Origin of the sequence: Pseudalkalibacillus sp. R45 (genome assembly GCF_052246725.1) — a bacterium.
Lineage (GTDB): Bacteria > Bacillota > Bacilli > Bacillales > Fictibacillaceae > Pseudalkalibacillus.
The window spans coordinates 114,106-171,776 of the sequence record NZ_JBQQCL010000001.1 but is presented as its reverse complement, the minus strand read 5'-3'; the positions used below and the strand labels follow the sequence as shown (position 1 = coordinate 171,776).

Sequence of the window (57,671 nt, the reverse complement as noted above, 5' to 3'; positions counted from 1 at the left end):
CTACTGCTGGCCATTGCATGGTGATGGGTTCAGCCAGTACCATCGCTGCATGTGCAGAAGCGATGGGGATGATGCTTCCTGGAGGGGCAGCGACCCCTGCCACTGAAAACGAACGGTTAAGGTTAGCTCAAGAAACCGGAAGAGCCATCGTACGACTTGTAAAAGCAGGAATCCGGCCTTCGGACATCATGACGAGGGAATCATTTGATAATGCAATCAAGATATTGATGGCAGTGGGAGGATCGACGAACGCGGTCATTCATTTGATTGCGATCGCACGCAGGCTTGGCATCGATTTGAGTCTCAATGATTTTGAAAAGCATAGCCGGACGACGCCGTTCCTTGCCAATATGAGACCTGCTGGCAAGTATCAAATGCAAGATCTTTATTACGCTGGAGGAATCTCTGCCGTATTGAAAGAACTGTCACCCCTCCTTCATATGGAGGAGCTTACGGTGACTGGAAAGACGTTAAGGGAAAATCTTGCAGATGTTCAGATGGATCAAGAATATCGGGATATTATCCGACCGTTGGAAAAACCGCTACATAAAGAAGGAGGTATTGCTGTACTAAAAGGAAACCTCGCACCGGATGGAGCTATCATCAAACCGAAAGCCGCTACAAAGGATTTATTGCAGCATAAAGGGAAGGCTGTTGTCTTCACCTCTTTAAAAGATATGAAGGAACGTTTGAATGATCCCGATCTGGACGTAACGCCTGATAGTGTCCTTGTTCTACAAAATGCTGGTCCTGTCGGTGCACCTGGTATGCCCGAAGCAGGGATGATTCCAATCCCTGAAAAACTCTTGAAACAAGGGGTAAGGGATATGGTCCGATTATCAGATTGCCGTATGAGCGGTACGGCTTTCGGAACGGTTCTCCTTCATGTGGCTCCGGAAGCAGCCATCGGCGGTCCAATCGGATTGATTCAGGATGGTGATTGGATCGAACTGGATGTAGAGTCCCGTAAACTTGAGTTGTTGGTTTCGGAGGAAGAACTCGAACTTCGGAGAACAAATTGGAAACCGCCTCACTTTGACGATTACACAAGGGGATACCCGATTTTATACCGTCAACACGTCCTACAAGCGGATAAGGGCTGTGACTTCGACTTTTTATTGCCGAAAGCGGATCAGGAAAAAGACAGAAAAGAAACAGTGGCTGCAAGCGGGGCGACGACATGAAAGAAATTGCACTTGCGTTATTGAGTGGCGTGGCAGTTGGTGTCATTTTCAAATTGATCCGGCTGCCTATTCCGGCTCCTCCAGTTCTTGCTGGTGTTGCTGGGATTTTTGGAGTTTGGTTAGGCGCTTATGGTGTGACAATGTTGATGGAAAAGCTGACGAACTGAAGGAGGGAAGGAAATGAAGGTTGGACTGATTGGTGGAACTGGATTTTATGATTTATTTGGCTCGTTGGATGAAAGAGTCATTGAAACAGAGTTTGGTCAAGTTACCCTTTTTCAAGGTGTGCATGAGGATAAAGACGTTTATTTTTTGCCGAGACATGGAACCACACATGGGGTTTTAGCACCATATGTCAATTATAAAGCGAATATGAAAGCCTTGAAATCAGTCGGTGTCGAACGGGTCTTGGCTGTATCGGCTGTTGGTTCGATCAACCCTGATATACCAATTGGAGATGTTTCGCTATTAGAACAGTTTGTTGATATGACAAAAAGAAGAGACCAAACATATGGGGAATTTTCAGCTGATATGACAGAACCTTTTTGCTTGGAGATGAATGAATCAGTAGTTACAGCTGCAAGCGTGTTGGACATCGCTCTCCACAAGGGAGTGACCCTTGTAGGAGTTGATGGACCAATCTATGAAACGCGGACTGAACTGCAGCTATTTGGTAAATGGGGGATGGATGTCGTAGGAATGACGAATACCACAGAGGCTGCGTTAGCTCGGGAACTTGGGCTTTGTTTTTCTGTCATAACATTATCAACGGACATGGCCACAGGTTTTGCGGATACACCTCCAAATCTCGAAACACACAGAAATGTCGCAGCGCAAAATAAAGAAAAGATGAAAAAGCTTGTATTGCAAGCAATATCCCATATCAAAACGAATCCTGAATGCAATTGTACAAAACCTTATAAGAATGCACTTGTCGCTTCTCAATGAAATGAAGGGGGAATGAGGTAATGAAGAAGATCGGCATAATTGGAGGAACCGGCTTTTACAACTTACTCGATGATATGAAGGAAAGTACCGTCAATACGGAATATGGGAAAGTGACGATTTTTCAAACCTTGTATGAGGGGAAAGAGGTCATCTTTCTTCCAAGGCATGGGAAGAATCATGATACACTTGCTCCGTTTGTCAATTATCGGGCGAACATCCTTGCATTGAAAGAGATGGGGGTTGATCGCATCCTTGCATTCTCAGCAGTCGGTGCAATCAATCCTGAAATCACCGAGGGAAGTTTATCTTTACTGGATCAATTCTTTGATTTTACGACACGTGAGAAGACCTATGGAAAATACTCCGTCGATATTACCGAACCTTTCTGTCCTGAGCTGAAGGAAACGTACACGGAAGCAGCGGCTGCCATTGACGAACCGCTTCATCAAGGAACCAAGCTGATTTGTGTCGACGGGCCGCGGTATGAAACGAAGGCGGAGGTGCAACTATTCGCGTCGTGGGGAATGGATGTCGTAGGAATGACGAATGCTACTGAAGCTTCCCTGGCAAGGGAGCTGGGCATTTGTTATGCGGTGGTCACGCTTGCGACCAATATGGCTCCTGGTGTTACTGAAAAGAAACCTTCGTTAAAGGCACATAAAGCAGTAAGTGAAAGTAAAAAGGAAACGGTAAAACAATTGATGTTAGAAGCGATCAAACGAGCTGGGGAAAGAAAAAGCTGTTCTTGTCCTGAAGCATACGAGAAGGCAGCACTGGCAAAAACGTGATCAATGGCTCATAAAATTTTGATCAAAAACCCGTTAATCATTTCAAATGAACCCTCTTTTGGGACACAGCCTGGTTCGGTTTTCGTTGAAGACCATCAGATCAGGCACATCCTGAATGAAGATGACTCTGAAGGATTGAAAAAGCTCGAAGAACAGGCGGATGAAATTTTAGACGCTCAAGACATGATCCTGATCCCTGGGATGGTGAACGCACATTATCATTCGTATACCAATATGCTGAAAGGCACTGTGAACAACCTTCCTCTCGAGTTATGGACACTTTATACGGTAGCGTATGGACATTCTCTGGAGGAAGAGGATATTTATTACGGTGTTTTGCTTGGGTGTATTGAAATGATGAAGTCGGGTGTAACAAGCTGTCTGGATCATTTTCCTCATATCAGGCATTCGGATGCTGCATTAAAAGCTTATGAAGAAGCTGGAATGCGTGTGGCTTTTGCCCCAATGATGCATGATGTGCCTGATGAGGACTTTTTCAACATCTCCATACCGAAAGAACGGAACACCTCTGAAAACAAAAGGGTGTCACCTGCTGAAATGAAGGCGTTTTATCTCAAACTCCTTTCAGAATGGCATGGGAAAGAGGGAAGGATTCACGTTCAGCTTGGACCGAATGCTCCTCAACGCTGTTCTTCTGACATGCTCAAGGTTTGCAAAGCGTTAAGCGAGAATGAAGAGTTACGGGTCCACATGCATTTACTTGAGACAAGGATGCAACGTAAACAGAGTCAACTTCATTATCCAGAAGGAATGATCACATACCTTAATGATGCAGGGCTGCTGAATGAAAAGCTATCTGTCGCTCATGGGGTATGGTTGAATCGGGATGAATTAGAGTTGCTGGCAGATCGCCAAGTATCGATTGTGCATAACCCTGCAAGTAATCTCTTGCTTGGTAGCGGGATCGCCTCCATACCTGCATTCTTGAAAATGGGTGGTAATGTTGCAATTGGTACGGATGGGTCTAACTGCGGAACGAACCATAATCTTTTTGAAGCTATGAGACTAGCTGTTCTGATCCACCGGGTGAATCAACCGTATTCCGATTGGATGACAGCAGAAGATGTCTTTCGAACTGCAACAACTTCTGGCGCCAGAATAATAGACAGTCATATTGGTAAAATCGAACAGTTCCACAAAGCGGATATGGTGCTACTAAATCGGAAGAATACGTTCATGACACCATTCAACGATCCTATTTCCCAGCTCGTCCATCAAGAGAGCGGGACTTCTGTCCATTCGGTAATGGTGAATGGCGGATGGACTGTTAAAAATAAAAAGCTCGTTTCATTGGATGAAAATCGAATTCTTAACGAAGTGCGGAAGAGAGCAGAAGGAATGTTCGAAAAATCCACAAAGCCGCTTGCGCGTGCTGAAAAATTGAGGCCGTATTTTAAACAGATCTTACCCGAATCCCAATTACCTCGAGAGGAGATCACACATGAATGAGATGCTATTGAAAAAGGAACTCGCCTATGTTTCTCATAAAGTCTATCAGCGTGGTTTAACCCAGGCCACAGGAGGAAACATCAGTGTCCGCTTGCCTGATCGGGATGCTATCCTCATCAAACGTTCAGGCGTCAGTCTAGGCGAAGTTTCACCTGAAGACGCACTCGTTTTATCAATGGATGGGGAGGTGCTTGAAGGGGCTGGAACACCATCAAAAGAGTTCCGGTTTCATTTAGGAATCTATCATTCTCGACCTGATGTGAATGCTGTTGTCCATTGCCATCCCAATTATGCAATCGGTTATGCCTGTCTGGGTAGGGAATTGCCGCTTCCGACGGTAACAGCAAGAAAAATCCTTGAACATGTCCCAGTCGCCGGTACAGCCCCTTCAGGTTCCCTGGAATTAGCAGAGAATGTAACACGTGTTTTCCAAACATATCCTGGAATCAAAGCCTGTTTGATGGAAGAACATGGAATCAGCGCAGTCGGTGATACGCTTGAAAAAGCATATAATATCGCAACATTGGTGGAAGATACCGCGAAGCAGTCCTTTATCCTTCAACAGTTGAAGAATAATATGCCGGAAGCTGTCTCGAATATCTAGGAGAGGGTGATCAACATGAAACAGATAGATGAAATGGTCTCGAGTTTTAGAGATCAAGAGCTCTTTTTGCCGATATGGTTTGAAAATGGCAATATTCATATCATCGATCAGAAGAAATTACCTTTTGCGGAAGAAATCCATTCGATTTCAGAGATTGAAGAACTTGCTTCCGCTATCAAAAATATGACAATCAGAGGATCTGGAGCGATTGGCACGTGTGGGGCATGGGGGCTTTACCTCGCTGCTCTCCAATCTGGTGGCGACAGGGAGACTGTTTTTCATGCAGGGACGATGTTGAAGATGACCCGCCCGACCGCTGTGAATCTAATGAAAACGGTCGATGAAATTTTAGATGCAATACAAGGAGCCGGACCAGACCTTATCCAACAGATTGAAATGAAAACCGTCGAAATCCTTGAACGGCAATTAGCCTTCGAGCACCAGTTAGGGGCTCACGGTGCTCAATTGATCGAAGACGGTGATGCCGTCCTGACCCATTGTCACTCAGGTGCTCTAGCAGGATCAGGTTATGGGGGACGAGCGTTATCTGTCATTCGTAAAGCATATGAGCAAGGGAAGGATATTCATGTATATACGTGTGAAACGCGGCCTTATTTGCAAGGGGCAAGAATTACAGCGTATGAGTTGAAAAAATTCGGGATCCCACATACGCTCCTCACAGATAACATGTCTGGTCATTGCATGAGTCAGGGGATGATTCAAAAAATCGTCGTCGGATCTGACCGTGTTGCTGCTAATGGTGACCTGGCGAATAAGGTGGGAACCTATATGCACGCACTCGCTGCAAAAGCCCACAACGTACCATTCTATACTGCTACTTCAAGTCATACGATTGATCACTCGATTCCATCTGGTCAGGAGATTGAGGTCGAATTCCGGGATGCTTCAGAAGTAACGTCTATCTACAATCAGCCGATTGCTCCAGAAGGGACGCATGCCTTATACCCATCCTTCGATATTACACCGAATGAATTGATTTCTGGGATCATCACTGAAAAAGGAGTCATGAAAGCCCCTTATCCAACCAGCTTACAAAATGTTCGGACAACCAACACCATAAGAGCATAGGGAGGAAGAAGAATGGATCAATCAACAATGTTACAACAAAAAAATGAGCAGCTTGGAGAAAGATTGAGAGAATACGGAACCATGATGGTCGCCTTTTCGGGAGGGGTGGATAGTGCCTTTCTTTTGGCGCGTGCACAACAGGAAGTAGGGGATAAGGTCCTGGCAGTAACAGCTGCATCTGAAACCTTTCCGCAAAGGGAATTCGATGCTGCTGTCAATCTAGCAAAAGAATTGCAAGTCCCTTATTTGACAATCGAAATAAAAGAATTCGAGAATGAAAACTTTGTTTCAAATCCTACGAACCGTTGCTACTTTTGCAGACAAGGTTTATTTGAGCGACTTACGGAGCTTGCAGAAGCGAAAGGTTATCCGTTCATCCTTGATGGGACGAATGCCAGCGATGCAGGTGATTATCGGCCAGGAATGAAGGCGACTCGAGAAAAAGGCGTCCGGAGTCCGCTTAAAGAAGCAGGTCTGACAAAGGAGGATATCCGTACTTTATCCAGAAAAATGGATTTGAAGACTTGGAATAAGCCTTCATTCGCCTGTCTTTCCTCTAGGATTCCATATGGCACTCGCATTACAGCTAAGAAAATCAACCAGCTTGATGAAGCCGAAAATTACTTATTGAACCTTGGCTTTTATGATGTCCGTGTCCGTCATCATGATCAGATTGCCCGGATAGAAGTCGGGGAGGAGGAGTTTGGTCTTGCTCTTCAGCATAAAGATAAAATCGATCAGAAGTTGAAAGAACTTGGGTTCATTTATGTGGCACTCGATCTTCAGGGATACCGGACTGGCCGCATGAATGATGTATTGAAGGTGAAAGCGCAATGAAGGATATTGAGGGCTTGCTTCAAAAAGTGCAGAACAAGGAAATCAGTATTTCCGAAGCTAAGGAACAATTAGAAGGAGGTAAGGATCTGAAATTTGCGACGCTCGATCTTGAGCGTGAAAAACGGACCGGTTTCCCTGAAGTGGTCTATGGGGAAGGGAAATCGAGCGAGCAGATCATTCTCATTTTAGAACGTCTTCAACTGACCTCAAAACGAGTGTTAGCCACGAGAGTAGATGTTCAAAAAGCGGAGGATATTTTATCAATTCTTCCTCACTACCGCTATAACAGTGAGGCGCGTACGTTATATTGGCAGCATGAATCGGAACCTGACTATAATTTTGAAGGATATATCGCAGTTGTATCCGCAGGCACTTCTGATTTACCTGTAGCTGAAGAGGCGGCCATCACTGCTGAAGCAATGGGGTGCAGGGTCAAACGGATCCATGATGTCGGTGTTGCAGGCATCCACCGTCTTTTCGATCAATTACCTGTGCTGGAGAACGCTTCCGCTATTGTTGTGGTTGCGGGAATGGAAGGCGCTTTGGGTAGTGTAGTTGGCGGTCTCGTGAAGAATCCTGTCATTGCTGTACCAACGAGTATTGGTTACGGAGCCAACTTTCAAGGGCTGTCCGCGTTATTATCGATGTTGAATGCATGTGCACCTGGAATCAGTACGGTCAATATTGATAATGGCTATGGCGGCGGGTATAATGCTGCATTGATCGCTTCTCTGATCAATAGGAAGGAGACGCTCACATCATGAAGATCTTATATTTTGATTGCTTTTCAGGCATCAGTGGAGATATGACCATTGGTGCCTTGCTTGACGCGGGTGCTAGCTTTGACTATTTGCAATCCGAATTGAAAAAGCTTGAACTTGAAGATGAATACGAATTGAAGCATCAAAAGGTCGTTAAGAACGGCATCTCATCTATTAAGTTTGATGTCATCTTACATAATCAGCATGAACATCACCACCATCATGAAGGTCATCATCATTCACATGAACATAGACATTATAGTGATATTACTAAACTGATTCAGGAAGCTGACTATAATGAGCGCGTCACTACCATGTGTCTGAAGGTCTTTGAATTGATCGCTCGTGCTGAAGCGAAGATCCATGACATGTCACTTGAAAAAGTCCACTTTCATGAAGTGGGGGCAGTCGATTCGATCATTGATATCGTCGGTACTGCTATATTGCTTGATCAGCTCGAGATTGACGAATTTGTTAGCGGTCCAATACCAGCTGGAAATGGGATGATCAAAATCGATCATGGAATCTATCCTGTCCCCGCTCCAGCAACGATGGAACTATTAAAAGGCATTCCATTGAAACAGACAACCATTGAAGGAGAGCTTACAACTCCAACCGGGGCAGGCTTTATAAAAGCCCTTTGCTCAAATTATAGTGGACTTCCTGAAATGAGGGTCGATCAAATTGGATATGGCGCGGGGACGAAAACATTTGATGATCATCCGAATGTTTTACGGATCATGATTGGGGAAAAGTCCTGAAAATGACGCATAACATTTACTAAAGGCCGATTTTTGAAGGAGGAAAAGATGCGTCCCCCATTGATAAGACCTTATTTGACGACGCTCAGTTTGACACCTGAGAACCAGGAAACGCCGATCAATTTTATAGATGGAGGCCATGTCGATAATCAATTGTTCTATAGAAGGAACCACTTTTCGTATCCAGGCATGACAAATGTGAATAATTGGTTTTTGGTTAATGGGCTTGTTGCTAATCCAAGGTGGTTTTCACTACAAGACCTGAGGGGGATGCCTTCTAAAACTTTTAATGTTGTGCTTGAATGTGCTGGGAACAAACGAAGTCTTTTTGAGCCGAAAACCCCAGGTGAACAGTGGGGCAAAGGTGCGATCAGCCAGGGATATTGGAAGGGGGTACCTTTAAGGGTGCTTTTGGAGCAGGCTGGGGTGATGGGGAATGCAAAAGAGATCGTTGTACAGGGGCACGACTTCGGTAAAAGAACAGATACCGATTCACTTCATTCCTTTACAAGAAGCTTACCAATCGAAAAAGCATGCCATCCTGATACCATCGTTGCCTATGAATATAATGGCGAACCCCTTCCACTTAAACATGGTTCCCCTTTAAGATTGATTGTCCCGCAGTGGTATGCAATGGCTTCCATAAAATGGCTCAGGCAAATCCGGGTGATCGATTTCAGTTATGAGGGTCCATTCCATTCCACCGATTATGTTTATTATCCGAATAAGGAAAATGACGAAGGAGCCTATCCGGTGACAACTATGAATGTGAATGCGACAATTCAGCAACCGTTGGATATGGATGTGAAGAATACTGGAAAGCACATGATTAAAGGCATTGCCTGGTCAGGCGAGGGACAGATCATCAAAGTGGAAATCAGTACCGACGGGGGGCGAACATGGGCTGAAGCTGATCTGATTAAAGAATCGGATGTTGGCTATGGTTGGACCAATTGGGTTTATGAATGGCATGCCGCTGAAAAAGGTGAATTTATGATACTGGCAAAAGCGACTGACTCCCAAAATCGAACGCAGCCCGCTGAGCCTTTTTGGAACAGGAAAGGCTACGGCTATAATGCGATTGAAATAATCACTGTAAAGATCGAATGAGATATGACGCAGCTGAGCGTAATTCCGAACGAAGGAATTACGTTTTTTTTTTTGCGTTTTTTACTCTCTTCATACCAAGTCTACACGTTCATTAGCTTGAAATTAACAGTCACAAGGGAAGTTTTTATGTTCTGCCCCGTGTTCGGACAAAGCATCGCTTGGTGAGCTTTTTTCTGTCCGAAGATGTCCCAGGTTCGGACAGAGTAGCGCTTGTTGGGCTCGTTCCTGTCCGAAGAAGCCGCAGGTACGGACAGAGTAATGCTAATTCCGGCTGCCGCCCCTGTCTCGAAAGACGTTGTTACGGGACAGCTATCCGCTTTTTTTCTTGCCCCTGTCCCGAAAGACGTTGTTACGGGACAGCTATCTGCTTTTTCCTCTTACCCCTGTCTCGAAAGACGTTGTTACGGGACAGCTATCCGCTTTTTCCCCTGACACCTGTCCCGAAAGACGTTGTTACGGGACAGCTAAACACTTTTCTTGCTCAGGCTCTCCAATAATCAACTGCTTCCAAGTTATCTCGGTTGAAATATTCTGAGTATTATGTATAATTCGATTCAATAGTTTTTTCCTAAAAGTTAAACCGTTGTGCTGAAACAATAACACGAGCGTCATTATGCAAAATCATTAATGAACGGGGAGAGATACATATGAATGCTACGATCACTACGATTTATGAGGAACTACGAGGGTTTTTAGATGATCATCAGGTTTCTACGAATGAAACGATTCTTGAGCAGCACAGTAAGGATGAATCCTATCATACACCGAGTCTACCAGACATTGTCGTCTTTCCAGAAACGACCGAACAAGTAAGTGCGATCGTTAAGGTGGCGGACAAGTATAACACGCCCATTGTTCCGTTTGGAATCGGATCTAGTTTGGAAGGTCATGTGATTCCATATGATAAAGGAATCTCGATCGATTTTTCCTTGATGAATAAAGTGCTTGAAGTGAGGGAGAAGGATTTCCTCGTCAAAGTCCAGCCCGGTGTCACACGGAACCAGCTCAATAAAGAACTGAAAAAATACGGTCTGTTTTTTACGGTGGACCCAGGTGCAGATGCGACACTCGGCGGTATGGCAGCGACAAATGCAAGTGGTACAACATCAGTAAAATATGGGGTCATGCGCGATCAGGTGCGTAATTTGGAAGTCGTTTTACCTGATGGAGAAATCATGCACACTGGTAATCTAGCGCAAAAGTCGTCGTCCGGCTATAACTTGAACAGTCTTTTTGTCGGTTCGGAAGGTACGTTAGGCTGTATTACCGAGTTGACGTTACGAGTGTATGGAATACCTGAGCATATTGCAGCGGCCAGAGCAGCGTTTCCGACGGTAGATGATGCTGTTGAAGCGGTGGTATCCATCTTACAAGCAGGCATTCCGATTGCACGTGTTGAGCTTGTCGATGAGCATTCCATCACCCAAGTGAATCGCTTCAGTGAAACGGATTATAAAGAAAAACCTACTTTGTTTTTAGAATTTCATGGTAACGAGCAGGGTCTCAATCATGATATCGAGTTTACAAGAGAGATTGTTGAAGACCATGGATGTGAAGAGGTTCATTTTGAAGAGGATAATGCAGCTCGAAATAAGCTATGGGAAGCGCGCCACAATCTTGCTTATGCTTATATGCACTTGAACCCTGGGAAAAAACATATGGTCACAGATGTCTGTGTTCCGATCACAGAGCTGGCAGGTGCGATCAAATTCGCCCGAAAAAGGATTGAAGAGCTTGGTCTTCTTGGTGGGATCCTCGGCCATGTCGGCGATGGGAATTATCATACATCTTTGATGATCGATATGGATGATCCTGAAGAGATGAAAAGTGCTGCGCAGTTCAATGAGGAAATTGTTGAATACGCCTTAGAACGTGGCGGCACTTGTACAGGTGAACATGGAGTCGGGATCGGCAAAATGAAATACCAGCAACGCGAGCATGGGAAAGCATTCAGTGTCATGGAAAAGATTAAATTAGCGCTGGATCCTCATGAAATCATGAATCCGAATAAACTTGTGCATACGAAAAGGAGGAGCCTATGAAACTACTAGAATCGATCAGCAATCTTGCAGGTAAATATTTTGCAGCTTGGGTCATTGCTGTTGCACTAATCGCCTATTTTATACCGGATCCGTTCCTGGGATTAGGGAATTATATCACGATCCTGTTAGGGGTTGTGATGTTCGGAATGGGATTGACGTTAAAACCAGTTGATTTCAAACTGGTGCTTAAAAAGCCGGTTCCGGTCATTATTGGGGTGGCAGCACAATTCATCATCATGCCACTAATCGCCTTAGCGCTTGCTTTTATCATGAATTTACCGGCGGAATTAGCGGCAGGACTGGTGTTGCTTGGCTCGGTTCCAGGCGGGACAGCTTCGAACGTGATGGTTTATTTGGCAAAGGGGAATCTGGCACTGTCAGTTGCGATGACCTCCTTGTCTACGATGCTGGCTCCACTTTTAACCCCTGTGATCCTGTTGGCACTCGCAGGTCAATGGTTACCGGTCGACCCAGTGGCTATGTTCGTATCAATCGTCCAAGTGATCATAGTACCGATTACGCTAGGGATCATCATAAGAAGGTTCTTTCCAACCACTGTTCAAAAAAGTACATCTGTCATTCCATTGATTTCGGTTATCGCGATCATCGTCATTGTTTCTGCCGTTGTTTCAATGAATGTCGAAAGTATCGCTACTTCTGGACTCTTGATCTTTACAGCAGTGTTGATTCATAATTTGCTAGGATTGACACTCGGGTATATGGCGGCACGGATGATGAGGTTGGATGAAAGTAAAAGAAGAGCGATTTCAATTGAAGTAGGGATGCAGAACTCAGGTCTTGGGGTTGCCCTGGCGACGGCGCACTTCGGTCCGCTTGCTGCATTGCCTAATGTCATCGCTGCGGTTTGGCACAATATCTCAGGACCGATCCTTGCCACAATCTGGTCCAAGAAACCAGTTGAGCAGGATACGGGAATAGATTCTACTACTAGCATTAAAAAACGCGTTCAAAACACTGGAAGTTGAGATTGATTACCTGAGGTTGGCCACATAGTGGAAGTCGCTTGCTTAATCAAAACATAAATCAAGATGATCGCGACATTCACTCAATAAAAAAGAATCCAGAAGCACCCACCGAACCCACCGATTCTTTTTTACTATAAAAGACTCGTTGTTTAAGAGTTTCTTCATGCGAAGAAACTCTTATTTTTTGTTTTTATACAAAAGTATCATAGCGATTCGAAAACAGGTCGGGTATGATAAATGAATATAATGAAAATTCAGTATATTTGTCGATCGTCAAACTTTCTGAAGGAGTGAGGATATGTCGATTAATCGTGGACGTTTACAGGATCATCTTAACCAGCTGGCTGAAATAGGGAAAATCGGTGAGACAGGTGTCTGTCGCCTAGCTCATTCCAAAGAAGACAGACAAGCTGTCGACGTTGTCCGCCAATGGATGGAAGAAGCGGGATTGAGGACTAGGATTGATGGATTCGGCAACTTGATCGGTCGTCTGGAAGGACAGGATAATGACAAACCGATATTGATATTAGGCTCTCATATTGATTCACAGCCGTATGGCGGCCGTTTTGATGGTACTGCAGGTTCGCTCGGTGCAATTGAAGTCGTACATACGATGAACGATAACGGGATTGTCCCTGAGCGGACTATTGAGGTTATTTGTTTTTCCGATGAAGAGGGGTGTCGCTTCAACAAAGGTGTCTTTGGCGTTCGGGCATTGACCGGATTATTGGAGGAAGGCGAGCTTGATAGGAAAGATCAGGACGGTATGACTAGACGAGAAGCGTTGAAAGAATTCGGCGTCGAACCTGACCTATCCGCAAGCCCTGTCTACAAGGAGGGGGAGATTGAGGCTTTCATCGAACTGCATATCGAGCAAGGTCCTGTTCTCGAAGCACAAGAGAAACCGGTTGGGTTGACGGTGACCCTTGAAGGGTTCGCAGGCCATGCGGGGTCTGTTCCTATGAATTTAAGGCAAGATGCGCTAGTCGGTGCTTCTGAAATCATCCGCCAATTCAACGACCTGGTGAGAAAAGAAGGCACGGAGACAACAGTCGGCACTGTCGGAAATTTGAACGTTTTCCCGAATTCGAGAAATATCATTCCGGAAAAAGTGGCGTTTACGATCGATCTTCGCGACATTGATCTTGAAAGACGCACTGCCCTCGAGAAAAAACTCTATCAAATCATTGAAAAAACAGCGTCCGAGAAAAAACTGAAAGTTGAAATTAACGAAGATACCAGAAGTGATCCAAGATATTGTGCTGATTGGATAAAAACGATCATGAAAGAAGAAGACGCAAACCTTGGATTTGACTCACCAGTATTGATGAGTGGTCCGTTCCATGATGCGTTATTCATGTCCTACATCAGCGATTACGGGATGATTTTTGTCCGGTGTGAAAAGGGCATCAGCCACAACCCATTGGAGTTTGCCGAAATGGATGACATTGAAAAAGGAGTCAAATTGTTGTATCAAACAGCGTTACGTATCTCACAGTCCTAACGTTCAGGGAGTGATTTTTTGAAAGCGACCAAAGCACTTTTTAATGGTGAAGTGATTACGGTAGATGCTCAATTTTCTGTGCATGAAGCAGTGGCGATATATGAAAACCATATCCTCTCTGTCGGCACAAATGAAAAGATCCTGGCGATCACAGATGAGAACACGGAAATCATTGACCTGGGAGGGCGGAGCCTGTTGCCTGGTTTCATCGATGCTCACGCCCATCTTGAACTTTATGGCACCAACAGATTAGGTGTGAATGGAAAAGATGTGAAGGATATAAAGGAGCTCCAGACCCGACTGAAGAAAGCAGCCGAATCGACTCCGAGTGGGGAATGGGTACGCGGTTGGGGATATAATCAGAACAATTTGGCAGAAGGGAGACATTTAACGCGCTGGGACCTTGATGAGGTTTCTACGGAACATCCGATTATTGTTGTGAGAACATGCGGTCATATCTCGTGTGTTAATTCAAAAGCCCTTGAGCTGGCTGGTATTGATGCTGGAAAAGCAGATCCTCCAGGCGGGAAGTACGTCAGGAAGAACGGGGAATTGAATGGACTGCTGTTAGAAGCAGCTCACATGGAAATGTTCCTTTTGGCCAACTACTCGGAAACGGAAATTCTGAAAGGGTTGGAACTGGCTTCTCAAGACTATCTCGCAGCTGGGATAACAAGTGTTCATGATGCAGGTGGGTACGGACCGGATCATATTCGCCATCTTCACAATGCAGTTCAATTGAAAAAAGTGAAGCAGCGTGTCTGTGCGCTGTATGGTTCATTAAAAGATTCCCCGGAAATGGTGGAAAAAGGGTTGGAAAGCGGTATGGTGACAGGGCTTGGTGATGAGTGGTTCAAGATCGGTCCTGCGAAAGTTTTCATTGACGGAAGCAGCAGCGGTCCGACTGCGAAAACACGTGAACCTTATACAAGTGATCCTGAAGATTCTGGAATTTTATATCTGAACCAACATGATTTAGATATCATTTTGGGCAAAGCGAACGAAAAGGGCTGGCAAATCACCGCACATGCAATCGGGGATCTAGCGGTGGAAATGATGGTTGAAGCGATCGATACTGCACTTGAAAATCATCCCCACTCTGACCACAGGCACAGAATTGAACATGCAGGAATGACACCTCCAGATCTAGTGGAGAAGTTGAAAGCCTTAGAAATTGTCCCGATTCCGAATCCTGCGTTCGTATATGAATTCGGGGATGGTTATATCAAGGATTACGGTGAACGCGTCCATACAATGTTTCCACTAAAAAGCTTTGTCGAGAACAAAATTCCGTTTGCAATCGGTTCTGATAGTCCGATAACGACCTTCAATCCGCTATATGGTATACATGCAGCTGTCAATCGTCAAAGTAAAACCGGTAACCCAGTCGGTGATACTGAAAAGATAACTGTAGAAGAAGCGATAAAAGCCTATACGTGGTATGGCGCATACGCCAGTTATGAAGATCATATTAAAGGCAGTATCGAAGTAGGGAAGCTGGCTGATCTTGTCGTGCTTAATGAATCCATATTGGATTGTGAAGAGGACCGATTGAAAGATATGAAAGTGGATATGACAGTTCTTGATGGAGAAATACTTGTTTTTAAATCACTGAAGGAGGCTGTTCAATGACAAAAAGGAAATTCACTACGATCTACTGTCTTTCTCTACTCGTTCCTCTGCTCTTATTGCTTTTTCCGATGTTTTCATTAGGAAATCGGGCGACGCCAATGGTGATTGGTCTTCCTTTCTCCGTGTTCTGGGTGATTTTGTGGATCATCATCGCTTTCTTGATCGTACTTGTTTTATATAGGATCGACCCAGATAAAGATGAAAAGGGGGGGAACTAGATGGCAGACTGGCAAATTGCAATGATCATGATGATCGGTTATTTGTTCGTTGCCCTGGTGATCGGTGTGATGGCTGGGAGAGGCCAAGACAAAGGTTCATTAAATGAGTTTGCAGTAGCAGGAGGGAAACTCGGCCTTATCGTCATGTGGTTCCTGATGGGAGGCGCGGTTTTCAGTGCCTTTTCATTTCTTGGCGCTCCTGGCTGGGCATATTCCAAGGGTGCTCCTGCACTTTATATTCTGACTTATACCGCATTCGCCATCCTGCCGTGGTATATCATCGGCCCGAAAATCGGGAAGATCGGAAGGAAATATAATATTTATACCGTTTCTGGTTTCTTGAAAAAAAGGTACGGAGGCAGATTGCTTCCAATTTTGATCGGTTTGATCGCCTTGCTCGCTTCGATCCAGTATCTAGCCACCCAGATGAAAGGGATGGCCTATATTTTCAACATCATGACGGAAGGCCGAATCCCGTTTTGGCTTGGAGCTTTATTGTCCTATGGAATTGTTGTTGTCTATGTGGCAACCGGTGGGCTGAGGGCTGCCGCCTGGTCCGATGTTTTCCAGGGGCTGTTGATGATCATCATTTCATGGGTGGTCGGACTTGCGATCGTCAAACAATTACACAGCAGTGTTTCAGGCATGTTTACGAATATCAACGAAACGAGTCCCGGTTTTCTTGAAATCGGAAATGCGGGATCCACCATGTCACCAATGGCTTATACGACGACCATCCTCGTTTCTTTGATCGGCTTTTTGATGTGGCCCCATCTCTTTTCGAAATCCTATGCTTCTAACGCGCGTACAATCAAGAAAACGGTATTGATCTATCCCGTATTTGCATTGTTTCTGATTCCGCTTCTGTTGGTTGGCTTTGCGGCTGTGAATGTGGTCAATCCATCTGAACTCGGATCGCCTGATGAAATCCTTCCTTATTTGATTACGGCAGCCCTAAGTCTCCCGGGCTGGATTTATGGACTTGTCGGTGCCGGCGCTTTGGCTGCTGCCATGTCAACGGCTGATGCGATTACGCACAGTGCTTCTCTTGAGTTTACAGACGGAGTCATCAAGAATGTGAAAACGGATATATCAGATAAAAGTACGTTGCTGATCATGCGGGTCGGAATATTTGTCATCGGAGCACTAGCATACTTCATCACTGTCTTTGGAGGACAAGGCCTGATCGCATTGCTTCTAGGAGCGTATGGATCCATCGTCCAATTTGCTCCAGGGGTATATGGTGCGTTGTATTCCAAACGGGCCACAGCACCAGCCATCATTGCCGGTTTGATCGTAGGTACCGTCGTCAACTATTATTATCAGCTTGTAGCGCCGGCAACACCATTGGATATCCATGCTGGAATACTAGGGTTGATTTGTAACGTCGTCATCGTCATCATCGTCAGTGCCCTGACACATGTGAAAGACGTCAAGATCGCTGAAGACTATCGGAAAATCGGATGAGTTATTCAAAACCATTTTTGATGTTGTAGGGATAATTCTGGAGTTGTAGAGATAATCCTAGAGTTGTAGAGATAATCCTAGAGTTGTAGAGATAATTTGATAATTTTAGAATTGTAGCGTTTTGGCATTAAGTTGTAGAGATAATCAACACTGATAACGCAATAAATCTTAAAAATAAACAAAATTGAAGACTGACAATAGTCAGTCTTTTTCCTTAATTTGCCCAGAATGAAATCCTCCCTTAAAAATGCTAAAATACATCGTAGAATCTATAAAATCAAGCAGTTTTCCATAGAAAAGGTGTTTTTGATGAAAAAATATATTGTAGTCGGAGCGGGGATTCTCGGTGCTTCGACGGCTTATCATCTGGCGAAGGCTGGAGCAAAAGTGATTGTAGTTGACCGCAAAGACCCAGGACAAGCGACTGAAGCGGCTGCAGGGATCGTCTGCCCCTGGCTTTCACAGCGTCGGAATAAAGCCTGGTACCGTCTGGTCAAAGGAGGTGCGAGGTATTACCCTGCACTGATCAAGGACCTGGAAGCTGATGGTGAGACGAATACGGGATACAGCCGTGTTGGGGCAATCAGTCTACATACGGATGAGAATAAATTAGATAAGATGGCCGAACGAGCATTGAAACGAAGGGAGGATGCTCCTGATATCGGGGAAGTCACCCGGTTGACTCCTGCTCAGACGAAAGCCCTTTTCCCACCGTTATCTGAGGATTATGCATCCGTCCATGTCAGTGGTGCAGCACGTGTGAATGGTGGCGCCTTAAGGAAGGCATTGATCCAAGCTGCCGAAAAAAATGGAGCGACAACCTTAAATGGTGATGCCGAACTTATTCATAAAGGAAACAGGGTAACCGGCGTAAAAGTGAAGGGCCAGGCAATTGATGCTGATCAAGTGATCCTCACGACTGGTGCGTGGTCGCAGGAACTTCTGCAACCATTGGGGTGGAAATTCGAACTCTACTCGCAAAGAGCTCAGATCATGCATCTGGAAATCCCGGATACCCAAACGAGCGGATGGCCCGTTGTGATGCCTCCCAATAACCAATACCTTCTCAGTTTTGACGACGGAAGAATCGTGGTAGGAGCAACACATGAAGATGAGGTCGGCTTTGATCGTCGCGTAACTGCTGGGGGAATCCGAGAGATTTTGGATAAAGCGCTTGATGTGGCACCCGGATTGAACGATAGTACCATCCTTGAGATGAGAGTTGGCTTCCGCCCGTTCACCCCAGGATTTCTGCCAATCATCGGTCCAGTGCCAAAAGTAGAAGGCTTATTGCTTGCCAATGGGCTCGGCGCATCAGGCCTTACCAGCGGCCCTTATTTAGGTTCGGAACTTGCTAAACTGGCTCTTGGAAAAAAACTTGAGCTTAATCTTGATGACTACGATGTAGCCGGTGCTTTATCCAAGCTGCAATAAGTGATAATAAGAAAGGCTCTTTTCTAAAAGATTGTTGCTTTTGAGTCATTCTTAAGAACTCATCTTGTGCAAGTTGATTGGAGTGCAAGGTGCGAGACTCCAGCGGGATCAGCGTGCCTACTACCTGAATAATCTCCTCGCAAGGCATGCGACGAGGAAGCTCACTTCGACAGGACTTTCTTGTAGACGCAGGAGCACAAATGCTTCCTTGAAACGGAGACTCCTGAGGTCGCAAAGCGACGAGTGGGCTCACCGCACGCCCCGCGGAAAGCGAGCATCCTGGAGCGGAAATCAACGACTTTCAAGAGCAACAAAATTTGTGAAAACAGCCATAAGAAAAGATGGTTCTAGATCATGTCTAGAGCCATCTTTTTTGCTTGTTCGTACACTCTTTTGAATGAGATTTCATTTTTATCAGCCAGAAGTCTGCAGTCCTCAAATTCCGGTGAGACCTGAATGATTTTGTTCTTATGAACCCCTAGTTTTACAGAGACAGAACCCCACTCTGTTTCCACCTTCATGAACTTTCTTCCCAATCGGTGACATGAGACAGGATATGAACGGACACCCAGGCTGGATGTTTCCTCAAATAGTAATGATTCGAGTCTTTCCATTTTATCAGAAGAAACAAGGACAGACAGTTTGTAGGAGGGTCGATTCTTTTTCATCGTAATCGGTGTGAAGAAAACATCACTAGCCCCATTATTTAAGAGGACTTCTAGCGTATAGCCCATCATTTCCCCGGTACAATCATCGATATTGGTTTCCAGCATGACCATCTTCTCATCAACATGTTCTGTACGATGTGCAGGATCATTTTCACTGAATTCAAAGAGAGTGGTTATTTGATTTCCGCACTTGCCTTGGTGACACTTATCAAATAACAGTGGCTCTCGTGAAACTGTGACAGAGTCAGCGAGAAAGAGGGAGGCAGGATAGGATAACGTTGACTCTTTTACAACGGTACAGGGAATGGCCATTAATCGCTGACTATGAACCGGATTTTGTAGATCCCTTTTGGTTATATCGAGCGTATCGACCAATTCGATTTTTATATCGCAGGTTTCCGTGAGCCATATTACACATCGATACGCATGTAATTCTTCTTGATCGATGTCAGGGTTATCGGTAAGTCCAGGGATCTGGTCCTGCTCCTCTAGATTTCCGTTTTCCATCCATTCACGACACGCTTCTGAATACGCCTTTACGTAAGGAATCGTCAATAAAGCTTCTTGTACGCTTTGCATCATCAAACCATTGCTGGCAAGCATTTTTAATCTCATCATAAACCACCTGAAGTTAATTGTTAGTTATAGTTTAACACGTTTCTACATCTGTGGTCGTAGAGCGGTCTTAGACTTTTCATCGGTCCATTTCGGTAGGAAAAGTTCAACCTCGGTTCTGACGAAAAGAAACGCCTTCTTCAATAAACTAAAACTAAGAAATCAAACCATTAAGGAGTTGTTTATCAATGAAGGAAAAACAAGTCGTCATGATTACCGGAGCATCTAAAGGGCTAGGAAGAGCCGTCGCGAGAGCATTTGCGAATAATGGAGCGAACCTTGCAATTTGCGCCCGGGGTGAAGTGAAACTGAATGAGGTGGCAAGAGAACTCGAGACATTAGGAGCTGAGGTCCTTGCTGTAACAGCTGATGCATCCGATCCAAGAGATATCGAGCGTTTTGTTTCGCTGACAGAATCGAATTTCGGAAAAATTGATGTACTGATCAATAATGCTTCCAGACTCGGACCAAGTCCAATGCCGTATCTAGCGGATTATCCAGGTGAGGATTTTCTGGATGTCTTGCGTGTCAATGCGGACGGTCCTTTCAGACTTACCAAACGTGTTTTGCCAGGTATGCTGCAAAGAGGATCTGGCTCGATCATCAACGTTACCTCTGAAGCAGGGAATGTTGGTTATGCAGGCTGGGGGGCGTATGGGGTTTCCAAGTTTGCATTGGAAGGATTGACGGAGATTTGGGCGGATGAATTGGAAGAGACCGGTGTCCGGATCAATATGGTCGACCCGGGTGAGATGAATACCGAAATGCATGATCTTGCTGTTCCGGATTGTGATTATGAGCTTGCAGACCCGGAAGATTTGACGGATGTATTTCTTTATCTCGCATCTGGTGGATCACAGCACGAAAATGGAAAGCGGCTAGAAGCACAAAGCTTCGTCGTCGAGAAGAGGTGAATGAGGTGGCGCTAGCTGCAATAAAACCGTTGAAATTCCATCTCCCTGGTGAATTAAATGCCTCAATGCCACCAGAAGTAAGAGGATTGAGACGTGATCATGTCAAAATGATGGTTCTCGATCGCGTCAATGGAAAAACGAAGCATGATCATTTTCATCATTTAGAAAACTATCTGGATAAAGGTGATTTGCTTGTTTTGAATATAAGCCGTACGCTCCCAGCTTCTTTTAAGGTGAAAATAAGAAGAGACTGCAGGATCGTCCAAGTAAATGTTGAAATCCGGCTTGCACAAAGGAAGAGTAATTCGGTTTGGAAGGTTCTGATTGTGGACGCGAAGGTTCAAAAAAACGATGTCCTTGTTTTTTCCCCGAACCTGACTGCATTCGTCCGATCAATCAATCGTAATGAACCGCTTGTGACGATCTGTTTTTCCTCAAGGGGGAATGAGCTCTACAATCAGTTGTATATGTTAGGCGAGCCGATCCGTTATGAATATATCCACCACCATTGGACTCTCGAACATTATCAAACGGTTTACGGGACTGTTCCGGGATCTGTTGAAATGGTTTCGGCAGGAAGGGCATTCAGCTGGGAAATGCTGCTTCGTCTAAAGAAAAAAGGTGTAAAGGTTGCGACAATTACCCTCCATACCGGGTTAAGCTATTTTACAAACGATCAGTGGCAAGTAGGTCCAGCTGATAGTCTTGAAGAATATGAGGTTCCAAGTGAAACTGTCCATGAAATCAATGAAACGAAACAATCTGGAGGTAAGGTGATTGCGGTAGGGACTACGGTCGTCCGTGCACTTGAATCCGCTATCGATCAGCAAGGCAACACGGTTTCGAAAAAAGGATGGACGAACCTGCACATCCACGAAGACTATTCTTTGAACGTTGTTGATGGCCTCATCACCGGGTTCCACGAACCAGAGGCAAGTCATCTTGATATGTTGTCAGCGTTCATTTCACCTATCGGAATTACAAAAATGATAGGGAAACACCGCATCCAAAACAATTTCACCTGTAAGCAGGACTATCATCACCTTTTCTCTAATTAACCATATAGAGAGGGGGAGGATTATGACAGTTGCACGTGCACAGATCGTCCATGAAAAATTGGAAGCTGCAGTCAAATTACTGGATTTACATAACGTAGATACATGGCTTATTTTAACGAGGGAGGGCTATGATCCAAGCCTGCCATTTGTGACGGATAACCTGCCAAAGGATAAAACGACAATCTTCATCAATAAAAGTGGGTTACACCAAGCCATCGTTTCAAAAGAAGATTATGAGGCATTCCAACAAACGGAAGTCTTTTCAGACGTCATCACATATGACGAGCAAATGGATGAGGTGTTCCTGAAAGTGTTCCATACAATTGATCCTCAAAAATTGGCGTTGAACATTTCGCTTTATGATCATTTGTATGATGGACTCTCATTAGGCCTTCATCATTGGATGGAGCAGTTGATTGGACCGTTGAAATTGCAACAGATTGAAGTGTCGAGTGAACCGATCCTGCAACAATTAAGATGTATAAAATCGAAAGCAGAAATTGAAGCGGTGAAAAGAGCGGTCACCCACACTACGGATATTTTTGAGGAAGCATTCAGGAAAATGCGAGTGGGGATGACGGAAAAAGAAATAGGAGAGCTGTTTGTCGATGGAATGAAATCAAGAGGTGTCACAAACGGATTAGGGAAGCCTTATGATTTGCCGCTTGTTTGCATTGTACGGTGTGGACTTGCTCATCGGAAACCAGGTGATCATAAGGTCAAACCGGGGGACATCGTGATCGTCGACTTCAGTTTACGGTGCGAGGGCTATGTATCAGACATCGCGAGAACGTGCTATTTCTTGAAAGAAGGCGAAATTGAACCGCCGGAAGATGTGCAGAAAGCGTTTGGAGCTGCCCTTGAGGCGATTTCCAGATCAATCAATGCATTAAGACCAGGAAAGAAAGGTTATGAGGTCGATGCAGTCGGCCGGGCGTGTATTGAGGAACATGGGTACCCGACAATCCGCCACTCAGTTGGACATCAGGTTGGTCGGGCGACACATGATGGGGGGACTATCCTTGGACCAAGAAGGACACCGCCTCGTCCCCAGGTGGAAGGCGAGATCCAGTCTGGAGAGATTTATGCGGTTGAACCGACCGTCATCCAGGATAATGGACTTCCTTGTATGCTGGTCGAAGAGAATGTCCTGGTAACTGAGCATGGACCAGAAGTATTGAGCAAACGTCAGCTTCAAATCATCACGATCCCATATGAAGGGGTGAATTGAATGAGTCTTCAAAAAGAGAATTTGCAGAAATCAGTTGAGGAGTTGAAAGAACAGCAAATCGACCTCTGGCTCATTTTTACAAGTGAGGGGAGTGATCCATGTCTGCCGTTCGTTACAGGTGTTGAAACCGTTGGACCTGGAGCTTTTCTCATAACGAGGGACAATCGGAAGCTTGCAGTCTGCAGTTCGATCGATGCCCAGGACATCGAAGAATGCGGATTATTTGATGAGGTCAGGACGTACCAGCAGGGTGATCTTGACGAAACCTTGAAAGCAGTGGTCGAAGAAATGGCTCCTTCTAAAATAGCAATCAATTATTCAGAAAAATTTCCACTCGCCGATGGACTCACAACTGGACGGTTCAGATGGTTGAAGAACATGCTTCAAGATGTCTATAGCGGAGGGTACGTATCTTCAGAAGTAATCTTAAGAAGACTATCATTCGAAGAACCCCCTGTTTTTAATAGATGAGCCATACGTTCTTGGAACGGAGGCAAAAGCTGAGGATTCGTTTGGAAACCTTCAGCTTTTTCTTATGGACAGAACCTAACCCTTTGCTAGTATTATTTAAGTGAAAATCACCGCATATTTGTATGTTAAAATTAGTAGTGGGAGGTGTTATATTTTGCCAAAATGTGATAACTGTAACACTATATTTAAGTGGAGAAAAATCTTCAAAGCAAATTTATTTTATAGTCCGATTCAATGCAGCAAGTGTAATTCAGTACATAAAGTTGCATTCCTTTCAAGGTTCACAGTGACATCCTTAACTGTTTTACCAATATTAATTTTTGGTTATTATTTGTCTCCCTTTAATAATGTAATAGTGACTTTGATAATCGGTTTATGCATCGCTATTCTTGGCTTTTTGATTGCCCCCTTTTTAGTAAATTATAAGGAAATCAAGAATTAGATCTCTTCATAATTCCTCTAATACCCTCGAAATCTTGGTAACTTCCGTTGAATTATAGACTTCTAGACTTATATTCAATTATTTTCTATCATTAAAACTTTTTTGGTATCTGATTTGTCTTATACTTAGAAGAAGAAAGAAGCAGGGGGGAAATCATGGGGGAGGAACTTGTAACAAGAGCGCAGCGCGGCGACGAAGACGCTTTTACAGAAATCATACATACTCATAAAAAACTGCTCTATCATGTCGCCTATAGATATTTCCATAATGAACATGATGCGCTTGAAGCCATTCAGGAAACGACCTTCAAAGCGTATCGTTCCATAAGGAAACTTAAAGATCCTTCCTCAGCAAAAGCGTGGCTGCTGAGGATTCTGACAAACTATTGCCTGAATGAGATTCGGAAAAAGAAGCGGATGATCCATTACGAGTGGTTGATAGAAAACGAAGAAGGACTTTCTGACGAATTTGATCTCAATGATCGTATTGTATTAAAAGAAAAGATTATGAACTTGAAGAAAAATCTTCAAAAGGTGATTTTTCTAAAATATTATCAAGGATTCACCACAAAAGAGATTGCACAAATTTTAGATAAGCCAGAGAGTACGATAAAGACGTGGGTCTATAAAGCACTAAAACAATTACGCGTGCAGTTGGAGAGAGAAGGTGCTGTTGATGGACGATAAACAAATACGTACACCTGAGTCGATTGACCAATACATCCAAAAGGGAATTCAGAAAGGAAAACGATACAAACTGATCCAGAGAAGGTCGATTGTCAGCCTCGCAACTTCACTGACACTGATTTTGTTGTTCATTACCAGCGTGCGCATCTCACCAGCATTTGCCGATACCATCAAGACATTACCCGGAATGCAAGTGATCGTCGAGATGATCCAGGGAGACAAGGGATTGGAAGATGCAGTTTCAAATGATTTCATTCATGAGGTGAATGAAAAAGAAACACATGAAGGAGTCACCCTATCTGTGGATCGGATCATCGTTGATCAAGCAAGGATGATTATTTTCTATTCTGTTGAAACCACTATGGATTATGAATATTTGCGATTGCACCGCATCAATATGCTGGACGAGAATGGAGAAGAAATACAAGCAAGCATAGGATACGGAGACCCACTTGAAAGCGAAAATCTACAGGAAAATAAGAAAATGAATGGAAAAATTGTTGCAACATTTGCCGAAGATGTGAAGGTGCCTGAGATAGTCACGCTACAGACGACATTACAAGATGCAGATTCTCCTTCAGCGATCCATTCTGAAGCCAGGACTCTGGATTCGGAATGGAATATCGAGATTCCAATCAAAGAAGAGTGGTATGCAGATACTCGAGAAACAATTGAAATTATGGAAACGGTTGAGATGGAAAGACAGAAAATCCATTTCGAAAAAGCGGTAATCGATCCTACGCTGATTGCACTTCACATCAAATATGATGAAACGAATGAGATGCAACTCTTCAGCTTCGATGATTTGAAGCTGATGGATGACAAGGGCCAAGTATGGGAGCCGATTCAGAATGGCATCATCAGCTCGGGCGAAGATGACGACTTTACGCTATACTTTCAGAGCAACTATTTCAGGAAGCCTGAGGAGCTTTATTTGTCCGGCAGTTCAATTCGTGCAATTGATAAGGATGAACAAGAGGTTGTTGTCGATCTTCGGGATGAAAAGCTAACTCAAGCCCCAAGCGATGGGAGGATCCAATTGGATCAAATCAATCGTGAAGGTGGGGATGTTCAGTTTGAGTTTGCGATAAGGATGGGAAAACAAGATAAAGATCATCACTATGAAATTTTTGATAGCATACCTGTCAACCTTGACCAAAACGGGGAAAGAGCTCAAAATGGGTATTCTCGTTCAGATGAAAATTCACTAATTATGCAAAACTATTACATAGTGTACAATCCCGAAAACACCAAAGAGATTGTACTCAAAATCATCGATTATCCGAATCGCATCCAGGATCCGTTCAAAATTAAGATCAAATAGCAGCAGTATTTCTTGTGGGGCTGTTCCAACTGAACAGCTCCATTTTGCACTTAAAGAAAGTATAAAGATACGTTCTTTAGTATAAGTGCAACTAAGCTCAGCCTACGCTAAAGGCTTGGCTTTGCTAGGTTTTCTTTACATGCAATAATTTTTATAATAAAACTATAACACTTCTAATTTCTTGTTCTAATATTGAAACCCATGACAATCCGACTGCATCTTCAATATAGCGGGATAATGTTGAAAAGGTATACTTGAACTACCCGTCACTTAGCACTCTTGCGAGTGGCTTGAAGTGGGGGATTCCTAAGAACACCAGCGTAACCGCAGTTATGGATTAGGCGATCCCCGCAGTTCCTGCGGTTAATCGTAAGGCTTCCTTACGAAGATTCCTACTTGCGTTAGGATCTCGATCATGATGCGTCGTGCATTTTGGGCATGCAAGATCCTTAACGTCTTTATGACGATAGCCACAATGGGAACAAAGTTGACTGGAAGGAAACGTCCTGGATACCACCACGATCTGATTACCGTACCACTTTGCTTTGTATTCAAGCATGGAACGGAATGTTGACCAATTTACTTCACTTATGGCTTTGGCGAGGTTGTGGTTCTTAAGCATATGGGATACCTGCAAATCTTCTATACCAATAAGGTCGTGGTTTTGGACAATATGGGTAGAGATTTTATGCAAGTAATCGTTTCGCGTATTTGCAATTTTCTCGTGTATTCGGGCAACTTTAATCCGTTGCTTATGCCAATTCGAAGAGCCTTTTTGACGTCTGGATAGGATTTGTTGGGCTTTCACCAGTTTCTTTTCTAAGATGCGATAAAACGTAGGGTTCCCATACACCGTTCCGTCTGACAATATGGCAAAGTCTTTTAGTCCGACATCAATCTCCACTGACGAGTTGGTTTTAGACCCATCACATACTTCTGTTTCCACCAAAATGGACACATAATAGTTGACACTTGGGTTTCGTCTGATGGTGGCATTGAGGATCCGTCCTTTAACCACACGACTCTTTGCCAATTTGACGAGTCCCAGTTTGGGCAATTTGATTTTGTTTCCAACAATTGCAATATTTCCGTTTGTATATCTGGTGGTATAGGATTGGACCTTATTCTTTTTAGACTTGAATCGGGGAGGGTTGTTTTGTTTCTTGAAGAATCGTGAAATGGCCTCAAGGAAGATTGAAGGGCAACACTGTCTACTTCGTTCAGCCATCGTAATTCCTTTTTCAGTTGCGTTAATTGCTTCGAACAAGTCGTATAGGTCAATCCTTTTCCTTTTTCTTCGTAGGAGGTATTCCATCGTGCCAAAAAGTGATTAAATACAAAACGACTGCAGCCGATTGTCTTCGCGATTAAAATTTCTTGTTGTTTGGTCGGATAGAGTCGAAATTTATAGGCTCTATGAACCAACATGAATTCCACCTCCTGAAAACGAACATATGTTTCTATTATATTATAAGGTTTCATTTTAGAGATGAAAAAGAAACGATTCCCAAAAAAATTAGACAAATCATGAGTCGGAAAATGGAGATGGTAAGATTCATCCCTTGTCCAAAGGCGATTATACTCATTGGGCTATGCCCTTCCCATTCTTGAGGATGGGGTGTTCACCTGAAGGGCGTTTGCATTTTGCAGGAGCGCATACGAGTGTACCTCATGGCTGGATCCAGGGCGCTATTGAGTCCGGGATAAGGACTGCGATGGAAGTGAACGAACGCTAGTTATTTTTAGAAAACGTAAAGGAACAAAAAAGTTTTTATTGAAACTATGTATGGAGATTATCAAAATAGGAAGGGACAAGATAAAGTGGAACGAGTAGATGTAGCTTATTCACTCATATATGATGAACAGATGAAAAAAGTATTGATGGTACATAACACGAAGTATGACAATTGGACATTGCCTGGGGGTGCAGTAGAAGATGGCGAAACTTTAGAAGAGGCTGCAGTTCGGGAAGCAAGGGAAGAGACAGGATTGAAAATCGAAGTGGAGAATCTTGTAGCAGTTAATGAAGCTTTCATGACCGAGAATGGTCATCATGCTGTATTCTTCACATTTAAAGCGAGAATCATTGAGGGTGACATTTCGATTCAAGATACAGAAACCATTTCAGATGTAACATGGATGGATATCCAGTCCGCAAATGAATGGATGTCCTATCATCCAAATGGAATTGAGCGTTTTCTGGAAAATTCCATTCCGTATGTATTTCAAGGCACTGTATGACGGAACAGCTGACTCCTCCTGGAAAAGTGTTTTAAAAAGTAGATTTGCAGGAAAGATAATTGTATAGCGTTATTGCTTTCTGCGAAATTCACAAGTAATTTTTCGCTTAAGAACCTTTCTTCAAGTGTAAAAATCAACAGTAGATTTTTTAAAGGAGGAGATCAAGATGAGTGACGTATTGTTTACATCACAGGCAACAGCAAAAGGTGGAAGAAAAGGACATGTCAAATCAGATACAGGGCAAATTGACCATGACCTTGTTATGCCCACAGATGATACGGATAAGCAAGGGACAAACCCTGAAGAGTTATTCGCAGCTGGATATTCAGCATGTTTTGATGGCGCTCTAAATTTAATGGCTTCAAAAGAGAAAAAAGAAATCGACTCGACTGTGACTGCCGATGTCAGTTTTATGAAGGATTCTAGTGACAACGGTTTTAAAATTGGTGTTACCCTGAATGTTGAAGTGAATGGCGTCAGTCAAGAAGATGCGGAAGATCTGGTGAAGAAGGCACATGATTTTTGTCCTTATTCAAAAGCGACCCGAGGTAATATTGACGTCAAACTCAATACGAAAGCGGTATAGAAAACAAAAAATTTCATTACGTAAGAGGCTGGAAAAATGCATTTTGTTGAAAGAAAACCTGGACAATTTGTCCGGGTTTTCTTTAGTGATCCATAAATGAGGGTACCGCTTCGTCAACATCCTTCGCTTTCCGCGGGCACGGCCTCAGCCTCCTCAGTAAGTACAAACCGCTTTCTTCCGGGGTCTTCGACTCGTGCTGTTCCCGCTGAAAAAAGATGACTGCTTTATGCAGTCATCCTCCGATGTGGGACATTTCCACTTTCGATTTTCTTTTCGTGTGTGCCGTTCTTTCCTCGGAATAGCGGTCTTTCCGATTTGTCCATATGCCTTTGATGATTTCCTTCATTTCATCATCAGTAGCTCCGTTTCGCATAGGTCCGCGCAAGTCATTCCCTTTCGATGAGAAAAGACAGGTGAAGAGTTTTCCTTCTGCGGAAAGTCTTGCCCGGTTGCAGGATGAACAAAAGGCATCTGTGACTGAGGAGATGATGCCGATCTCGTCATCGGATCCTTTGTATCGGTACCTCGTCGCTACCTCACCATTATAATTGGGATCGATAGCCTCAAGCGGCATTTCTGCATTGATCCTTTCTATGATCGCGTTTTTTGAAAAGACGTCATCCAACTTCCATCCATTCGAATTACCGACATCCATATACTCGATAAACCGGATGATGATGCCTTGTTTACGGAAATACTTGGCCATCGGCACTATATCCTGGTCATTGACTCCTTTTTGGACGACCATATTCATCTTGATGCCCAGACCTGCCTCTCTCGCTGCGTCAACACCTTTTAAAACTGTATCCACTGAAACATCGCGACCATTGATTTTCTTGAATCGTTCGTCATCCAGCGTGTCCAGGCTAATCGTTACACGATGCAGACCGGCAGCTTTCAATTGTTGCGCATACTTTGGTAAGAGTGAACCATTGGTCGTCATTGCGATGTCTTCAATATGATCAATTGAAGAGAGCATCTTGATCAAACTTGACAAATCTCTCCTCATTAAGGGTTCACCGCCTGTAATACGGATCTTTTTGATCCCAGAAGTGTCCTGGAACAATTGAGCTAATCTTGTTATTTCCTCAAAGCTTAATAGCATATTCTTTTTTAAAAATTCGTAATCAGGACCGAAAATGTCAGCAGGCATACAGTAATGACACCTGAAGTTGCAACGGTCAGTAACAGAAATCCGTAAATCACGAAGGGGACGTTGAAGTTGGTCCAAAACGTTCATAGCGGGCTGTCACCTCCTTAATGGATTGGAAATTCATATAATCCGTTCTGGGTGTGTATATACATTCATCTTATTTCCTCTGATGAAACCAGCCGTTGTTATATTCAAGTCTTCAGCAGCTTGGAGAGCAAGTTCAGTTGGTGCGGATTTTGAGAGTAGGATGCCAACTCCGATCTTTGCAGCCTTCATAAGAATTTCAGAAGAAATCCGTCCACTGAAAACGAGGATTTTATCTTGTACTTTGATCTTATTCATTAAGCAATGTCCGTAAAGTTTATCAAGGGCATTGTGTCTGCCGATATCTGTACGTGAAACGATGATTCCCTCTTGCGTACATATAGCAGCATTGTGGACTCCACCTGTTTCGTGAAATGTACCGCTTGATGATTGAAGCGCGTTCATCAGGTTGATGCATTGCTTAAACGTTATCTTTTCTTTTGACATTGAAGATTTTGCGGTTCTTACATCATTTTGGAAGTAAAAGGATTGTCTGCTTTTTCCGCAACATGAGCCGATGAATCGTTTCGTATGATCGTGAATCGAAGGAGTGATTTCTGCTGTGGTTTCAATATAGGCAAATCCTTTATCTTCATCCAGATAGAGAGAAGTAACATCACGTTCAAAAATACGGATGATTCCTTCTGATGCAAGAAAACCAATCACCATTTCCTCAAGGTGAGAGGGTGTACATACCATTGTAGCAAACTCATTGCCATTCACCCTAATGGTAAGCGGATATTCTGTAGCGACGATATCTTCTATTTCTGTCACTTTTCCATCCTGGTAGGATTTGATTTTGCGCCTTGTTGTCATGATCTCTTCCATCGTATCCCTCGTTCCATTGTTCATCGGTTTCTTCCTCCATTATATCTCATTTCCATGTTTTATGTGGTTGAAGTGTTTGAGAAATGGGGCTGAAAAATGACTATATTGGGAAAACTCTTCTCATATTCAATCAATTTTTGATGTGAAAAAAGCGGAATTTTCCCAATAACGGAAAAGAGACTCCCATGTTATACTGAAGTAGACAATCCCCTTAATACTCTGACACCGCCCATACCTTTTTTGGTGCAAGCACTTGTTGCTTGCACTCTTTTTTTGTGCAAGTTCCTTTCGAAAATCAAAATATTTGTTGTGAATGCGCTTACATGTTATTATTTCAAAAAATCTTCGCAGAAATTTTTACCAAAAGAAATGGTATTAAGTGTTGCTTCGCAAATTCTAAAATGTGAGGGGAGATAATGTGTCGAATAAGGTGAAAAATCGTTGGTTGATTGCTTTGTGTGGTGTGGGAATCCATTTATCAATCGGCTCGGTGTACTCCTGGAGTGTTTTTACGAAGCCATTGATGAATCAATTTGACTGGAGTTTGAGCAGAGTTTCCTGGACGTTCAGTATTGCGATTCTGTTTCTAGGCCTTGCAGCGGCTTTCATGGGCCATTTTGTAGAAAAGCATGGCCCTAGGAAATCAGGTATCATTTCAGCGCTATTTTTTGGACTTGGACTTTTGGGATCAGGACTCGCGATCAACTTTGAATCTCTTATTCTTCTTTATATTAGTTACGGCGTATTTGGTGGAATCGGACTAGGGATTGGGTATATCGCGCCAGTATCTACATTGGTGAAATGGTTTCCAGATAGGAGAGGACTTGCGACAGGACTTGCGATCATGGGCTTTGGTTTTGCTTCATTAATTGCCAGTCCGGTGATCAATTCATTAATCGACCTCGTAGGTATAGCAGGAACCTTTTATACGCTAGGTATCGTGTATTTAGGAATCATGCTCTTGTCCTCTTCGTATCTTTCGCCGCCTCCAGAAGGATGGAAGCCCGAAGGTTATGAGGAAACGATGGAAAAACGTAAAAATAAGACACAGGACCTTTCACAACTTACTGCGAATGAATCTCTTAAAACAAGACGGTTTTGGTTCTTATGGGTGATGCTATTCATTAATGTTACATGCGGGATCGCAATAATATCTGTTGCATCGCCGATGGCTCAGGAAATTGCTGGTTTAAGTGCGGCAGCAGCAGCTACGATGGTCGGAATCATGGGTCTTTTCAACGGTTTGGGCCGGATTGGCTGGGCTTCCTTATCCGATTACATCGGCCGGCCGAACGTATACACGACATTCTTCCTGATTCAAATTGTTCTATTTCTACTGTTGCCAGTGACCACAGCAGCCTTATTATTCCAGATTTCATTATTTGTGATATTGACGTGTTACGGGGGAGGTTTTGCTTCTATCCCAGCTTATATCGGGGATTTGTTTGGTACGAAACAGCTAGGGGCGATCCATGGATATATTCTCACAGCCTGGGCTGCAGCTGGACTAGCAGGACCGGTTATTGTTTCTTGGCTGCGTGAAGTGACGAATAGCTATACACTGACCCTTTATATTTTTGCTGGAGCATTTTTAGTGGCGCTCCTCGTGTCGATTCTTATACGTTCTGATATCAAGAAACTGAGGAAGGAAAATAAAGATAGATTAGCGAGTTAGCAGTCAAGTTTCCTGTTACTAATACAAAAAGACTATAAACCCGGATACCTTTACGTTGTTTTTTGTGGGTAGGAAAGTTGGGAAAATTTTTGTTAGCAGCCATCGATTTTTCTGGGGTATTTTTAATTGTTTTCCCAATAACAAACACTTTAGCACCGTGTTATACTAAAGTAGACAATCCCCTTAAAACTCTGACACCGCCCATACCTTTTTTGGTGCAAGCTCTCGTAGCTTGCACTCTTTTTTTGTGTTTTTTGAAATTTAAGTTGAATTTCATGGGGCTGTTTTCTAAAATATTTTCACCATAAGCTTTCAGCACCTTCCTTTACAAAATTCCATTAGCTACAAATTTTGTAAAATAGCCTTGCAAAAATAGCCTTGTGAAAAGAACTTAAAACAGCACTGGCCGCCGAACACTATAAATAGAAATGTCAACGTGGTTTGAATAAATATGAACATTTTTTCGGTAAATGATTCATCATTGGTTTATATCCACGAAACTGAGGGTAAATTGTTATTGTTTATAGATACCAGCAGATTGTGGATTCAACGAGGATCGGCTCATCATGAGGGAACGGCTCTAACATTTTCACACCACCTGAGCTTAGTCTTTCAATGTGTCGGTCCAATCCATAATTAAAACTTTTGATTTTTAAGTTTTTTAAAAGGTAAAGGAGCGGCGGCGATGAATGTTTTTTCAATTGATGCACTGGAGAATCGACATGTTATTGTGACTGGTGCAAGCGGAGGGATTGGGAGCGAAACAGCCAAAGCTGTAGTGAAGATGGGTGGAAAAGTGACAATCACCGCGAGAGATGAAAAGAAGTTGGACCTGTTGAAACAAGAACTTACAGAATATACACCACCGGACAATATTAATCTACATATAGCCGACTTGACGAGTGAAACTGAACAAAAGCATCTTGTAGATAAGGCGATTGAAAAGCTTGGTCCAGTGTATGCCTTGGTGAATTGTGCAGGAATAGCTGGTGGTGGAATTGTTGATGATACGTCGAAGGACGAGTTGGAATTCATCATGGATCTGAATTACACGTCAGCAGTTATGTTGACAAAACTCGCCTATCAAAGTATGAAACAGCATAAAGGTGGGGCCATCATCAATGTTTCGTCGCTATCAGGCTTAAGAGGAACCTATGGGAATACGGCATATGCTGGCTCTAAATTCGCACTGATTGGATTCACGCATTCTTTCGCCTTGGAAGCGATTGAAAACGGAGTAAGAGTCAATGCGGTTTGTCCAGGTTATGTGAACACACCTATGGGGATCAAAGCAATTGAAAAGAGGGCAGTGCGTAACGGGATTTCTTTTGAGGAACAATTGAAATGTATCGAAAATGAATATCCGTCAGGGAAATTGACCCAACCAGAGGAAGTTGCCAATACGATTGCATACTTGCTTACCGATGCAGCTCCAAACATTATCGGAGAATCGGTTAAAATTTCTGGTGGAAGTGTCATGCGGTAGAAAAAGCAAAAGGGACTAACCTAGTCGGTATAGTCCCTTATTTGTTCCACTTGAAGAAAGTTTAAAAATACTTTCTTCAGTATAAGCGTAACTAAGGCTCAGCCTGCGCCAAAGGCTTGGCAAAGCCAGAGTTTTCTTTATTCTGACAAGCTATGCTCTTACTGCTTCTTTCAGCTGTTTCCCAGGCTTGAATGCTGGAGTACGTGTTGCAGGAATTTGAATGACTTGACCTGTCTGTGGATTACGTCCTTTTCTTGCTTGGCGTTCACGGACTTCAAAACTACCAAACCCGATCAGTTGGACGTTTTCTCCTGTTGTTAGTCTTTGAGTAATCGCATCAATAACTGCATTGACAGCTGTAGTAGAATGTTTTTTGGATAATCCTGTTTGTTCAGCAACCTGTTGAATCAAATCACGTTTGTTCATTTTTTATTCCTCCTTGGATATTGTTCAATAGAACATTATGTATCTACCATTCTTGCCGGTTTTGATTTTTATATACATCCTTCCTAAAAAAAAATCGAAAAAATATCCAGGACGGTAAAAATGCGGATCGCTTGGGGTAATTGAATGGATGTTGTGAAAATCAACAATAAAAACAAAAAATAAAGGAAGGTTGATCCTCTAAAAAGGATCTTCCTTCCTGTAAATGAGTTTATGATAGTTCCGGTAATATTCGCACTTCCGGCTTCATCGGTGAACTACAGAGTGGACAAGCTGGTTCAGAATCAAACGTCAACCCATCTCTCATCCATCCAGAACAATTATCGTTTGTACAGCTCCAAACTTTCGTTTCCACTTCAGGGATTGGTTCTTGTTGATTCTTTGAGAAAAATGCCATTGCTTCCACCCTCTTTATCTTAGTATCTCTATTATAACCAATTTCACAAAATAATATAGTTCAGAAGTTCAAGGTTAATGTGAAAAAGGTAATGAAATGTTTCGGATCATACATATTAATTATAACATTAGGGGGGCGAATTTAATGGAATTATCGAATAAAGTTACAGTATCGTTCACTCAAATCTGGAGTGATATCCAAAGATTTCTAGCCAACAACCGGAAGTATTTTGAAGTTTATCGCGTTAGAGCTTGGATTTGGAGTGTTTTTGTTCCAATTATTCTTTTTGTCCCGACTTACCTATTACTTGCAGCATTTGATCAATTCAATTTCACCTCAATTGTACAGTTTTTCTTGAGTCTTTTTCTATTTATCACTTGGATCGTGGCACCAGGGATGTTTTTATATGTAAATAGAGGGTGTAATACGATTTCGAAGATTTGGTTCTGGACATGGCTTGGATTGGACCTAGCTTTTATCATTGTTTGGATCATTGTTTTCACATGATTAAATGAACGATCAGAAGGGTGGGGCTTTTACAGTAACAAGTTCTGCTTTGCACAATTTATGTAAGGTGTGTGATTCTCCTGCGATTTGTTGTGTGATTGTCTGGGTATAACAAAGGTCGCTAGAAATATATGTTATAGGTATGAATAAAACCTGATCGTGATTCAACAAACGGCCAGGGATTCTGAAATAAGGGTTGTCAGCTGGGATTTTTGGTATTAACGGACAGGAGAGCCGTTATCTGTGACAAAAACGCTAATTTCGGGATGCTAACGGACACCAGAGACGCTATTCGTTAAAAAGTAGATTGTTTTTGATGATTTTGGAGCAAATAAGGTTTCTTATGTCCGTTAAGTTTAGTGTAAATGAATATTTTATAGAAATAAGGTCTCCTGTGTCCGTTAGGTTTATGAATTAGTCATTCTTCCTCAATTATCGGGGGTTTTCAAGCACCTCAACAATATAAAGTAGAAAAGAGCTCAGATTTGAGTGAGCTCTTTTCTTGTGAATTCCTTTGTGAAACTGTCTGTGAATACGTTGCTATTCGTCCTGAGATTTTGGTTACGAATTCTGATTTTATACATCAAAACAGTACCCATTACTTTAAAGGCAATCCTTTTATAGAAAGTGAAACCCTGTCCGAACCAGTACAATCCTCGGACAGGAGCAGACTTTCGACCGCAGTAGAGCCTCTATTTTTCTAAAATCTCAGTCTTGAGACGGAGACGAATACGTTCCCTGGATTGTTCTAGCTTTCTTGCAATCGAGGTATTCTTATATTAACAGTAAAAAAGAAGGGGAATGGCAACATTTGTCTAACTTTAAAAGATGACCCTTCATAAAAGATAAAGGTGTGTGGTCAGATGAAATTGAGGTCTGGAGGACAATTTGTAGTAGCTGTAATTTTTGTGCTGATCGGATCCATGTTGCTTCTTGTCAACCTGGGTATGATTTCCATGGAAATAGATGAAGCGTTTGTTTTCTTGTATCCTTTTGTAATATTGTTGCTTGGTTTGAAGTGGTTATTGGAAGCGATGTTCACAAAAGGACGTCGGGGAAATTGGTTCATGGGCTTGTTTTTGTCGGTCATTGGTGGTTTGCTGGTCGGTGATCGTTTAGGATTCATGGAGTTCAGATTTGAACAAATTCTTAACTTATGGCCGTTATTATTGGTGTACATCGGAATTCGGATGCTTTGGGGAAGAGGGCCAAAAATAACAGTCAATCGTAAAAAGAAACATTCGAAAAGTAACTTTGTCACTGACGTTTCGATGAAGGATGACAATTGGCATGTAGAAGATATGGATGAATGGAACGGTGTAGCTGACTTTGATTTCGATTACACTCGGGCATTCATACCAGACAAAGAAACGACCATCCAATTAGGCGGATGGGTGGGTGATATTAAAATCCTGATTCCAGAAGATGTCGAGTTTTGTGTTACCTCAAACACAAAGGTCGGAGATATCAAAATCGGCAATTATAAAAAGGACGGATTGTTGAAAGAGGCAAAATATAAAACAGAAGGTTATGATGAAGCAACCAGGAAACTGACATTTGATTTCAAGTTTCAAGTTTTGGATTTGAAAATAAACCGGGTCTAGGGAGAGGATGGAATGAGTGAGAATCATAATGGAGTCAGGAGACTCTTTTACAGAACACATTTATTGAATGCAGTTTACACGACTGTTCTAATCTTCTTCCTATTTCAGATCCTCTATTTTTTGAACCCCGCGGCTGATCGAATTGTGATCAGTCTCGTGGTTTCTATTGCTGTTTTTTTCCTTTCATTCATCTTAGGGATCTACTTCAGTATTCGGAAAGGGCAAAGCTTGATCAATCGTCTGAACGAGATCTCAGTAGGAATCACCAAATTATCGCGTGGAAATTATGACTATCGAATCAGTGATGGTGAAGAGGATGAAGTCGGTGTCATCTCTGCAGAAATTAACCAGCTATCTGAAAAGATTCAAAAACAAGTCCAATCTTTACAAAAACTTGCGAATGAAAAAGCTGAATACGCTGAAAAAGTACATACAGCTGCAACCATCGAGGAAAGGCAACGGTTGGCACGGGATCTGCATGATGCTGTCAGTCAACAGTTATTCGCTCTGAATATGATGTCATCAGCTGCATTGAGGTTGTTTGAAACCCATCCTGAACGAGCTAAAACTCAGATCGAACAAGTCGTGGAGATGGCGAATAAAGCGCAGGGTGAGATGAGAGCGTTGCTTTTACATTTACGCCCAATTGATCTCTCAGGTGAAAAATTACATAGCGGTATCCGGGATCTAGTAAAAGAGCTTCAACAAAAATCCGGGATTGAAATCCAGTCGGAAATAAATGAAATCCCTGAATTGTCGCGTGGGATTGAAGACCACTTGTTCAGATTGATGCAAGAAGGACTTGCGAACGCCTTAAGACACTCTCAGGCAACAAAAATCACCATCAAACTTGATAGCAACCAGAAACATATCCGTATACATTTAAGGGATAACGGGGTCGGCTTCGACTTGAAACAAAAGAAAAAAACATCTTACGGATTAAAAACGATGCAAGAACGCTGTGATGAAATTGGCGGAATTTTCTCTATCACATCTGCGAAGGGGCAGGGAACTGCAATCGATGTCAAAGTTCCAATTGAAAAAGGGGATGATAGCTTTGGAAAATCAGATTAAGCTTTTTCTGGTTGATGATCATGAAATGGTAAGAAGGGGATTAAGCTCGTATTTGATGACAGATCCATCCTTTGAAATCATCGGTGAAGCATCAAGTGGTAATGAAGCCGTACAAAAACTGAAAGGACTGGATCCGGATGTCGTGCTGATGGACCTGATTATGGAAAATGGAAATGGAATCGAGGCAACGAAAGAAGTAGTCAAGATTCTTCCGGATTGTAAAATCATCATTCTCACAAGCTTTTATGATGATGAGCAGGTATTTCCAGCTATTGAAGCAGGGGCGTTCAGTTATGTACTTAAAACAGCCTCCGCTGATGAAATATCAGAAACGATCAAGAAAGCCTATGCAGGTGAATCAGTGATCGAGTCCAAAGTCGCGCAAAAAATGATGAACAGATTCAGGACGAAAGAATCATTGCCGCATCATGAACTGACGAAGAGAGAACTTGAAGTGCTGTCTTTAATCGGTGAAGGAAAAACGAACCAAGAAATCGGCGATACATTATTCATTGGGATCAAAACAGTTAAGACCCATGTCAGTAACATCTTAAGTAAATTGGCCGTCTCAGACCGTACACAAGCTGCAATCTATGCGAATCGACACAACCTTTCAAGTTAAGTGTCAAGTTTCCACTGGAGTGTCGCGAATTTCGCTATAAAGAATTTTTAAACCCTCGAGGTTGATCTTTAAAAAAGCTGAAAATAGAAAACCGATCCTGGACATCGAAACGGTTCTGTCTATGGATCGGTTATTTGGACTTAAAGGAAGTATAAAATACTTTCTTCAGTATAAGTGCAACTAAGGCAAAGCCTATGCTAAGGCTTGGCTTTACCAAGTTTTCTTTATATTCTCTTATACTTCCTCTAAGTTAGTGACGTTTACTGTCATTTCGTTGTCCGGATTCTCTCTTGTGTAGACGCGGGCTGTATTCCCAGTTTCATCGACTTGTTGGATCCAGACTGGGTTTCCGCGGTAATGTACAGTGATTTCATTTGGTGATTCCAATATTTGTTTTGCTCTTCCTGCGTTCATAGTCTTTTCATCTCCTTTTACATTTAAAGAAAGTATAAATACTTTCTTCAATATAAGTGCAACTAAGGCTCAGCCTGCGCTATGGCTTGGCTTAGCCTAGTTTTCTTAATGTAACTTTTCCTAGTTTTGATCAATTGTATTGTTTTATTCATATTTGTAAGCTACAACCTTGTTAAAGCTTTTAAGTTGTATGATAAGATGAAAGAAAATAGGTTAGGTAAAAGGTAGATGAATAGGATGGATGATCGTTACTCCAGACATACGCGGTTTTCAAAAATCGGTCAATCGGGCCAGGAAAAAATAAGAGAGAAACATGTTCTTTTGATAGGTGCTGGAGCACTAGGGTCAAGCTGTGCCGAAATGCTGGTGCGGGCTGGCATAGGTAGACTGACGATTGTGGATCGGGATTACGTTGAATGGAGTAATCTTCAAAGGCAACAGTTATATACAGAAGTTGATGCGGAAAACCAAATTCCGAAAGCTATTGCTGCGAAAACACGCCTATCAGAAATCAATCGAGATGTTATTATCCATGAAAGATTAGAAGAGACGAACGCTGCGACAATCGAAGAACAAATAACCGGTGCAGATTTGATCATAGATGCCACCGACAATTTTGAAACACGGATGCTTATCAACGATGCGGCTCAAAAGTGGCGGATCCCATGGATTTATGGAGCATGTACAGGAAGCCATGGGTTGACGTATACGATCATTCCAGGTGAAACACCATGCTTGGCTTGCCTTTTAGGAAAGATTCCATCAGGTGGTGATACGTGTGACACTGCTGGTATCATATCACCTTCCGTACAAATGGTGACAGCTCATCAGGTCTCCGAAGCCTTCAAAATATTAGTCGAGGATTTTGACGCACTTCGAAAAAAGGTTGTCTTTTTTGATTTATGGCATAATCAGTATACGTCGTTAAAAGTCGAGCGTCTGAAAAATCCCGAATGTTTGAGTTGTAGTCCAGAAGCTAGCTATCCCTACCTAGATGCGCGGTTGAGTTCGAAAACAGCTGTTTTATGTGGGAGGGACACTGTGCAAATCCGGCCGTTACCTGGAGTTTCGATTGATCGAAATAGGCTGAAAAGCAAATTGTCTCAACTAACTTCAAAGATTCGAAGCAATGAGTACTTATTACAAGTCGAAATCGAAGACACTAGAATGGTCATTTTCAAAGATAATCGGGTCTTGATTCATGGAACGAAAGACATTAACAAAGCAAAAGCATTATACAATCGCTATATATCTGGATAGTTCTCTTTGGAAAAACGTCTGAGAAAGGCGTTTTTTTTATGGGAAAATATACTGCCAAAGTATTACAGGTTGGGAAAATTGTGTTTGAATCTATTTGAATTTATTACGCTTTTATCTGTTAATTTCCCAATACAACTACCCCCGTATTTATGATAATCTTATTTTATTGATTGAAAATTCAAAAAACGATAGGAGGTGTCATTTTTAGAAAATAGTTGTTGTTAATAATTTTAAATTAAAGTTTTTACAACAACTATAGTTCTTGCAATCAATACATACATCCAGAGTTTCCACAGAGAAGTTTTCATTAGATAATAAGGGAGAGATGGATAATGAAACGTATATTGTCAATCGTGACGACGGCTGTTTTGATGGTATCGATCTTTGCGTCAGGGGTTTTTGCAGCCGGACAAGATGAAAACCAGTCCAACGAAAAGTTGAGAGTTTTGATTTCCTCCACAAATGAGAACGCTTTGAATTCTGCTAAAGAAAACTATGGTAAACGATGGGATTTCAAGGAAAAAGGGTTCACGACGAACGTGACTGAAAAACAATATGAGGGACTGAAGAAGAACAAGAATCTTGAAGTTTCTCTTGTCAATAAAGTTTCTTTAGATAAAGTTAGTCAAAATGCAAGCCGTACGGCTACACCTTCCGATCAAACGCCATGGGGAATGGAAGCGATGTATAACGACTCCAACCTTACTGCGACAAGTGGCGGAGATGGTGTCCGAGTAGCTGTATTGGATACAGGTACTTATACTGATCACGTCGATCTGGTTGAAAACGTAGAACAATGTAAAGACTTCAGTTCTAATCGTTCTCCGATTGTGGATGGGAAATGTGATGATAAAAACGGTCATGGTACGCATGTTGCCGGAACTGTATTAGCAAATGGCGGCGCTGATGGACAAGGTGTTTACGGTGTAGCACCTGAATCTAAGTTATGGGCATATAAAGTGTTAGGTAACAGCGGATTCGGTTATTCCGATGACATCGCAAATGCAATCAAGCATGCTGCTGACCAAGGAAACAGTCTTGGTGTGAATGTCGTCATTTCCATGTCACTAGGATCCAGCTCAAAGGATGCTCTTATTTCAGATGCGGTAACTTATGCGATGAATAACGGCGCATTGGTTATTGCTGCTGCAGGAAATGACGGACCGAATCCTGATACGATCGGTTTCCCTGGTGGACTTGTGGACGCGGTGGCAGTTGCAGCACTTGAAGATGTCCAAGAAAACGGTACCTACCGTGTAGCTGATTTCTCATCGCGCGGAAATCCTGCTACAGATGGTGATTATGTCATCCAGGAAAGAGATGTAGAAGTTTCTGCCCCAGGTAGAGCAATTGAATCGACATGGAAGGATGGCGCTTATAATACGATCAGTGGAACTTCCATGGCAACACCTCACGTTTCTGGTTTAGCGGCAAAAATCTGGGCAGAGAACCCATCATTATCGAATTCAGCTCTTAGAACTGAACTTCAAAACCGTGCAGAAGCTAATGACATCCTTGGTGGACAAGATGCTGCCAATGGTGACGATATCGCTTCTGGATTCGGCTTTCCGACAGTTCAATAACTGATTGCATTCACAAGGAACTGGCCTTTAAAAGGTCAGTTTTTTTATTTCTCTTTTCTAATAGATTGTTGCTTTTGAGTCATTTTTAAAAAATCACTTGTGCAAGTTGATTGGAGAGCAAGGTGCGAGACTACTCGAAAATGAAAATCGCATTTTCTTCGTGCGATGTAACACTGCCGAAGCTTTCCTTGTCCTGCGGGATCAGCGTGCCTACTACCTGAATAATCTCCTGGCAAGGTATGCGACGAGGAAGCTCGCTTCGACAGGACTTTCTTGTAGACGCAGGAGCACAAATGCTTCCTTGAAAAGGAGACTCCTGAGGTAGCAAGGCGACGAGTGGGCTCACCGCACGCCCCGCGGAAAGCGAGCATCCTGGAGCGGAAACCAACGACTTTTAAAGAAAACTTGGCGAGACCAAGCCTTTTGTAGGTCGAGCCTTAGTTGCCCTTATACTTTCTTTAAGTGCAAGAGCAACAAAGTTTGCGAAAAACAGCCTTTTTTATTGAACTATTTTACATAAAATACGTCTTTATCTGTGAGGGTTATAGAAAATTGGGGGGAAATGAATGATCGAAGTTAAGAGACTCAGCCATCAGTTCAAGATTGGCAAGAAGGGCAAAGAAACAGTGATCCCTGTGCTGGATGATATAAATCTGAAAGTTAACGCCGGTGAGATCGTGACCATTGTCGGTCGAAGCGGTTCAGGGAAATCGACTTTGCTTAATTTAATAAGTGGCTATATTCAACCAACTGAAGGTGAAATTTTCATCGATAATCATAAGGTTACTGATTTTAACGAAAGTAAATGGGCAGATTTCCGCTTGAATAATCTTGGTTTCATTTTTCAAAGCTTTCAATTGATTCCGAGCATGACAGCTTTCGAAAATGTGGAGTTGGCGCTAACCTTAAAAGGGATCAAGGAGAAAGAGCGAAAAGCACAAACTGAAAAGATGTTCAAAAAGGTAGGATTGGAAAAGTTCATGGACCACTATCCAAGTGAACTTTCCGGCGGTCAGCAGCAACGTGTCAGTATTGCGAGAGCACTGATATTAAATCCGCCGATCATTCTCGCTGATGAACCGACAGGAAGCTTGGACAGTGAAACGGAAGACGAACTGCTGAATTTTATCAAGCAGCTCAATCATGAGTTGGGCATCACTTTCTTAATCATCACTCATGATGATAAGGTCGCTCAAATTGGAGACCGCGTCATTGAAATCGTCGATGGCGCGCTAGATGAGGAGGCTTATGCATCATGAGGTTCAAAGATCAGTTTCAATTCGTCCGTAAAAATATGAAGAAAAACAAGACACGTATATTCATGACGGTTCTCGCTACCGCCATGGGTTGCGCGTTCTTGATCGTGCTGGCATCAGTCGGTTTTGGTCTACAAAAATCAATCGTTGAGGAAATTACACAAGATCGGCTGATGACTGAAATCCAGGTCCATGGAAAAGAAATGAATGGAGAAGAAGGAATTAATGGAATTACGATGGAGGATATCAACTATTTCGAATCTGTGGACCATGTAAAGACAGTAACAAGAAGACAGCAGGTTGAACAACAAGGTGATTTTCGCCTAGGAGAATATCGTACAGAGGGCACACCTGTTGTTGTGGATTATCCCTCGGAAACAAAGGCGGGATTTGAACTTTCAGAGGGGAGATTGCCTGCATCAGACGATGAAGTGGTGATCGGCTATGACTTTGCGAACAGTTTAGCAAAGTGGAATGGGGAAGAACCTCCTCCGCTTAATGAAGATGGAACCGTAAAAGAAGGCAACGCATACGATGGTGAACTTATAGGTAAGACTTTGGACATGAAGGTCATGAAATATGAAGATGGGGAAGAAAAGAGCAAGATCATCCAACTTAAGGTCGTAGGCGTTGGGAAAAAGCCGACAAGAGAATGGATGAGGGATCAGAACGTATTCATTTCAGAAAAAGTTTTAGCAGATATCGAAGCATTCACAGGTACGCCAAATGGAATGATTGTTACTCCTGACATACCTGAAGAACATAGACCTTCATTAGAAAATAGGGAAGAAAGAGTCTATAATCAGGTGGCTATTTTTGCAGATGATACTGAAAATGTTAAAGCGATTTCAGAAGAACTGAAAGAGAAGAATTATTTCACTTATTCAGTGGTAAATGAAATGGAACAAATCAATTTGGTCTTCTTAATTGTGAAGAGTGGATTGATATTCATTGGAACAATTGCGATCCTCATTGCCTCGATCGGCATTTACAATACGATGACGATGGCTGTCACAGAAAGGGCACCTGATATTGGCATCATGAAGGCGATTGGTGCTAATCCATCGACGATCAAGCGGATCTTTTTGATTGAAAGCAGTTATATCGGACTTCTTGGAGCCTTTTTTGGAACGATTGTCGCTTATTTGATCACATTTGCGGTCAATTGGGCGTTGCCGATTATATTAAGTAATGCGTTTGGTGAACCGATTCCAGGGGATTTCAAATTTTCACATATTCCATGGACGCTGCCTTTGATCTGCGTAAGCATTTGTCTGCTCGTGACGATCATCTCTGGACACAGACCAGCTAAACGCGCTACGAAAGTAGATGTATTGAAAGCGATGAGAAGGGAAGTGTGAGTGAGGAAGTTATTTAGGGGGAATTCTTATGAGAAAGCGACCTAGAAGTCTGGTTTCATGAATTTAGAGGACACCAGAGACCTTATCTGCATAAAAACAGTTGAATCGAATAGCTTTTTGATAGAATAGCTTCTAAATTTGGTTTTGTTAATAAAAGAGGCTGGGACAAAACTATAACTGCCAACAGAAAAGTCGAACAATAAAATATATGGATAAAATGAAAGACGAAAAGCGTAGGCAACATCCGTAGACTCCTGCGGGAACAGCACGAGTCGAAGACCCCGCAAGAAAGCGGTCTGTGCTTTCTGAGGAGGCTGAGGCCGTGCCCGCGGAAAGCGAAGGATGTTGACGAAGCGGAATAAATAAAAACCCGGACAAATTGTTCGGGTTATCTATTGAACAAAGTTCATTTGTCCCAGCCCCTTTATTTGCTATTTCTTTTTCTCTACTACTCCGATTGTACACCTCGATATACAGATCAATTCTTCGTTTTCATCAGTCACTTTGATTTCCCAGACCATCGTTGTTTTGCCTTTATGAACGGGAAGTGCGGTTCCTGTAACGAGGCCATCCCGCTTACTTTTGATATGATTGGCATTAATTTCAATGCCGAAAACATTCTGCGTTTCCAGATCGACATTCAATGCTCCACCGATACTAGCGGCGGTTTCTGCAAGCGCAACAGATGCACCGCCATGTAAAAATCCCATTGGTTGCTTCGTCCGTTCATCGACGGGCATCGTAATTTTCACACAATCCTTCGTTGCCTCGATTACTTCCATTCCTAATGCATTTACAAGTGTTTTAGATAAGTCCATACAGCACCCCTTGAATGACGGCTGCCAAAAAGAAAAGTGTCAGAAAACTCTAATACAACATTTTGCCTCAAAAACACAATTTTTCTAAAATGTTGTCAAATGCGGAGAGACTTAGACACTTATAGATCAGCCGAGCTAATTTTTAATATTGGAGGAGATAGCTCACAATCAGACCGACAGTCAATGCAAACCCGAATACTGTGTTCGTTTGTGCTGTCGCAATCATCGCTGGCATCATTTTTGATGATTCGCGTTGCCCATGGAACAGCTTGACTGCATTGATCGCTTTCGGAATACTGACAAGGACGATCAACAGCCAGAACGAAGCTTGTCCGGTGAAAATCATCGTCAGAATCCAGGCGAATGAAAAGGCGAACATACCGCCGAGGAATTGGACTGCTCGTTTATGTCCAAGTAATATAGCCAATGTCTTTCTTCCTTTTTCCTTGTCTCCTTCTAAATCGCGGATATTATTTGCCATCAGGATGGCGCCGATCAAGATGGAGATAGGGATGGAAATCAGCATGCTATTTGTCGTTATAAAACCAGTCTGAATATAAAATGAGATCAGGATGATGACAAATCCCATGAAAAATCCTGCAACCACTTCACCAAGCGGCGTATAAGCGATCGGGTATGGGCCTCCTGTATAGAAATATCCTGCAGCCATCGAAACCGAACCGATGACGGCGATCCACCACGAGGTTGTTGCACTGATATAGACTCCAAGCAAAATGGCAAGAAGGAAGAAAGCAAGTCCGACATTCAGGACTGTCTTTGGTGAAATCCCATCGCGGACGATACCGCCACCGATTCCCACAGAGTCTGATGTGTCGAGACCACGTTTAAAATCATAATATTCGTTGAATAGATTAGTAGCGGCCTGAATCAACATAGATGCAACAAGCATTGCAATAAGCAGCAACCAGTTTAATGTTGTGTAGAAATTAGCGAGAGCTGCCCCGATAAATACAGGAATGAATGACGCAGTCAGTGTGTGTGGGCGTAGCTGTCGATACCAGATTTTCCACTTGGATTCGATGATTTTCGGCATTTCTTTTTGGTTGGATGGGTCTGTAAAGTATTGTTCCATAATGATTCGTTCACCTTTATCTTTAAGAACGCTGAAAAGCGGTTCTAACCGTATTTTTAACCATTTTAAGTGTATGCAATGACAGTATGGGTGTCAACAACATTAGCTGGAAACAGTTGTGAATCGTGTACAATGGAAAAACAAGCCTTTTTCCTATATAATAGTATCGGAATATCAATAGGTTCATTCAAATCATTTTTTAAGGCGTTATTTTAAATAAGTTGTTTTTGCGAAATTCACTCCTTCCCGCGGTGATCCGCAAGCCTGCTCACTCTTGGGCTTGTCTGTCTTACCTTCCCGCAGAAGGGTCATGAATTCACTTTAACACTTTTTCTTATCAACATTAAGCCTTTTAGATAGATATAGACGTCGGAGGATGTTGGAGGGGAATGTCATGGCAGTTGTTAAACAACATGAATTGCTCGAGAGGTTGGAGCGTGCCAAACAAAAAGCACAAATGACTCGAAATAAAATTCTTGTCAGTCAAAGAATTCAGGTTGATACGATTGACCCGCTCATCGTTTTTAAAAATGGCAGTTCAATATATAAAGGTGAACGATCCTTCTGGTCCGATTCAATTGGTAAGTTAAGCCTTGTCGGAATCGGTGAGGCACTTCGTTTGGATGTGGATGGAGAGGATCGTTTTTCAGAAATCAAAAAACAGTGGAAAGGGATTGTCGATCACCAGCTCGATGATTATGACACCACATATGTTTATGGAACAGGCCCAATGCTTTTGGGGGGTTTTTCATTTGATACACTTAAAGATAAGACTCCGTTATGGACCAATTACGCAGATGCAAGCTTTGTACTGCCAGTCCATATGTTCTCGCTAATCGATGATAATGCGTATTTGACCACCAATCTGTTTGTAAGTGCTGACTCGGATATTCAAACACTTTTTGAAAAGGGTGTTCGTGAAAATGCTGAGCTATTGAAGAAATGTGCGTTGGATCAAACAGAAAGCCGAGACCTGAGTTTAACTGAAATTGATCCTGAACAATGGAAGGATACGGTCGTCAAAACCACTTCCATGATTAATGAGGGACAAGTCGATAAAGTAGTATTAGCAAGGGAAGTCATCGCACAGTCAGACTCTGAAATCTCAGCTTTCGATACACTTATCAATCTAAGGGATCAACAGCCGAACAGCTTCATTTTCGCTTTTGAGCGTGGACATAAATGTTTCGTGGGAGCTTCCCCTGAACGCCTTGTCAGAAAACAGGAAGATATGCTGTTATCGACTTGTCTGGCAGGTTCGATCAAGCGCGGTTCTCATCATGAAGAAGATGAGCGTTTAGGTAATGAGCTTCTTTCCGATGATAAAAATCGTGAAGAACACGATTATGTGGTGCAGATGATCCGTGGCGCATTGGAAGAGGTTGCGGGTTCAGTGGATGTCCCTGATCAACCTTCTCTTTATAAAGGACGTGATATCCAGCACTTATATACACCGGTAAAAGTCAAAAAAGCGACGGATATCCCTTTTCTCGATGTTGTAGATCGTTTGCATCCGACCCCAGCATTAGGGGGGCTTCCGCAGCTTCGTTCGGTGGAAATCATCCGCGAGTTTGAACGGCTAGACCGTGGCTGGTATTCTGCACCGATTGGGTGGATCGATCATTTTGATCAAGGGGAGTTCGCCGTTGCGATCCGTTCTGGTTTGATTACGGATAATTACGCATCATTGTTTGCGGGATGCGGGATCGTCAGTGATTCCGATCCAGAGAGTGAGTATGAAGAAACACTCATCAAACTCAAGCCGATGCTAACAGCTCTAGGAGGATCCACTGCATGACATTAGATCCGTTGACAGCTTATGTTGGAGCTTTTGTAGATGAATTAAACAGAGTGGAGGTCCAGGATGTCGTCATCAGTCCTGGATCACGCTCCACACCGCTGGCGCTCATGTTTGCACAGCATCCGGATATAAAAGTTTGGCTGAGCGTGGATGAGCGCTCAGCAGCTTTTTTTGCCCTCGGTATCGCAAAAGTGGAAAAGAAGCCTGTAGCGCTTGTCTGTACGTCAGGGACTGCTGCGGCAAATTATTATCCGGCGATTGTCGAAGCGCATGAGTCACGTGTTCCATTAGTGGTATTGACTGCTGATCGTCCGCATGAATTGAGAGATGTCGGTGCGCCTCAAGCGATTGATCAGATTGGCATGTTCGGAAAATATGTGAAATGGTTCCATGAGATGGCGCTGCCGGATAATGATCCGAAGCTGATCCAATATGTCCGTACGAAAGCTGCACGATCAGCAGCGATTGCTATGAATGAAAAAAGAGGACCGGTTCATTTGAATTTTCCATTCCGTGAGCCGCTCGTTCCGAGTTATCAGGATGAACAAGCATTTGATTCAGGGAAAAAGAACACTTCCTTTCTATCCTTTACCACAGGGAAACGCGATTTATCGGATGCCGATTATGATATTTTGATTGATCAATTGAAGGAATTTGAAAATGGGTTGATCGTTTGCGGCCCGGGACAGTACGAAAACGCCATTTCCTCGATAAAAGAACTAGCTGCTGTTCTCAAGTTCCCAATTTTAGCAGACCCGGTATCACCTTTACGGAGCGGATCTCATTCCAAAGACACGATCATCGAGAACTACGACGCAATCTTGAAGAGTGTAATCGTCCGGGAATGGACCCCGGATGTGGTCATTCGATTCGGGGCGATGCCAGTTTCAAAATCCTACTTGCAGTATGTCCAGAAACACAAGGACTGTGCATACTGGACAATTGATGAAGGGGAAGGTTGGCGTGACCCGACACACTCGGGAGGCAGGATGATTTATGCAGACCCTGCACAATTTTCCTATCAAATCACTTCAAGATTCCAATATCGCAGAGATGAATCACACTGGATGAATAAATGGAAGACTGTAAATGAGCTTGCGCTGCAGGAGAGGGACGCATTTGTGGAAACAGATCAACTGTTTGAAGGAAAGGTTTTTTCAGAACTCAATCGGCTCTTGCCTGATGAGACAGCTCTTTTTGTCGGAAACAGTATGCCGATCAGGGATTTAGATAGCTTTTTTGGTAAAACGGATAAAGAAATCGAAGCTCTCGCTAATCGTGGTGCGAATGGGATTGACGGTGTCATCTCGACGGCATTTGGTGTGGCAGCCACTAGTCGAAGGACAGTCCTTGTGATTGGAGACCTTTCTTTTTACCATGATATGAACGGTCTGCTCGCATCCAAACTCCATAAGCTAAACTTAACCATCATATTGGTTAACAATAGTGGCGGGGGGATTTTTTCCTTTTTGCCACAGGCAGAACATCCTGATCATTTTGAAGACCTGTTCGGGACACCTACAGGGATTTCGTTCCGTGATGCGACAAGAACATATGGCGGGCGCTACCAGCTTGTCGAAAGCTGGGGTGCGTTTGATGAAGCGTGTTCGATGAGCTTTGATTCAGATGGATTGGACGTTATTGAACTTCAAACAGATCGTGGACAAAATGTACGGCTGCACAGGGAATATTGGAAAAATGTAAGTGAAGCAATCGAAAAGTGGGCGGATATCAATGAAAATTGATGTGAACGGTATCGGATATCATGTGGAAACAGTCGGAGAAGGGGATCCGTTGCTCCTTCTTCATGGTTTTACCGGATCAGGTGCAGATTGGACTCCTTTTAAAAAGGAATGGGGAGACGATTTCAAGCTGATCATAGTGGATTTGATCGGGCATGGTAATACGGATCATCCTGAAGAGATCGAACAATATTCGATGGAGGAGACAGCTGGAGCTTTGAATCAGATCTTAGCAGACTTGAAGATTGAAAGCGGCTACGTTTTAGGGTATTCTCTAGGTGGAAGAGTTGCACTTTCATTCGCGATGATGCATCCTGATCGAGTCAAGCATCTGGTGTTGGAAAGCAGTTCCCCTGGGTTGCAGAAAACAGAAGAAAGAAATGCCCGAAAGCATAATGATGAACGACTCGCCAATCGAATTGATAAGGACGGCATAGATGCTTTTGTTGATTTCTGGGAAGCGATTCCGCTGTTCAGTACCCAGAAGGATCTTTTGTCAGAGAGAGAGCGGAAAGCTCTGCGTGAGAAACGCCTCCACAATTCAGAGGTTGGATTGACGAATAGTTTGCGTGGAATGGGGACAGGCGTGCAGCCAACATGGTGGGACAGGCTCTCAGATTTTACGATCCCGACCACTCTGATCGTCGGCGCACTTGATCAGAAGTTTTACAGGATTGCAGAAGACATGATGCAAAAGCTTCCAAATGGTAAAATGGTAGTTGTGGAAGAGGCGGGTCATACCATCCACCTTGAGCAGCCTGAACAATTTGCTAAAATAATAGTAGATGAACTACATAATAGAAAGGATGTTTAGCATGGCAGCAGTAGAATGGGTAGCAGAAAGAAACTACGATGACATTATCTATGAAACATACAATGGAATCGCAAAAATTACGATCAATCGACCAGAAGTACACAATTCATTTCGTCCGAAAACGGTCCATGAATTAATCGATGCATTTGCATATGCGCGTGATGATTCTGATATCGGTGTAATCGTTCTTGCAGGTGCAGGGGACAAAGCGTTCTGTGCCGGAGGAGATCAAAAAGTACGTGGTCATGGCGGGTACGTCGGTGATGATCAGATTCCTCGTTTGAATGTCCTTGATTTACAACGCTTGATCCGTGTTATTCCGAAGCCTGTCGTTGCGATGGTTTCAGGATACGCGATCGGTGGCGGACATGTCCTTCACGTTGTTTGTGACTTGACGATTGCGGCAGACAATGCAATCTTTGGCCAAACTGGACCGAAAGTTGGAAGCTTCGATGCTGGTTATGGTGCAGGTTATCTTGCGCGTATCGTCGGACATAAGAAGGCGCGTGAAATTTGGTATTTATGCCGTCAATACAATGCTGAAGAAGCGAAAGATATGGGACTTGTCAATACAGTCGTGCCTCTTGAAAAATTAGAAGAAGAAACCGTGCAATGGTGTGAAGAAATGCTTGAAAAGTCACCGACAGCACTTCGTTTCTTGAAGGCTTCTTTCAACGCCGATACAGATGGACTTGCTGGCCTGCAGCAACTAGGTGGAGATGCAACATTGCTTTACTACACCACTGATGAAGCGAAAGAAGGACGCGATTCATTTAAAGAAAAGCGGAAACCGGACTTTAAACAATTCCCTCGTTTCCCTTGATCCGTTTTCTTTATAAATAAGTTGGGGGCTGACTTTTTTGGTCAGCTCCTTTTTCAACCTTACATAACAACGCTTTATTTTATGATGGAGTGGTACCTATGGCAGAGATGGAAATGAAAAACTGGCTTGATCAGCGCTCTTATTTAACCCCTGAGCGGACAGCCCTCATTTTTGAAAAGAAGAAATGGAGCTATCGGGACTTACAGAGAGCAGCGGAAAGGATGGCTCGGAAACTATTGAAGTTGGGTGTGCACAAAGGTCAACACGTTGGCTTTTTGATGGATAATCATCCAGAAACCGTCATTCTTATCCATGCCTTCCATTCGCTTCAGGTAGTTGCCGTACCGCTTAATAAACGGTTGTCCGCCTCTGAGCTGGATTATCAGCTTGAAGATGCAGATGTAAAATGGTTGATCGTCGATGATGTGCATCACGATAAGGCACAGGACCTCCGTTTCAATCAAATCGTTACGTTGATGGAAATTGAAGCAGCGGAAGAAGTTGATGAGGATCTGGACGATACCATACGATTGGACGATCTGCATTCGATCATTTTCACCTCCGGAACCACAGGATATCCGAAAGGCGTCATGTTGACGTATGGGAATCATTGGTGGAGTGCGACAGGTTCTGCGCTCAACCTCGGTATCCGTGATGATGATTGCTGGTTGTGTATGGTTCCACTTTTTCATGTTAGCGGACTCTCGATCGTGATGCGAAGTGTGATCTATGGAATACCGATGGTCCTTCATCGTACGTTTGATCCTGTCGCGTTCAATGAATCGATCCAAAAAGACGGTGTAACCATTGCCTCCGTCGTAAGTGTCATGCTCAGCAAGGTGCTCGATTCAGAGAACTTCATGGCCTATCCGAGTCCGTTCCGGTGTATGCTTTTAGGAGGCGGACCGGCACCTCTTCCTCTTTTAAAAAGATGTGAAGCGAACGCGATTCCTGTTTTTCAGACGTATGGGCTGTCTGAATCAGCATCCCAAATTGTGACGTTGGCACCAGAAAACAGTTTCCGGAAGCTCGGATCCGCAGGAAAACCTTTGTTTCCAGCACAGGTGAAGATTGTTCCTTCCGCTGATGATGAGCGTGGCCGCGAAGGTGAGATCTTTGTGAAAGGTCCGAATGTGACACAAGGGTATTACAAGAAGCCAGCGATCAACACCGATAAGATCCAGGACGGTTGGCTCGCAACGGGGGATGTCGGATATCTTGATGATGAAGGATTCCTTTATGTGTTGGATCGACGGAAGGATATGTTTGTCTCTGGTGGTGAAAATGTCTATCCTGCTGAAATTGAAGCTTGTTTGCTTGGACATGGAGCTGTTTCTGAAGCTGGAGTGATTGGAATCGACGACTCGGTATGGGAGAAGGTACCTGCAGCTTTTGTGGTGTTGGCTGAAGGTGCGGAGGTCTCTGGTGAAGTGCTGATCGATTACTGTGAGGAGCACCTGGCAGGATATAAAGTTCCAAAAGTGGTGCGGTTCATCAAACAATTACCAAGGAACGCCTCCAATAAAATTTTACGGAAAGATTTGTACAGTTTTCTTAGAGAAGGCGATGAATATGCGGATTGAAAAGGTGACCATCCATAAAATTGAAATGCCATTAAAGCGCCCGTTTGTAACAGCAGTCAACACGGTCAGTGACAGATCCTTATTGATTGTAGAGGTGGAATCTGCGGATGGTGTTGTCGGCTGGGGAGAATGCTCAGCGTTCGATACCCCCTGGTACACCGAGGAAACCACTGACACCTGCCTTTCTATGATGGAGGAGTTTCTCATTCCGGATATGTTGGACGTGAAAGAATTTTCCAACCCTGAGAATTTATCTGCTGTTTTCAGCCGTTACCGGGGTCATCATATGGCAAAATCCTGTCTTGAAACTGCTTTGTGGGATGTTTACGCGAAGTCGGAAGGGAGATCTTTGGCTGATGTCTTAGGCGGAACGAGACGAGAGCTAGAAGTAGGGATTGCAATCGGGATGCAAGCTCGTACGGATGACCTTCTTTTTAAAATCGAAGAAGCGTTGAAGAGCGGGTATAAGCGGATCAAATTGAAGATAAAACCCGGGGAAGATTTGGATGTGCTTGCGGCTGGCCGTTCACGTTTCCCAGATGCACCATTGATGGCGGATGCAAATTCAAGTTACAGGTCGGATGATCTGGAACGCCTGAAAGAAATGGATCGGTTTAATTTGATGATGATTGAGCAGCCTTTAGGAGCAAGGGATTTCGTAGAGCATGCTGAGTTGCAGAAGGTTCTGAGGACGCCGATCTGTTTAGACGAAAGCATCACCTCATTTGAGGCTGCACAGACTGCGATAGCCCTTGGTAGTTGTAAAATCATTGCGATCAAGCACAGCCGAGTAGGCGGCTTGATGGAAGCGAAAAGAATTCATGATTATTGTCAGAAACAGGATGTGAAAGTCTGGGCTGGTGGTATGATTGAATCTGGTATCGGGAAGGCGCATAACATTGCTCTTGCATCACTTGCTGGGTTTGAGATTCCCGGAGATATCACCGCGTCTATACGTTACTGGGAACAGGACATTATCAGACCCGAAATTGAACTGGAAAATGGAAAAGTCTTAGTATCGGATGCACCCGGGATCGGGTATGAAGTGAATCGGGAGTTGTTGGAACGATACACAGTTGAGAAAGTGAGCTTTAGATAAAAATCAAGGTATATATGACGAGGGACTGACGACAAAAAGTCAGTCTTTTTCTTCGCAATATCAAAGAGAGTAATGTTTTAACGAAAATTCGAGGTGTATAGGATTCTAACGGACATGAGAGCCCTTATATGGAGCAAAAAGGTGGGTTTCTAAAAATTAACGGACACCAGAGCCGTTATTTATGCAGATTGATGCAAATTTGCGTTGAATTTCATCAAACAAGAGCTCTGGTGTCCGTTAGTATTATTTATACTACTGAATCAATTAAATAATGTACCGGGCACCGATTAAGAATCCTTTTATACCAGGGGTTTCAAAACGGTGCCAGGCACCGAACGAGATCCCTTGGTACCATTGGGCTCATTTTCGGTGCCTGGTACACAGATCTTTCTTACACTTAAAGAAAGTATAAAATACTTTCTTTAGTATAAGAGCAACTAAGGCTCAGCCTGCACCAAGGCTTGGCTTTGCCAAGTTTTCTTTACTTGATTACACCGCATGCGATACGGTCTCCGGCGTTGCCTGCTGGGTCTGTCTTGTAGTCGTCTGCCTTTTCGTGAATGACGAGGGCGCTGCCGTCTTCATCCAGTAAGCTGTTCGGTTTTCCTTTTTGAAGTGTTACATGCTTGGAAACAACACTTACAGAAATCATGCCGTCTTTGCCTACATTGATGTTTGGCAAGTCTCCAGCATGGAATCCTTTTGGATTTTCAAACCCATGCTTTTTGTCTGTAGGATTGAAATGTCCCCCTGCACTTTCGAATTTAGGTGGTACACATTTACCGGTTTCGTGGATATGGAACCCATGTGGTCCAGGAGGAAGATTAGAAGCTTTCAATTTGATCATTACACCTTCATTGGTTTCAGCTAATTGTGCTTGGCCGATTTTTTCTTTTTTCGCGTTATAGATGTCTACCATCCTGAATAAGCGAGACTCTTCCCCTGCAATCTTCGAACTGTTCACTTCAGTTGACTCATTGGATTGAACATTATTCTCTTGCATCCCACAAGCGGTCAGACTCGCTAGAGCTAATAGTGATGCGAAGCTTGATAACATGAATTTTTTCATTTTGTACACTCCTTCTTCCAAACTATGTCTACTCTATTTTTCACAAAACAAGGATAATTATGTAAAAACAACTATATCCACCCATCTCCCACTCGAAATTTTTATGGTTTTGCCGATAATTTAAATAGGAGAATGATTTCAGGATAGAGCCTTAAAGAGGCAAGAAAAGAAGATGTAGGGGATTTGACGCTATGTTTAATCGAATTCAAGAAGAACATTTACGTGCAATTTTTAATGGTTTCTTAGACATGGTCTTTTTAATGGCTGTAGAGAATGGGCCGAGATTCAGATACGTAACAGCAAATGATTCAGCACTTAAATATTCAGGTGTGGATGAAGGTTCGTTTGGAAAACTGATGGAAGATGTATTGCCGAAAGATGTCTTCGAAGACCTTCAAAAGCCGTATGAAATTGCTTATTTGACGAAAGAGCCTTATTACTATGAAGTTGAAACGGAAATCAATGGATCGATGATGGTCGGTGAGACGATCTTAACACCGATCCTGAATGAAAATGGCCAGTGTACACACATTCTGGCAGCAGTGCGGGATATTACGCATAAAAAGAAAATCAAAGCAGAATTGCAATCAAGTAAAGAGAGATATCAGTATTTATATGAAAATACGCCTTCGATGTATTTTACATTAGAGCAGGACGGGACAATCGTATCATTCAACCAGACGGGGGCATCGAAGCTAGGGTACTGCAACAATGATATTGTCGGGCAACCTTTTTCGTCCCTCGTTGATCCTCGTGATAAGACGTATTTCCATTCATACATAAAAAAATTGATAGACGGAAAACAGTCGTCCTCAGGGATTGAAGTACGTCTCGTCCACAAGGAAGGCAGTTCATTTTGGGTGAATCAGCGCATGAATGTCGTATCACCTAAGCCCGGGCAAAACGAAATCGTCTGTGTAAGTTATGAAATCCAGGAACAAAAGGAAACAGAGTCCCAGCTAATCGGTCAGAAACGCATATTCGAATTAATTGCGACGGATATCCTCCTAGAAGAGATTTTAGAAGTAACGGCTAAAACGGTGGAAAGCCATATAGATAGTGTCCTTTGTGCAATCCATCTATACGCAGGCGATAAAGATGTTCTCGAGCTTGCTTCAGCCCCATCGATCGATGAGCGCTATTCCATGCAGCTTTCTGAAATCATGATCGGAGAAAACCTTAGCGGTTGTGGGCGAGCAGCCAGCACGAAAGAACCAGTCATTATTGAAGATATTGAAGACGATCCTTTAAGTCTGCATCTTAACCATTTTATATCCGAGCATGATATTCGTGCTTATTGGGTGATGCCAATCCTTTCAAGTAACAACAACTTGCTCGGGATCATGACCATTTACAGCCTGAAAAATAGGACACCGACTAAACGTGATGAAAGGCTTATAAAGATGTACTCGGACCTTGCTGTTCTTGCAATTGAACAAAGAAATACGAAACTCGCCTTGAAAGAAAGCGAAGCTAGGTTCCGTCTGATGACAGAAAACATGTCCGACCTGATCGTCATGCTTGATTGGAAAGGGAATGTGATCTATATCTCCCCTTCCTATAAAAATATCTTTGGAAGGGAACCGCTATTGGGTAATTCATTTCTGGCCCATATTCATGAAGAGGACCGGAATATTGTAAAACACAGTTTCGAAACATTGTTCCAAACCAAGAAGAGGCAGGACGTCGAGTGCCGCTATAAGCATGAAGACGGAAGTTTTATTGTCATAGAAGCAAGAGCGATGCCTGTGCTTACAGAAGACGATAATGTTAAACAGGTAGTCGTTGTCGCACGTGATATCACTGAAAGGAAAAAGACTGAAGAAACCATTAAACACATGGCTTTTCATGATGCCCTCACAAACCTCCCTAATCGGAGAAAGTTTCAGGAGGACCTTGGAATGGTCATTGAGAAAAGCCGCAAGTCCAAAAACAGGATAGCTGGTGTGTTGTTTTTAGATATGGACCGATTCAAGGTCATTAACGATTCGTTAGGGCATGCGTTTGGAG

The 57,671-nt window shown here is 43.1% G+C and carries 55 protein-coding genes and 2 pseudogenes (2 of these 57 only partly in view); 45 read left to right on the top strand and 12 right to left on the bottom strand.

The features are described from left to right. The 18 genes from ACTWQL_RS00880 to ACTWQL_RS00795 all read left to right on the top strand — a co-directional run. Positions 1–1,184 carry the 3' portion of a dihydroxy-acid dehydratase gene (locus ACTWQL_RS00880; RefSeq protein ID WP_443140555.1) on the top strand. Its footprint begins 553 nt before the window's first position, so the window shows 1,184 of its 1,737 coding nt (coding positions 554–1,737); its start codon lies off the left edge, out of view; it ends in the stop codon at positions 1,182–1,184. After that, entirely contained in the window at positions 1,181–1,351 is a 171-nt protein-coding gene (locus ACTWQL_RS00875; protein WP_443140554.1) for a XapX domain-containing protein, read from the top strand. Before ACTWQL_RS00880 ends, ACTWQL_RS00875 begins: the two co-directional genes overlap by 4 nt. A gap of 13 nt (positions 1,352–1,364) precedes the next feature. Continuing rightward, positions 1,365–2,132 carry an MTAP family purine nucleoside phosphorylase gene (locus tag ACTWQL_RS00870; RefSeq protein ID WP_443140553.1) on the top strand — a complete coding sequence of 256 codons (768 nt, stop codon included), beginning with the start codon at positions 1,365–1,367 and terminating at the stop codon, positions 2,130–2,132. 20 nt (positions 2,133–2,152) lie between these two features. After that, positions 2,153–2,920 (top strand): MTAP family purine nucleoside phosphorylase, encoded by a 768-nt coding sequence (locus tag ACTWQL_RS00865; RefSeq protein WP_443140552.1) that lies wholly within the window; start codon positions 2,153–2,155, stop codon positions 2,918–2,920. A gap of 3 nt (positions 2,921–2,923) precedes the next feature. Continuing rightward, positions 2,924–4,390: an amidohydrolase family protein gene (locus tag ACTWQL_RS00860; RefSeq protein ID WP_443140551.1), complete on the top strand. Its 1,467-nt coding sequence runs from the start codon at positions 2,924–2,926 to the stop codon at positions 4,388–4,390. After that, a complete protein-coding gene (locus tag ACTWQL_RS00855) occupies positions 4,383–4,994 on the top strand; it encodes a class II aldolase/adducin family protein (RefSeq protein WP_443140550.1) in 612 nt (203 codons plus the stop codon). Before ACTWQL_RS00860 ends, ACTWQL_RS00855 begins: the two co-directional genes overlap by 8 nt. A gap of 15 nt (positions 4,995–5,009) precedes the next feature. Further along, the gene (mtnA, locus tag ACTWQL_RS00850) at positions 5,010–6,083 is read left to right on the top strand and encodes an S-methyl-5-thioribose-1-phosphate isomerase (protein ID WP_443140549.1); all 1,074 of its coding nucleotides are present in this window, start codon (positions 5,010–5,012) and stop codon (positions 6,081–6,083) included. A gap of 12 nt (positions 6,084–6,095) precedes the next feature. Continuing rightward, complete coding sequence (larE, locus tag ACTWQL_RS00845; protein ID WP_443140548.1) at positions 6,096–6,920, top strand: ATP-dependent sacrificial sulfur transferase LarE; 825 nt, start codon at positions 6,096–6,098, stop codon at positions 6,918–6,920. Then, positions 6,917–7,684, top strand: coding sequence for a nickel pincer cofactor biosynthesis protein LarB (gene larB / locus ACTWQL_RS00840; RefSeq protein WP_443140547.1), 768 nt, complete (start codon positions 6,917–6,919; stop codon positions 7,682–7,684). The genes larE and larB overlap by 4 nt, the downstream gene beginning before the upstream one ends. Further along, the gene (larC, locus tag ACTWQL_RS00835) at positions 7,681–8,442 is read left to right on the top strand and encodes a nickel pincer cofactor biosynthesis protein LarC (protein ID WP_443140546.1); all 762 of its coding nucleotides are present in this window, start codon (positions 7,681–7,683) and stop codon (positions 8,440–8,442) included. Before larB ends, larC (ACTWQL_RS00835) begins: the two co-directional genes overlap by 4 nt. A gap of 48 nt (positions 8,443–8,490) precedes the next feature. Then, on the top strand, positions 8,491–9,552 hold the full coding sequence (locus ACTWQL_RS00830; protein WP_443140545.1) for a sulfite oxidase: 1,062 nt from the start codon (positions 8,491–8,493) through the stop codon (positions 9,550–9,552). Between the two features lie 647 nt (positions 9,553–10,199). Next, positions 10,200–11,594 carry an FAD-binding oxidoreductase gene (locus tag ACTWQL_RS00825; RefSeq protein WP_443140544.1) on the top strand — a complete coding sequence of 465 codons (1,395 nt, stop codon included), beginning with the start codon at positions 10,200–10,202 and terminating at the stop codon, positions 11,592–11,594. Next, positions 11,591–12,580, top strand: a complete 990-nt coding sequence (locus ACTWQL_RS00820) for a bile acid:sodium symporter family protein (protein WP_443140543.1) — start codon at positions 11,591–11,593, stop codon at positions 12,578–12,580. Before ACTWQL_RS00825 ends, ACTWQL_RS00820 begins: the two co-directional genes overlap by 4 nt. A gap of 298 nt (positions 12,581–12,878) precedes the next feature. After that, complete coding sequence (locus tag ACTWQL_RS00815; protein ID WP_443140542.1) at positions 12,879–14,084, top strand: M20 family metallo-hydrolase; 1,206 nt, start codon at positions 12,879–12,881, stop codon at positions 14,082–14,084. A gap of 18 nt (positions 14,085–14,102) precedes the next feature. Next, a complete protein-coding gene (locus ACTWQL_RS00810) occupies positions 14,103–15,716 on the top strand; it encodes an amidohydrolase (protein WP_443140541.1) in 1,614 nt (537 codons plus the stop codon). Continuing rightward, a complete protein-coding gene (locus ACTWQL_RS00805) occupies positions 15,713–15,934 on the top strand; it encodes a DUF3311 domain-containing protein (protein ID WP_443140540.1) in 222 nt (73 codons plus the stop codon). Before ACTWQL_RS00810 ends, ACTWQL_RS00805 begins: the two co-directional genes overlap by 4 nt. Beyond that, positions 15,935–17,401: a sodium:solute symporter family protein gene (locus tag ACTWQL_RS00800; protein ID WP_443140539.1), complete on the top strand. Its 1,467-nt coding sequence runs from the start codon at positions 15,935–15,937 to the stop codon at positions 17,399–17,401. It abuts the gene before it with no gap. Between the two features lie 309 nt (positions 17,402–17,710). Continuing rightward, on the top strand, positions 17,711–18,835 hold the full coding sequence (locus ACTWQL_RS00795; protein WP_443140538.1) for an NAD(P)/FAD-dependent oxidoreductase: 1,125 nt from the start codon (positions 17,711–17,713) through the stop codon (positions 18,833–18,835). On the opposite strand, the gene ACTWQL_RS00790 is transcribed toward ACTWQL_RS00795, so the two are convergent. Both ACTWQL_RS00790 and larC (ACTWQL_RS00785) read right to left on the bottom strand, forming a co-directional pair. Next, on the bottom strand, positions 18,786–18,983 hold the full coding sequence (locus tag ACTWQL_RS00790) for a hypothetical protein (RefSeq protein WP_443140537.1): 198 nt from the start codon (positions 18,981–18,983) through the stop codon (positions 18,786–18,788). The two genes, ACTWQL_RS00795 and ACTWQL_RS00790, sit on opposite strands and share 50 nt — an antisense overlap. 199 nt (positions 18,984–19,182) lie before the next feature. Next, positions 19,183–20,118 (bottom strand): nickel insertion protein, encoded by a 936-nt coding sequence (larC, locus tag ACTWQL_RS00785; RefSeq protein ID WP_443140536.1) that lies wholly within the window; start codon positions 20,116–20,118, stop codon positions 19,183–19,185. Positions 20,119–20,306: 188 nt separating this feature from the next. Between larC (ACTWQL_RS00785) and ACTWQL_RS00780 the strand changes: the two genes are divergently transcribed. From ACTWQL_RS00780 to ACTWQL_RS00750, 7 genes are all read left to right on the top strand, one after another. Further along, positions 20,307–21,032: an SDR family NAD(P)-dependent oxidoreductase gene (locus tag ACTWQL_RS00780; RefSeq protein WP_443140535.1), complete on the top strand. Its 726-nt coding sequence runs from the start codon at positions 20,307–20,309 to the stop codon at positions 21,030–21,032. Between the two features lie 5 nt (positions 21,033–21,037). Continuing rightward, entirely contained in the window at positions 21,038–22,090 is a 1,053-nt protein-coding gene (locus tag ACTWQL_RS00775; protein ID WP_443140534.1) for an S-adenosylmethionine:tRNA ribosyltransferase-isomerase, read from the top strand. 22 nt (positions 22,091–22,112) lie between these two features. Continuing rightward, positions 22,113–23,321 carry a M24 family metallopeptidase gene (locus tag ACTWQL_RS00770; RefSeq protein WP_443140533.1) on the top strand — a complete coding sequence of 403 codons (1,209 nt, stop codon included), beginning with the start codon at positions 22,113–22,115 and terminating at the stop codon, positions 23,319–23,321. After that, positions 23,322–23,792 (top strand): hypothetical protein, encoded by a 471-nt coding sequence (locus tag ACTWQL_RS00765; protein ID WP_443140532.1) that lies wholly within the window; start codon positions 23,322–23,324, stop codon positions 23,790–23,792. 100 nt (positions 23,793–23,892) lie between these two features. Then, positions 23,893–24,234 (top strand): TIGR04104 family putative zinc finger protein, encoded by a 342-nt coding sequence (locus ACTWQL_RS00760; protein WP_443140531.1) that lies wholly within the window; start codon positions 23,893–23,895, stop codon positions 24,232–24,234. Between the two features lie 155 nt (positions 24,235–24,389). After that, entirely contained in the window at positions 24,390–24,920 is a 531-nt protein-coding gene (locus ACTWQL_RS00755) for a sigma-70 family RNA polymerase sigma factor (RefSeq protein ID WP_443140530.1), read from the top strand. Further along, on the top strand, positions 24,910–26,244 hold the full coding sequence (locus ACTWQL_RS00750) for a DUF4179 domain-containing protein (protein ID WP_443140529.1): 1,335 nt from the start codon (positions 24,910–24,912) through the stop codon (positions 26,242–26,244). Before ACTWQL_RS00755 ends, ACTWQL_RS00750 begins: the two co-directional genes overlap by 11 nt. A 337-nt stretch (positions 26,245–26,581) precedes the next feature. Here the strand turns inward: ACTWQL_RS00750 and tnpB are convergent. Further along, a pseudogene (tnpB, locus tag ACTWQL_RS00745) lies at positions 26,582–27,672 on the bottom strand (IS200/IS605 family element RNA-guided endonuclease TnpB). 128 nt (positions 27,673–27,800) lie between these two features. Between tnpB and ACTWQL_RS00740 the strand changes: the two are divergent. The 3 genes and pseudogenes from ACTWQL_RS00740 to ACTWQL_RS00730 form a co-directional block, all read left to right on the top strand. After that, positions 27,801–27,980, top strand: a pseudogene (locus ACTWQL_RS00740) (FAD-dependent oxidoreductase); the annotation flags it as partial. Between the two features lie 85 nt (positions 27,981–28,065). Further along, positions 28,066–28,485, top strand: a complete 420-nt coding sequence (locus tag ACTWQL_RS00735; protein ID WP_443140528.1) for an NUDIX hydrolase — start codon at positions 28,066–28,068, stop codon at positions 28,483–28,485. 166 nt (positions 28,486–28,651) lie between these two features. Beyond that, the gene (locus ACTWQL_RS00730; protein WP_443140527.1) at positions 28,652–29,071 is read left to right on the top strand and encodes an organic hydroperoxide resistance protein; all 420 of its coding nucleotides are present in this window, start codon (positions 28,652–28,654) and stop codon (positions 29,069–29,071) included. 232 nt (positions 29,072–29,303) lie between these two features. Here ACTWQL_RS00730 and moaA read toward each other — a convergent pair whose 3' ends face one another. Both moaA and fdhD read right to left on the bottom strand, forming a co-directional pair. Next, on the bottom strand, positions 29,304–30,311 hold the full coding sequence (gene moaA / locus ACTWQL_RS00725) for a GTP 3',8-cyclase MoaA (RefSeq protein WP_443140526.1): 1,008 nt from the start codon (positions 30,309–30,311) through the stop codon (positions 29,304–29,306). A 33-nt stretch (positions 30,312–30,344) separates the two neighbouring features. Further along, positions 30,345–31,136, bottom strand: a complete 792-nt coding sequence (gene fdhD / locus ACTWQL_RS00720; protein ID WP_443141436.1) for a formate dehydrogenase accessory sulfurtransferase FdhD — start codon at positions 31,134–31,136, stop codon at positions 30,345–30,347. A 418-nt stretch (positions 31,137–31,554) separates the two neighbouring features. On the opposite strand from fdhD, the gene ACTWQL_RS00715 reads away from it, so the two are divergent. Both ACTWQL_RS00715 and ACTWQL_RS00710 read left to right on the top strand, forming a co-directional pair. Beyond that, on the top strand, positions 31,555–32,811 hold the full coding sequence (locus tag ACTWQL_RS00715; protein ID WP_443140525.1) for an L-lactate MFS transporter: 1,257 nt from the start codon (positions 31,555–31,557) through the stop codon (positions 32,809–32,811). 685 nt (positions 32,812–33,496) lie between these two features. Further along, complete coding sequence (locus ACTWQL_RS00710; RefSeq protein WP_443140524.1) at positions 33,497–34,297, top strand: SDR family NAD(P)-dependent oxidoreductase; 801 nt, start codon at positions 33,497–33,499, stop codon at positions 34,295–34,297. Between the two features lie 150 nt (positions 34,298–34,447). Here ACTWQL_RS00710 and ACTWQL_RS00705 read toward each other — a convergent pair whose 3' ends face one another. Together ACTWQL_RS00705 and ACTWQL_RS00700 are read right to left on the bottom strand one after the other, a co-directional pair. Further along, a complete protein-coding gene (locus ACTWQL_RS00705) occupies positions 34,448–34,723 on the bottom strand; it encodes an HU family DNA-binding protein (protein WP_443140523.1) in 276 nt (91 codons plus the stop codon). A 229-nt stretch (positions 34,724–34,952) separates the two neighbouring features. Next, positions 34,953–35,138: a cold-shock protein gene (locus ACTWQL_RS00700; RefSeq protein ID WP_261130634.1), complete on the bottom strand. Its 186-nt coding sequence runs from the start codon at positions 35,136–35,138 to the stop codon at positions 34,953–34,955. A 144-nt stretch (positions 35,139–35,282) separates the two neighbouring features. Here ACTWQL_RS00700 and ACTWQL_RS00695 point away from each other — a divergent pair, with 144 nt between their 5' ends. The 4 genes from ACTWQL_RS00695 (at position 35,283) to ACTWQL_RS00680 (ending at position 38,945) form a co-directional block, all read left to right on the top strand. Next, a complete protein-coding gene (locus tag ACTWQL_RS00695; RefSeq protein WP_443140522.1) occupies positions 35,283–35,645 on the top strand; it encodes a hypothetical protein in 363 nt (120 codons plus the stop codon). Between the two features lie 863 nt (positions 35,646–36,508). Continuing rightward, a complete protein-coding gene (gene liaF / locus ACTWQL_RS00690) occupies positions 36,509–37,249 on the top strand; it encodes a cell wall-active antibiotics response protein LiaF (RefSeq protein ID WP_443140521.1) in 741 nt (246 codons plus the stop codon). A 12-nt stretch (positions 37,250–37,261) separates the two neighbouring features. Next, on the top strand, positions 37,262–38,323 hold the full coding sequence (locus ACTWQL_RS00685; RefSeq protein WP_443140520.1) for a histidine kinase: 1,062 nt from the start codon (positions 37,262–37,264) through the stop codon (positions 38,321–38,323). Then, the gene (locus ACTWQL_RS00680) at positions 38,307–38,945 is read left to right on the top strand and encodes a response regulator (protein ID WP_443140519.1); all 639 of its coding nucleotides are present in this window, start codon (positions 38,307–38,309) and stop codon (positions 38,943–38,945) included. The genes ACTWQL_RS00685 and ACTWQL_RS00680 overlap by 17 nt, the downstream gene beginning before the upstream one ends. 234 nt (positions 38,946–39,179) lie before the next feature. Here the strand turns inward: ACTWQL_RS00680 and ACTWQL_RS00675 are convergent, their stop codons facing one another. Then, on the bottom strand, positions 39,180–39,359 hold the full coding sequence (locus tag ACTWQL_RS00675) for an H-type small acid-soluble spore protein (protein ID WP_443140518.1): 180 nt from the start codon (positions 39,357–39,359) through the stop codon (positions 39,180–39,182). A 237-nt stretch (positions 39,360–39,596) separates the two neighbouring features. On the opposite strand from ACTWQL_RS00675, the gene ACTWQL_RS00670 reads away from it, so the two are divergent. Next, positions 39,597–40,619 (top strand): MoeB/ThiF family adenylyltransferase, encoded by a 1,023-nt coding sequence (locus tag ACTWQL_RS00670; protein ID WP_443140517.1) that lies wholly within the window; start codon positions 39,597–39,599, stop codon positions 40,617–40,619. A gap of 332 nt (positions 40,620–40,951) precedes the next feature. Then, positions 40,952–42,202 (top strand): S8 family peptidase, encoded by a 1,251-nt coding sequence (locus ACTWQL_RS00665; protein WP_443140516.1) that lies wholly within the window; start codon positions 40,952–40,954, stop codon positions 42,200–42,202. 130 nt (positions 42,203–42,332) lie between these two features. On the opposite strand, the gene ACTWQL_RS00660 is transcribed toward ACTWQL_RS00665, so the two are convergent. Continuing rightward, entirely contained in the window at positions 42,333–42,530 is a 198-nt protein-coding gene (locus tag ACTWQL_RS00660; protein ID WP_443140515.1) for a hypothetical protein, read from the bottom strand. A 238-nt stretch (positions 42,531–42,768) separates the two neighbouring features. Here ACTWQL_RS00660 and ACTWQL_RS00655 point away from each other — a divergent pair, with 238 nt between their 5' ends. Both ACTWQL_RS00655 and ACTWQL_RS00650 read left to right on the top strand, forming a co-directional pair. Further along, the gene (locus ACTWQL_RS00655) at positions 42,769–43,461 is read left to right on the top strand and encodes an ABC transporter ATP-binding protein (RefSeq protein ID WP_443140514.1); all 693 of its coding nucleotides are present in this window, start codon (positions 42,769–42,771) and stop codon (positions 43,459–43,461) included. Continuing rightward, positions 43,458–44,819, top strand: coding sequence for an ABC transporter permease (locus ACTWQL_RS00650; RefSeq protein WP_443140513.1), 1,362 nt, complete (start codon positions 43,458–43,460; stop codon positions 44,817–44,819). The genes ACTWQL_RS00655 and ACTWQL_RS00650 overlap by 4 nt, the downstream gene beginning before the upstream one ends. A 431-nt stretch (positions 44,820–45,250) precedes the next feature. Here ACTWQL_RS00650 and ACTWQL_RS00645 read toward each other — a convergent pair whose 3' ends face one another. Together ACTWQL_RS00645 and ACTWQL_RS00640 are read right to left on the bottom strand one after the other, a co-directional pair. After that, positions 45,251–45,637, bottom strand: a complete 387-nt coding sequence (locus ACTWQL_RS00645; protein WP_443140512.1) for a hotdog fold thioesterase — start codon at positions 45,635–45,637, stop codon at positions 45,251–45,253. Between the two features lie 142 nt (positions 45,638–45,779). After that, entirely contained in the window at positions 45,780–46,691 is a 912-nt protein-coding gene (locus ACTWQL_RS00640; protein WP_443141435.1) for a 1,4-dihydroxy-2-naphthoate polyprenyltransferase, read from the bottom strand. A gap of 433 nt (positions 46,692–47,124) precedes the next feature. Between ACTWQL_RS00640 and ACTWQL_RS00635 the strand changes: the two genes are divergently transcribed. The 6 genes from ACTWQL_RS00635 to menC all read left to right on the top strand — a co-directional run bounded on the left by ACTWQL_RS00635 (position 47,125) and on the right by menC (position 54,592). Next, a complete protein-coding gene (locus ACTWQL_RS00635; protein WP_443140511.1) occupies positions 47,125–48,528 on the top strand; it encodes an isochorismate synthase in 1,404 nt (467 codons plus the stop codon). Next, the gene (menD, locus tag ACTWQL_RS00630) at positions 48,525–50,276 is read left to right on the top strand and encodes a 2-succinyl-5-enolpyruvyl-6-hydroxy-3-cyclohexene-1-carboxylic-acid synthase (RefSeq protein ID WP_443140510.1); all 1,752 of its coding nucleotides are present in this window, start codon (positions 48,525–48,527) and stop codon (positions 50,274–50,276) included. The genes ACTWQL_RS00635 and menD overlap by 4 nt, the downstream gene beginning before the upstream one ends. Next, the gene (gene menH / locus ACTWQL_RS00625) at positions 50,266–51,087 is read left to right on the top strand and encodes a 2-succinyl-6-hydroxy-2,4-cyclohexadiene-1-carboxylate synthase (protein ID WP_443140509.1); all 822 of its coding nucleotides are present in this window, start codon (positions 50,266–50,268) and stop codon (positions 51,085–51,087) included. Before menD ends, menH begins: the two co-directional genes overlap by 11 nt. A 1-nt stretch (position 51,088) precedes the next feature. Further along, complete coding sequence (gene menB, locus ACTWQL_RS00620; RefSeq protein WP_443140508.1) at positions 51,089–51,910, top strand: 1,4-dihydroxy-2-naphthoyl-CoA synthase; 822 nt, start codon at positions 51,089–51,091, stop codon at positions 51,908–51,910. 98 nt (positions 51,911–52,008) lie between these two features. Continuing rightward, on the top strand, positions 52,009–53,493 hold the full coding sequence (locus tag ACTWQL_RS00615) for an o-succinylbenzoate--CoA ligase (RefSeq protein ID WP_443140507.1): 1,485 nt from the start codon (positions 52,009–52,011) through the stop codon (positions 53,491–53,493). Continuing rightward, complete coding sequence (gene menC, locus ACTWQL_RS00610) at positions 53,483–54,592, top strand: o-succinylbenzoate synthase (RefSeq protein ID WP_443140506.1); 1,110 nt, start codon at positions 53,483–53,485, stop codon at positions 54,590–54,592. The genes ACTWQL_RS00615 and menC overlap by 11 nt, the downstream gene beginning before the upstream one ends. 481 nt (positions 54,593–55,073) lie before the next feature. Here the strand turns inward: menC and ACTWQL_RS00605 are convergent, their stop codons facing one another. After that, positions 55,074–55,661: a superoxide dismutase family protein gene (locus ACTWQL_RS00605; RefSeq protein ID WP_443140505.1), complete on the bottom strand. Its 588-nt coding sequence runs from the start codon at positions 55,659–55,661 to the stop codon at positions 55,074–55,076. A gap of 191 nt (positions 55,662–55,852) precedes the next feature. Here ACTWQL_RS00605 and ACTWQL_RS00600 point away from each other — a divergent pair, with 191 nt between their 5' ends. After that, positions 55,853–57,671: the 5' portion of a bifunctional diguanylate cyclase/phosphodiesterase gene (locus ACTWQL_RS00600; RefSeq protein WP_443140504.1), read on the top strand. Its footprint extends 1,130 nt past the window's final position; only the first 1,819 of its 2,949 coding nucleotides appear in the window; it begins with the start codon at positions 55,853–55,855; its stop codon lies beyond the right edge, outside the window.

Excerpts from the sequence above, each read along its gene's own strand:
- ACTWQL_RS00655 (WP_443140514.1), top strand. The coding sequence starts at position 42,769 with ATGATCGAAGTTAAGAGACTCAGCCATCAGTTCAAGATTGGCAAGAAG.
- menB (WP_443140508.1), top strand. The coding sequence starts at position 51,089 with ATGGCAGCAGTAGAATGGGTAGCAGAAAGAAACTACGATGACATTATC.
- ACTWQL_RS00695 (WP_443140522.1), top strand. The coding sequence starts at position 35,283 with ATGGAATTATCGAATAAAGTTACAGTATCGTTCACTCAAATCTGGAGT.
- menD (WP_443140510.1), top strand. The coding sequence starts at position 48,525 with ATGACATTAGATCCGTTGACAGCTTATGTTGGAGCTTTTGTAGATGAA.
- ACTWQL_RS00635 (WP_443140511.1), top strand. The coding sequence starts at position 47,125 with ATGGCAGTTGTTAAACAACATGAATTGCTCGAGAGGTTGGAGCGTGCC.
- mtnA (WP_443140549.1), top strand. The coding sequence starts at position 5,010 with ATGAAACAGATAGATGAAATGGTCTCGAGTTTTAGAGATCAAGAGCTC.
- ACTWQL_RS00685 (WP_443140520.1), top strand. The coding sequence starts at position 37,262 with ATGAGTGAGAATCATAATGGAGTCAGGAGACTCTTTTACAGAACACAT.
- ACTWQL_RS00640 (WP_443141435.1), bottom strand. The coding sequence starts at position 46,691 with ATGCCGAAAATCATCGAATCCAAGTGGAAAATCTGGTATCGACAGCTA.
- ACTWQL_RS00825 (WP_443140544.1), top strand. The coding sequence starts at position 10,200 with ATGAATGCTACGATCACTACGATTTATGAGGAACTACGAGGGTTTTTA.
- ACTWQL_RS00650 (WP_443140513.1), top strand. The coding sequence starts at position 43,458 with ATGAGGTTCAAAGATCAGTTTCAATTCGTCCGTAAAAATATGAAGAAA.
- ACTWQL_RS00605 (WP_443140505.1), bottom strand. The coding sequence starts at position 55,661 with ATGAAAAAATTCATGTTATCAAGCTTCGCATCACTATTAGCTCTAGCG.
- ACTWQL_RS00750 (WP_443140529.1), top strand. The coding sequence starts at position 24,910 with ATGGACGATAAACAAATACGTACACCTGAGTCGATTGACCAATACATC.
- larB (WP_443140547.1), top strand. The coding sequence starts at position 6,917 with ATGAAGGATATTGAGGGCTTGCTTCAAAAAGTGCAGAACAAGGAAATC.
- moaA (WP_443140526.1), bottom strand. The coding sequence starts at position 30,311 with ATGAACGTTTTGGACCAACTTCAACGTCCCCTTCGTGATTTACGGATT.
- ACTWQL_RS00705 (WP_443140523.1), bottom strand. The coding sequence starts at position 34,723 with ATGAACAAACGTGATTTGATTCAACAGGTTGCTGAACAAACAGGATTA.
- menC (WP_443140506.1), top strand. The coding sequence starts at position 53,483 with ATGCGGATTGAAAAGGTGACCATCCATAAAATTGAAATGCCATTAAAG.
- ACTWQL_RS00770 (WP_443140533.1), top strand. The coding sequence starts at position 22,113 with ATGACAGTTGCACGTGCACAGATCGTCCATGAAAAATTGGAAGCTGCA.
- larE (WP_443140548.1), top strand. The coding sequence starts at position 6,096 with ATGGATCAATCAACAATGTTACAACAAAAAAATGAGCAGCTTGGAGAA.
- ACTWQL_RS00830 (WP_443140545.1), top strand. The coding sequence starts at position 8,491 with ATGCGTCCCCCATTGATAAGACCTTATTTGACGACGCTCAGTTTGACA.
- ACTWQL_RS00795 (WP_443140538.1), top strand. The coding sequence starts at position 17,711 with ATGAAAAAATATATTGTAGTCGGAGCGGGGATTCTCGGTGCTTCGACG.
- ACTWQL_RS00800 (WP_443140539.1), top strand. The coding sequence starts at position 15,935 with ATGGCAGACTGGCAAATTGCAATGATCATGATGATCGGTTATTTGTTC.
- ACTWQL_RS00675 (WP_443140518.1), bottom strand. The coding sequence starts at position 39,359 with ATGAACGCAGGAAGAGCAAAACAAATATTGGAATCACCAAATGAAATC.
- ACTWQL_RS00780 (WP_443140535.1), top strand. The coding sequence starts at position 20,307 with ATGAAGGAAAAACAAGTCGTCATGATTACCGGAGCATCTAAAGGGCTA.
- ACTWQL_RS00820 (WP_443140543.1), top strand. The coding sequence starts at position 11,591 with ATGAAACTACTAGAATCGATCAGCAATCTTGCAGGTAAATATTTTGCA.
- ACTWQL_RS00815 (WP_443140542.1), top strand. The coding sequence starts at position 12,879 with ATGTCGATTAATCGTGGACGTTTACAGGATCATCTTAACCAGCTGGCT.
- larC (WP_443140546.1), top strand. The coding sequence starts at position 7,681 with ATGAAGATCTTATATTTTGATTGCTTTTCAGGCATCAGTGGAGATATG.
- fdhD (WP_443141436.1), bottom strand. The coding sequence starts at position 31,136 with ATGGAAGAGATCATGACAACAAGGCGCAAAATCAAATCCTACCAGGAT.
- ACTWQL_RS00865 (WP_443140552.1), top strand. The coding sequence starts at position 2,153 with ATGAAGAAGATCGGCATAATTGGAGGAACCGGCTTTTACAACTTACTC.
- ACTWQL_RS00855 (WP_443140550.1), top strand. The coding sequence starts at position 4,383 with ATGAATGAGATGCTATTGAAAAAGGAACTCGCCTATGTTTCTCATAAA.
- ACTWQL_RS00730 (WP_443140527.1), top strand. The coding sequence starts at position 28,652 with ATGAGTGACGTATTGTTTACATCACAGGCAACAGCAAAAGGTGGAAGA.
- ACTWQL_RS00665 (WP_443140516.1), top strand. The coding sequence starts at position 40,952 with ATGAAACGTATATTGTCAATCGTGACGACGGCTGTTTTGATGGTATCG.
- ACTWQL_RS00790 (WP_443140537.1), bottom strand. The coding sequence starts at position 18,983 with ATGCCTTGCGAGGAGATTATTCAGGTAGTAGGCACGCTGATCCCGCTG.
- ACTWQL_RS00645 (WP_443140512.1), bottom strand. The coding sequence starts at position 45,637 with ATGGACTTATCTAAAACACTTGTAAATGCATTAGGAATGGAAGTAATC.
- ACTWQL_RS00805 (WP_443140540.1), top strand. The coding sequence starts at position 15,713 with ATGACAAAAAGGAAATTCACTACGATCTACTGTCTTTCTCTACTCGTT.
- ACTWQL_RS00755 (WP_443140530.1), top strand. The coding sequence starts at position 24,390 with ATGGGGGAGGAACTTGTAACAAGAGCGCAGCGCGGCGACGAAGACGCT.
- ACTWQL_RS00710 (WP_443140524.1), top strand. The coding sequence starts at position 33,497 with ATGAATGTTTTTTCAATTGATGCACTGGAGAATCGACATGTTATTGTG.
- ACTWQL_RS00870 (WP_443140553.1), top strand. The coding sequence starts at position 1,365 with ATGAAGGTTGGACTGATTGGTGGAACTGGATTTTATGATTTATTTGGC.
- menH (WP_443140509.1), top strand. The coding sequence starts at position 50,266 with ATGAAAATTGATGTGAACGGTATCGGATATCATGTGGAAACAGTCGGA.
- larC (WP_443140536.1), bottom strand. The coding sequence starts at position 20,118 with ATGAGATTAAAAATGCTTGCCAGCAATGGTTTGATGATGCAAAGCGTA.
- ACTWQL_RS00615 (WP_443140507.1), top strand. The coding sequence starts at position 52,009 with ATGGCAGAGATGGAAATGAAAAACTGGCTTGATCAGCGCTCTTATTTA.
- ACTWQL_RS00765 (WP_443140532.1), top strand. The coding sequence starts at position 23,322 with ATGAGTCTTCAAAAAGAGAATTTGCAGAAATCAGTTGAGGAGTTGAAA.
- liaF (WP_443140521.1), top strand. The coding sequence starts at position 36,509 with ATGAAATTGAGGTCTGGAGGACAATTTGTAGTAGCTGTAATTTTTGTG.
- ACTWQL_RS00860 (WP_443140551.1), top strand. The coding sequence starts at position 2,924 with ATGGCTCATAAAATTTTGATCAAAAACCCGTTAATCATTTCAAATGAA.
- ACTWQL_RS00875 (WP_443140554.1), top strand. The coding sequence starts at position 1,181 with ATGAAAGAAATTGCACTTGCGTTATTGAGTGGCGTGGCAGTTGGTGTC.
- ACTWQL_RS00700 (WP_261130634.1), bottom strand. The coding sequence starts at position 35,138 with ATGGCATTTTTCTCAAAGAATCAACAAGAACCAATCCCTGAAGTGGAA.
- ACTWQL_RS00670 (WP_443140517.1), top strand. The coding sequence starts at position 39,597 with ATGGATGATCGTTACTCCAGACATACGCGGTTTTCAAAAATCGGTCAA.